The sequence below is a fragment of the Funiculus sociatus GB2-C1 genome (genome assembly GCF_039962115.1).
Taxonomy (GTDB): Bacteria; Cyanobacteriota; Cyanobacteriia; order Cyanobacteriales; family FACHB-T130; genus Funiculus; species Funiculus sociatus.
The window spans coordinates 1-57,671 of record NZ_JAMPKJ010000018.1 but is presented as its reverse complement, the minus strand read 5'-3'; the positions used below and the strand labels follow the sequence as shown (position 1 = coordinate 57,671).

Here is a 57,671-nt window from a genome sequence, read left to right as displayed (position 1 = left end):
TCTTGAAATAGACGAGCAATCAGGCGGCTTAAGGGACTACAACCAATAATTACAGCCCCAGTTGCGTTCTGGGGGTTAATTCGCAACCAGGCGGCAACCCAACGCGCCGTCAGCCCTTGGAAAAATACGGTCATTATAATAGTGAGGAAAACCAGCGCCTTGATGGAATCGCCGCCATTGATGCCATACTGTGTCAGAAAAATGGCAAACAAGGACGCAACAGATGCAGAAACAATTCCTCTGGGAGCAATCCAGCATAAAAATAACTTTTGTCGCCAATTCAGTCCACTATTCAACGTACACAAGCCGATGTTAATCGGGCGCACGATAAACATTAGCGCCAACACGGTGAACAAGCTGCCCCACCCTAGGGCAAACACGCTGGCAATGGACAAGTCAGCAGACAGGAGAATAAACAATACCGAGACGCTGAAGATGGTTAATTGTCCTTTAAAGCGCCGTAACAGGCGCTCCTCTGGGATAGAGGCAGCACCCAGGACAATTCCCGCCATAACTGTTGCCATCAATCCCGACTCGCTGCGGATTGTCTGCGCCAGACCAAACAAACCCCACAACCCAGCCAGAACTACCAGGTTTTTCAAGTCTTCGGAAAGAAACTTGGCGCGTTTGAGAATCAAACCCAGCAACCAACCACCAGCAACGCCGATACCGCCGCCGATGCCTACGCGCACAATAAGACCGATGAAAGCTTCCAGCGGATCAGTATCCGCGTTCACAATGGTGTCTAGCACGACGACCGCAAGGATTGCCCCAACTGGGTCAATTAAAACGCCTTCTCCCTCCAAAAGCGTTGCCACCTGTCGGTCTACTTGCACCTGTTTGAGCAGGGGACTGATTACTGTTGGCCCCGTTACCACCACCAGAGATGCGTAGAGAAAGGCAATAGGCCAGGGAAATTCACCCAACCAGTGAGCCGCCATGCCTCCGCCAAGCAGCGTTATAAGCGTCCCCAGTGTCACCAGATTTCGCAGGCTACCGGAAACTTTACCCATTTCTTTGAGTTCCAGGTTAAGCCCGCCTTCAAAGAGAATGATTGCTACACAGAGGGCAACCATGACTTCTAAACCAGTTCCTAGCTGGTTAGGGTGTAGCACGCTCAATCCGTCTGGCCCCAGTAAAATACCAAATAGCAACAAAAAGACGATGCTGGGAACCTGGAGATATTCGGCTATAACCTGGGCGCTGATTCCTGCAATAACGGTTAAAACCATTTGCAGGGTAATTTCAAATGATGCTTCCATGTTGTAGATTTTGATAAAACTCACGTTTTATCAATATCTTTTGTAAAGGATAGTAAATATTAACTCTTCTTTGCTGTCACGTCACGTTTAACCTGGCCATATATAAGACATTTTGGCAAAAATATCTGTAGTAAATGATACTATACATTGGGAAAAGTAATTATGTTCAGGAAAAATAATTTTTTGGGAGTATGGGTGCGATCGCGATTGGGAGAAAGAAGCGATCGCGTCAAGCTTCCCGAAGAGTTAAACTGTAACGCTTCCTGTAGCAGGGAGGGCAATCCCCCCATGCAATCGACTGAGTACGGCTATAGGCAGGGCGTGTACAGTCGGAAGAATTAGCGGAACATTCGCTTGTTAAAATCCGTTTCCTAACGCCCCTGGTGTTCCACATGAATGATAAAAAGAGACTGTTGCTCTCTAAATTGGGCTGGCAAAACTAAATCAGCTTCGTATTACTCCCCAAAAGTGGCATCTGTAAACACTTCCGGAGTCAGGAGAATCCGGGAGTCACGATTTAAGTGTGCTGTGACATCGGCAAAAACAGATCCACAAATTCTGATAAAAAGGTGGAGAGGAGTTCTTTCAACAGGTGATGGTGGTCAATCATAGGAGTATTGTGCCATCGGTTGAGGCTCAAAGTTGGCGTGCAGCTCCCGCCGCGCTACCATCGAATCGTCTACTTTAAGTGCCAGAGAATTGTGCTATATTGCCAATTCCTGAAGTGGCCTTTGGCCCACCATCACATTTCACCGACTTGTAAACTTGATCAGCACAAGACTTCGATGCCTAAGACAATGAACGCATCTGCGAATTTCGACTTCGACGACGACAAGTTCAACGCCCCCCCTTCTCAAGTGCTGCCTTGGTGCCAGATGATCAATCCTCGGTACAGCAAAAGTGGGATTCAACCTCACGGATTGGCAATTAAGCTGGATAATGCTAACGCCGTGGGCTTTACTCCAGATGCAAATTGGCAGCAAGTACAGCATGAATTTAGTACCGGAGTCGAAACGCTATTAATCACGACCACCCCACGCATAGTTATAGTACGACGGGGGCCATTATCTGTTAAAGATCGGGAAAGTGGAGCAAAACTAGGTACTCTAAAAGATAACTACGACGCTTTCTTGGCAGATAAGCTAAAGTTTAAGACCTTCACTCGTCACCTGATTTTTTTAGTGGGTGAAAACAAAAATTTCCTCCATCAATCGCCACTACAATTAACATTGAATGGTGTTGCTGGTGCTAGCTTCAGCAAATCTTACTGTGACATTAAGCAAGGTCAAGTAGTAGGCGGATTTATTGGGGAATTGGAAAAGGCTTATGCTGAGTACCGCAAACAACCTCTAACACCGAAAGGGGCGCTATTTCACGCTCACGGCGTTTTTTGTCCCTTGATTGAGATGGAAGAAAGGGGTAGTGGTTCAAATACGGCTTTGGTAGCTAGTACGGTAGATTATGAGCATCCCACAGCGAAAACTTTAACTGATTATCTGATTGCTTCTAGTTCTGAGGAGTCGGCGATTATTTGTAAGACTTTTGAAGAGTACGAAGAGTTCGGGAAGGAAAAGCCGAAAGCGGAAACTTCCAAGATGGAAATGGCGGGTGTTGCCAGTTCTTTTGTTTACCACGATGATGAATTTGAGTATGGTGAACCACCCTACTAAAAATCGAAAGGCAAAAGGCAAAAATAAAGCCATATTTAAGGTTGGGTTGTTGAGTGAAACCCAACCTTAATCATCCGCTTGTTGGGTTTCGCTATTGCTCGACCCAATCTACTTACTGTTTAAGCAGTAAGTAATATAGTTGCCCATTGCCGCCGGTAACACCAGCGCGATCGCCTGCTTTTTTTCCAGTACCAATAAAATAATCTACTCGACCTGGAGTTAGAATTGCACTTCCTTTATCCTGGTCAAGTACATAGCGACTCACTAGGCGCTGCTCAATCTGACCTTGACTATTAAAGTAGGGAACTCGCGTATGAATTAGCGCTAAGGCTCCCGGTGGCATGAGAGACTTATCTGTAGCTATTGAACGCTCCGCTGTTACTGGCACCCCAATGCTTCCCATCGCTGGCGCACCGTTGGTTTCCCGGAAGAAGACAAAGCGACTATTGCGCGGGATATAGTTACTCATTTCCAGGGGATTTTGCTGGAAATACTTGATCAGCACAGGTAAGGTTAAACCTGATAGAGGCAGTTTGCCATCTTTGGCTAGTTCTTTCCCCACACTGGTATAAGGATAATCAGTTCCCCCCGCATAACCCACAGTCATTATGGTGCCATCGGTCATCTGGAGTTGAGCAGAGCCTTGGATTTGCACCAAGAATGCTTCTAAGCGATCGCTTAGCCAAGCTATTTCCAGCCCTCTTAGTGGGCTTTTCGCCCCTAACAAACCATCTTCCCCTTCCAGTTCAGCCCGTGTAGGGTGCGGTTTGGGCCAAGACTGGAAGTTCGACGGCATCCCATAAATAGGATAGCGATACTCTGCCGTCTGCTGGCGACTAGCTGTGTAGGTTGGTTCGTAGTAAGCGGTGTATTGGACGTTACCTTTATCGTCCTTGCCTACAGACTGGTATAAGACGAACTCGCGCTTCACAGCAGCTTGCAATTCGGCGGGGTTTCGGGAATTGATAACCAGCTGACGAAAGCGTACCAATGAGCGGCGGACACGAGAAAGCGTAATTCCCGGAACCGGATACTTCTGGTAAGCAACAGCTGCATCGTTTGTCTGTAGATAGCGCAGACTGTTGTCAAGAGAGGCGATGAGCGCCTTTTTGTCTCCTGCTTTCCCGTTCCTTCCCCACAGTTGGTCATCCAACCCCAGCGCATCTGACCGACAACAGGTGAGATTCAGCAAGTTTGCGTTTATCGGGCGCAGGGGGAGGGAGGGAACATTAGCCAAGACAGGCAAACTGACGCTTCCCATAGCCATACCAAAACTCAGGGAAAGCAAAGCAAATGTCTTTCTCATTACTTACACCAAAAGGGAAATCGATAGTTATTCGTAGTCACTTCTATCGACACTTCCGGCGAAGACAGGTTCCACCCGGATTGCCCGAATGCTGACCGGACGCACGACCATGTATTCACCCTGGACATTTTTTATCGGCACGCTGATGAAGTCTGTTGAAGAGGCTTTGGGCATCAGTTCGCCGCTGTACCATTTTTGAAACTCTTGAATAGTTGCAAAACGCACTTCAGCTTTATGACCGCCTTCCATCATTAGGTATACGGCGTATTCGGTGGGAGTTCTCGGCATATGGTCGATCGATTTTCAATCCATCCTGATTATTATGTGCCGAGAACGGTCGAAAATTACACCTGATTTCTACGGAAGTTCTCAGAAAGAGCTTATTGAGGCTTATGTCTCGACTCTTCTTCTAAGCACAAGCCTAAAGAGCGAGGCTGGGAGGCGACCCCTAGTAGCGAGACAAAGAACTACTACTAGGAAAACAAATTAAACCGATGCAGCAGGGTTTCCAGCAGTGGGGGCAAAGTTTGACGTAGTTCTGAAGCTGTGGTGAATAACAGTTGTTGATGGTTGGGAAAGTCAAAAGGAAACTCCCCTGATAGGTCATTTCGCTCCATTTGAGCTAACAAAAGTTGTTCGGAACGCTTGCTTTGCAAGGCGTAACCAATTTCTACACAAACATTGGGGCTGGGAATTAACAAGGTCGTCTCTTCCCTGGAAATGCCAGCCACTGGTGTCCCATCGGCAACAAATAGCAGACATTTGCGGATTTTTCGCATCTGGGTGTTGCTGAGCCGATGTGGGACGCCCGTGGGACGACCAGATTCTTCCAGTGTCAAAGGTAGACGCGATCGCGTGTTTAATGTCTCCAGGGCATCAACCAGTCCCTCGCGCAGGGCAACGCTAGATGCCGTATATTCGGTTTGATGGCACAGGAAGATCGTTGGTTCCAAATTCGCCATCACCGCTTGTTTGGTGAAATAAATCTCGTGGCTCGTTAGGTCAATGTTAGAGATTGTATAGCCGCCACTACCTTCGATATAAAACTCGACCGTTTCTCCTTCTAGGTAGCGCTTAAACCACTCTGAGCCTTTTACATCCTGGCTGTCGTCTAAAAAATCTGCTCGTAGTCCCGACTTCAGCAAGCTATTCTTGCTCAGCCGCAGATCGTGGGGACGTTTCTCTAATTCTTTGATCGGCTCATACTCTTGGAGATACCAGCCTCTCAGGGCAATGATAGCCATGATATCCAGTCACTATGCACATCCAATGGTGCCTTTTTCCAGTCCCATGAAATCTTAGCAGTATGCGGCGATATCTTCTCCACACTCATCTGCCAGATAGCACAGCGCCCGGAAACGCAGACCCACTACTTCATCATAAAGCGGGTTTAGCTTACACATGGGTGGAATGTGGAACAGAACTTTACTGAATAATTTGACATCGCGCTCAAACGGACACTGGGCGGGAATCATTTTGCAGAGGCGATGAGCAAGCTTTGCGTCGCGCACTTGTAAGTTATCCATCCACTGGCGTAATGGTTTGAGGGGTTCAAAAGGCTTCTTGGCAGTTGCTTTCGCTTTGGGGGCTGCGTTGACGGTAACTTCTTGTTGCGGAATCGAAACCCAGCTTGCCAGACTAATATTTCTTACTGTATACTCAGATACATTCATGATACTGCTCCTGTGTTATAAATCCTTTTTTCCAAAAAAGTGAAGCTTACTGTCTGTCCTGTATCTACAACTGTCAATCTGCTGTTACCGGATAAGAGTTGTGGATAGCTTGAGAAATTTTGATGTCTAGGTTCACTCAATAAAGACTTGCGATTGGAGTTTTTTGTTCTCTACTCCTCAGGGTAGAGGAGCAACTACCTTTGGACAACACCTGATGTAGAAACGGCATGAGATCGATGCAGTTCATTACCAGGGGCAGCGATCGCTAAGCCAAAATGCCGATCCGGACTAAAAAAGCTTTTGTTAAACTGCCTGCTATCATCCTGCCTAAAATCCATCCTCGAATGCGTGGGGAGCATCACTGAATCTTTGCGATCGCTTCTGGACAGATTCAGTGATTTCACGCATATCTTGCCTCTGCCATCTCGCGTAAACTTGTCTGCGAAGAGGGTGTAATCTAATTTTTAATTTTTCTACTTGGCTAGAAGCCTCTGCGTAGGCGATCGCTGTTGCTTGGCGGATATACCGTCCTAAGTTAGGTTGTTCGCTCATCTACACGCAGCGCGTAGCGCACTAAAAGTAAAGTTTTTTTACCAAAACAATACAAAATTCAGGTAATGTTATCTGGCTTTTTTCTAAAGGTAGAATTTTATATCGGCAATTCGTTTAACAGTGCTAATTTCAGCAATTTTGCCGATGTAAATGAGAAAGGTATAGCTAATAATTTATATATAGTAACGATGAATTAATAAACACTGGAAATTAGTTCCTGCCATAGCAAAAGCGGCTGGATTACTTACCCAATTATATCGAGGATAATAGACCTATCAAAATTCAAAAATATTAGATATCACTCACGTTGCAGTAAGCAAAACATTAAATACCAGAGGTGAATTATGATTGCCATGAAAAATATCTATAATTTCAAGACGAAGATGAACATCCGCACTTTTATTTCACCTCCAAGTAAGACTAATGTATTGGGAATTGGCGTTAGCCGGACTAACTATAAAGAAAGCACAGATTTTATTATTCAAAGCGCCCAATTAAATCAATCTTGTACAGTAGCAGCCACTAATGTCCATAGCATTACCTCCGCTTATCTAGATCCCGATGGTTATGGGGAACAGCTGAAGCGTTTTACCCTTGTTACTCCTGATGGTCAACCTGTGCGCTGGGCGCTAAATCTTCTTCGTAATAGTGACGAAGAGGTACTCGCAGACAGAGTTCGAGGGCCAGAGCTGATGTTGCAAATTTGCGAACAAGCTGCTGCTAAAGGAATCAGTATTTTTCTATATGGCTCCAAAGAAACAGTTTTGGAGAGTCTGCAAATTAAGCTTAAACAAAAATTTCCTGAATTAATAATTGCTGGTGTTATTTCCCCTCCTTTCCGTCCTTTGACACCAGAAGAAGATGCCGCATACACCGAAGAAATCCGCAAATCTGGGGCAGGAATTGTTTTTGTTTCCTTGGGTTGTCCTCGCCAGGAAGCATGGACTTTTGAGCATCGCTATCAGCTAAAGTGTCCCATAATTGCTGTGGGTGCTGCTTTTGATTTTCATTCAGGCAACATTCCAGAAGCTCCAGCTTGGATGCAATGGGCTAGTTTAGAATGGCTGTTCCGTCTTTGTAAGGAACCAAAACGCCTCTGGAAACGCTATTTATTGCTCAATCCTCTCTATCTGATTCTCCTGGCTTTACAGCTTGTAAAATTACTACCTATTGACGAGGAATTAACTGTAGAAAGTGGCACTATTGAACGCCCGGAGCAAGCGATAGATCGCCGACTTTAAAAAAATTATTAGTCACCGTTTATATGAACAACCAACTCTCTATATTGGCTGCGCTGTCGATGTTCCCAAATATAAATTCCCTGCCACGTTCCTAGCAGTAATTTTCCTCTGGCAATGGGGATGTTTTCAGAAGTATGAGTCAGCGCCGTGCGGATATGAGCTGGCATATCGTCTGGCCCTTCAGTGCTGTGGAAGTAGTGGCTGTTTTCCGGGACGAGTTTGGAGAGGAAATTTTCTAAATCTTTGAGAACATCTGGATCGGCATTTTCTTGAATGACTAGACTAGCTGAGGTATGAAGTAAAAATAGGGTGCAAAGTCCAGTTTGTACGCCCGAATCGGCGACAATAGCTTGAATTTTGGGCGTTATTTTGTGCAAAGATTTGCCGGGGGTTTGAAATTTAAGCAGTTGTTGGTATTGCTTCATAGCGGGAAAAAGTATTAACGATTTTGGAAATAGCTGACGATGGTCTGCGCGATCGCTTCCGTTCCATCCGTTGCTACCATCTGAGACTGGCGGGGTGTAAGCAAAGGTTGACGCAGAAACTCCCAGTTACTCTGGAAAAACTCAGCAGGTTTCAGAATTTGATGATACGCATGATTTTGAATACCTTCAAGTAACAATGGCGCTTCTGCAAAGCCCTCTCGTGTTAACGTCACCAGGGGTACTCCTAGCCGCAAAGCTTCGGCAAAGGTGCTATATCCTGGCTTGGAAACCACTCGCCCAGACAGGGGCATAAAATCTACTGGGCGGTAAGACTGGTCTTTAATTTTGACTAAATTAGGGAAATCGGGCGAATTTCGGTCAAAGGTGACGAATTGCCAATCGCGAAACTGCTGCAAGTTGTCATAGGGAATTTCTTGCAAACCTAAGCCGCCGAAAGTCAGTAAGATGGTTTGCTCTTTTGGTGCTGTAATTCCAAATTTAGCTCGCAGTTCGTCGGGATTGTGGCGGGGATTACCTCCGGTTAAGCCAACATCTGTAATATTGCCAAAAGCACTCATGGGTTCGTGGAAGGGTAAACGAAATAAGCGATCGCATCCTCGATAACATTCGCTAATCCAATCAGCAATTTCCAGAAATTCCCCTCCCCACGCCCGATAAATAAAATCCCAGCCAAAATTACTCAGCATCCAACAAGGAATTCCCGCAGCTTTCCCAATTGATGCTGCTAGAGGGGGAATATCTGCCAAAATTAAACCTACTCGATTTTGGCGAATAAAACTTACTTCTCCAGCAATTATAGATTTTTCTTGGGCGCGAATCTCTCGCAATTTTTCCAAAGTTGTGGCTTTGTCCATCGCGAAACTATCAGCTTGCACAACCCCAATATCAAAAGCGCGAGGGCGATGGATGAAATCTCCTGTAATGTAAGATTCTAGCAACCAGCGCGGTGCTGTTGTTACTAGAATTAGCAAAATTTCGGGATACAGTTTTTGTACTTCCGCTGCGACGGATGCCGCCCGGACTGCATGACCGAAGCCGTGATTCGTGATCGCTACGTATAAAATTGGATGGGTCATTGGGAATGGCTAATATGGCAATCCATGCAGTAATTGTAAAAATTAATGCACCACGTTGGCGGAGCCAGCGCTTTGCGCTTAGGAAAAGAAAGAAGAAAGACGGAAGATTTCATAAATGGTTTAGGGCTGCTAATGATTAAGTACAGACTGGAAATTGATCATTAGCTATTAGCCATCAAATTCTTGAATTGTTTCAACTAAGCGATCAATTTCTCCAGGGATGGTGAAATAGTGAACGCAGGCGCGAACGCAGTCTGGATTGTTGATTGTCCTCACAAGTATGCCTTGTGTTTCCAAAAATTCTACTAACTTTTGATGGTTTGGTTTGTCTGTAAGTTTGAAGGAGACAAGACCTGATTCTGGTGGTGCATTTCGCAGACATTTGATGGTGGGAATTTCAGCTAAACGTTGCCAGATATATTTACTCAAATCTCGGATTTGTTGATAACATTCCTCTGGAGTTCCCCATTGCTGATGCAGCGCGATCGCTGCCCTTAAGCCAGCGTAAAGTGGATAGGCGGATGTTGCTACTTCATATCTTCGCCCGTCCGGTTGCCAACTGTAGGGTAGAGATTTACTGATAACAATGCTGCGCCAACCAATAAAGGTAGGATTTAAGCTTTCTAAGGCTTCCGGTCGCACGTAAAGACCGCCAACGCCTTCTGGCCCACACCACCATTTGTGACCAGTGAAGGCATAAAAGTCAACAGCTAATTCTGTTAAATTTAGTGGCAAAGAACCTACAGATTGAGCCGCATCTACCAAAATTCTTACAGGCTGATGATTATTGGAATGCTGGCGTACCGCCTCAGCAATTTCAGCCAGCGGTAAGACTTGTCCGGTGTTCCACAGAAGATGACTCAGCACTACCATTTTGGTTTTCGGGTGCAGATGATCGGTAATCGCTGCTACTGGATCGCCTTCGTTCAACGTCGCCATTAGGGGACAGCAGTCAACTTCGATGCCAAAACGCCGCTGAAGTTCCTGTACAGTTGCGATAATGCCTGGGTGTTCGCAGTCAGAAATCAGTAAGCGATCGCCTGTTTGCCAGTCGATACCCCACAAGGCGATATTGCAGCCTACGGTGACATCTTCAGTTAGAGTAATAGTTTCCGGCGGAACGTTGAGGGATTTGGCGATCGCGCTTCTGGTTTCATTCGCCTCCTTTATAACCCAAGCGTTGACCTCTGTCGAAAATGGCCCCGAACGCTGCACGTATTCATACGACTGGTAAATTGCATCCAAAGCCGCTTGGGGCATCGGGCCTTGACCGCCATAATTGAAATACGCTTTATTCGCCAAAGCTGGAAATTGCTGGCGATGACTCTCCAGCGAGTCCTTGGTTTTCTGTAAATTGGACATGAGTTTGCGTCACTATATAACTTTATAGAGTTATCCACCTTTTAAGGTAGGGTTGTTTCATTCTGTACTTTTCTGGCTAGATAAGCTCAGATTAAAAAAAAAGAACCGCATTAGCGTTAGCCATGCGCGTTAGCGCTTTAGACGCTAAGGACAAGGGAGAAAAGACCAGTAGTAAGGACGGCAAAGTATTGGGTTGTCATCAATCTACTATTTTTGGGATAAAAAAGTTGTGTTAGGAAACGCAGCTACCTTAATCTCTGTTAGCTTGAAGTTATGCTGCTAACTGTTGAGATGCTGCGGCACTACCAACGCTGTAGTCGCCGAGCTTTTTTAGATGTATACGGAGATCCTATCAAACAGGATTTTCAGAATGATTTTCGTGCCAAACTGCAACAGGATCGGTATGCTCTACAGCAAACTATTCTGGCAGGACGAACTTATCATAAACCAAATTTTCCTTACGGAGATTGGGACGCAGGTGCAAATGCCACTAAGGTATTGATGCAACAAGGCGTTGAACTAATTTACCGAGGAGTGCTGCTGGCAGATTTTGGGGAAGCACAGGAGTATTTTGTCGAGACAACGGCGGAAACCAATGACCAATTACCGCCGGGAATTTCTCTAATAAGTCGTCCCGATTTGTTGGTTAAACAACCAGGACAGTCTATCTTTGGAGATTGGATTTACGTCCCCACTGACATTCATCTGGGTAAGCGTCCTAAGCAAGAATATCAAATTGTCGCTGCTTATCACGCTTTGCTACTGGCAACTATGCAGGGAGTTTTGCCGAGTCAAGCTTGGTTAATGTTGCGTCGCCCAAACCCTCACTTTACGGTAAATTTGAGTAAATGCCTGCCTCAGATGCAGTCGGTTTGCCTTGAATGTATCGAAATGCTGCTTCAAGAGCAAGAGCCAGAGGTGTTTATTTCTCGTCATCGGTGCAATCTTTGTCCTTGGTTGAACGAGTGCTATGGCGTGGCGAAATCTCAACAGCACATCTCTTTACTTGCGGGTGTTACGCCTAGCCGCTACCAGTATTTGCGATCGCTTGGACTAACGAGTGTAGAGTTGCTGGCTAATGCTGATTTTACTGAGTTAGAGCCTGTTTTGGGGGAGGAGGCGGCACAATTGTTGATTTGCCAAGCCCAATGCGCGATCGCAAATCAAGCAATGCCTTTGACAAGTTCCGCCCAACAGTTTACTATCCCCAAAGATTTACTCGCTTCCCCCATAGAATTGTATTTTGATATTGAGGCAGAGCCGGGGCTGGATCTTGATTATCTGCTAGGAGTCTTGGTTGTTGATCGCCAAGCCAAAACTGAAATGTTTCATCCCTTTGTAGCAGAACAACCAGCTTCGGAAGGCTTAATCTGGCAACAATTTTTAGATTTGGTGACAGCTTATCCTCAAGCCCCCATTTTCCATTTCTGCGATTACGAAGTCCTGACCGTCAAGCGGCTGGCTAAGTGCTACAACACGCCGCGAGAGGTGAGAGAAACTATTTTGTCCCGCTTTGTTGACACCCATCTGTGGGTAACAACTACGGTAACAATGCCTGTGGAAAGTTACGCCCTCAAACCAATTGCCCATTGGCTAGGCTTTGAGTGGCGCGATCCGGGAGCTAATGGACAGTTGTCAATATATTGGTATGACCAATGGTTGAAAACAGGCGATCGCACTTTCCTTGATACCATTATTCGCTACAACGAAGATGATTGCCGCGCCACCCATCACCTTAAAGATTGGCTGGTAAACTTTTTGCAGGATTTGTAGAGTAGGTATTGCCCATCCTACTCCTTTACAAAATCCTTATAAAGTTAAAGATTTGGTATAGCTGTCTCTTCAATAACCTCTTCTTAAGAAAATCTTATCTTTATGTTGATAAGGTACTGTGTGATTTGCTTAACACATTTTCACCATACTGTCATGCAGAAAATTACCAGATTTTTGAAGCCATTAAGAAAAATTTCTCTAGGTTTAGTCGGTGGATTCACCACTGCCATAATCGCAGCGCATCCCTCTGGGGCAGTTACGATTACAGGAGTAGATTTTTTAGGACAATCGACCTTTCCCACTCAAACCTTTTTTCAGGAAACACAACTGGGAGGGTTATCGGGAATTACCTATGATCCGACTAAAAATGTTTATTACAGTATTTCCGATGACCGCAGTCAGTTTAATCCGGCTAGGTTCTACACGCTCCAGATCGATATCAGTGACGGGGTTTTGAAACAGGGGGAAGTAACTCCTTTAGAAGTTACTTCCCTGTTAAATCAAAATAATCAGCCTTTTCCTGCTTTAAGTCTCGATCCAGAAGGTATAGCCCTTACTAGCAATGGAACTGTGTTTATTTCTTCTGAAGGAGATGCCAATCAATTAATCAATCCTTTCGTTAACGAGTTTTCCTTATCTGGACAGCAATTAAAGGCTTTACCTGTTCCTGAAAAGTTCTTTCCCACCGCCGATAAAAGTAGTGGTATTCGCAACAATTTAGCTTTTGAAAGCCTGACGCTGACACCAAATCAAAAATACTTGTTTACAGCTACAGAGAATGCTCTGTTTCAGGATGGTGCCGCCGCTGACATTAATATTAGCAGCCCTTCCCGGATTTTAAAGTACGACCTGAGCGCAGGAAAGCCAGTAGCAGAATTTTTATATGTAACCGAGTCCGTGGCAGCAGCACCGATTCCGGCTACAGATTTTAAAACTAATGGATTAGTTGATTTACTAGCTGTTGATGATAATACATTCCTCAGTTTAGAACGGTCTTTCTCGGTAGGAGTGGGAAATACTATTAAGCTGTTTGAGGTATCTTTAGAAAAAGCTACTGACATCAGCAACATTAACAGCCTCAGCCAGATTGACATTAAGACTATCAAAACTGCAAAGAAAGAGCTGTTGCTTGATTTCTCGGAATTAAAATTGACTTTAGATAATATTGAAGGTCTGACCTTTGGCCCAGATTTGGCAGATGGGCGAAAGTCGTTGATTGTGGTCAGCGACAACAACTTTAGCGATACTCAGTTCACTCAGATCCTAGCTTTTGGTGTCAAGACCACATCACCTCGTGCAGTTCCGGAACCGAGCGCGATCGCATCTTTTGCTTTTCTCGCACTTGTAGGACTCCAACTCAAGCGCCGCGTCCACAGCTCGTAAACCCTCCCTGCTAGCGAAAAGAGAGCCTTTGTTCCTTCTTAAAGCCTCGTCCCCGCCGGCGGGGACGGGGTTTGGGAAGGGTTCTGGACTGCTGCTTAAAAATTCTTTTTTAAGCCTATTGACAAACTTGTTTAGAGTTGCAATAATAGATTCTGGCTTGAAAAACGGAGCCAAATAAGGGACTGTAGTTCAATTGGTTAGAGCACCGCCCTGTCACGGCGGAAGTTGCGGGTTCGAGCCCCGTCAGTCCCGTAAAAAGTAGGGGTGGGCAAAGAAACCCACCCCTACGCCTATTATTAGGTAGAACAGATATAGAAAGATAACAAGAGAAGTAAGCTGTGACCGTTAGAGTTCGGATTGCACCAAGTCCTACTGGAAATTTACACATTGGTACGGCGAGAACGGCTGTATTTAACTGGCTGTTTGCTCGACATCATGGTGGCAAATTCATTCTGCGAATCGAAGACACAGATGAAATGCGATCGCGCCCCGAATATACTCAGAACATCCTTGATGGTTTGAGCTGGCTGGGGCTCAATTGGGATGAAGGGCCACTATTTCAATCAAAGCGCCTCGATCTCTATCGGCAAGCCATTCAAACCTTGCTAGATAAAGGCTTTGCCTATCGCTGTTATACCAGCGAAGGCGAACTGGAGGAAATGAGGGAAGCTCAGAAAGCAAGAAAAGAAGCTCCCCGCTACGACAACCGCCACCGCAACCTGACACCAGAGCAGCAAACTGCCTATGAAGCAGAAGGTCGCCGCCCGGTGATTCGCTTCAAAATAGATGATGACAGAGAAATTGCCTGGAATGACCTGGTGCGGGGAAGAGTGAGCTGGAAAGCCAGCGATCTTGGCGGCGACATGGTGATTGCGCGTGCGTCAGATAATCCTATTGGTCAGCCGCTTTACAATTTGGCAGTAGTGGTGGATGACATTGATATGCAAATCACCCATGTCATCCGAGGCGAAGATCATATCGCCAATACAGCCAAACAGATTTTGCTATATGAAGCGCTGGGAACGACTGTACCGGAATTTGCCCACACGCCTTTGATTTTGAATCAAACCGGTCAAAAATTGTCTAAACGAGATGGAGTGACTTCCATTTTCGACTTCAAAAAGATGGGCTACACGGCTCCCGCTTTAGTCAATTACATGACGTTGCTGGGATGGACAGCGCCAGACTCGACTAAGGAAATCTTTACCCTGGAAGAAGCGGCTAAAGAGTTTAGCTTTGAGCGCGTCAACAAGGCTGGGGCGAAGTTTGACTGGGATAAGCTGAATTGGCTCAACAGTCAGTATCTGCACAAAATGCCAGTGGATGAGCTGTTAGAGCAGTTGATTCCCTATTGGCAAGAAGCGGGGTATGAATTCGATCCGGTAAGCGATCGCCCTTGGCTAGAAAAGCTGACTTCCCTGTTGGGAGCAAGTTTGGTTCGGTTGCAAGATGCAGTCGAGATGAGTCGAATTTTCTTTAGCCAAACCGTAGCTTACAGCGAAGAAGCACTAACCCAATTACAGCAAGAAGGCAGTGATACCGCTTTTTCTGGGATTCTGAATGCCTTAGAAAATCATCAATCTCTAAGCGTAGAGGTAGCTCAAGACATCATCAAACAGGTGACAAAAGAGAAAAACCTGAAGAAAGGGTTAGTGATGCGAAGTCTCAGAGCCGCCCTTACCGGAGAACTTCACGGCCCCGACCTGATGGAATCTTGGGCGATATTGAATCAACGGGGACTGGATAAGTTGCGCTTAAACCAAGCGCTGGAAAAGTAAAAAGTAAAAAGGCAAAAGGCAACAGAAAGAAATTGTTTTTTGCCTTTTTTCTTTAATCTTTTGCCTTTTTCTGCGGAACTCAGTCTGGGAGAGGCGCGTCACTGCTAATTTCAATCCTTAATAGGTATTGAAACCCCGTCCCGCTAAAATACTACACCAATTTATGAATAAGTCTAATAACCAAGGTGCCTTTGGTAGAGTAGTGAGGATGTACAAACCCGTACCCAATCTAAGGGAACGATTACTAGGAAAGCCTGTCAGGGCAACCTTTACCAGCTTAGCCCTGATAACACTTGGGCTAATTAGCCTTTCCAAAGTGCAAGCCCAGTCAGTACAATCTCCCCCCATATTCGAGAATGTCACCCTTGGCCCCAGGTTTTCTCCTGACCCCCTGACCATTCGCGGCATTAGCGGCGGTGAAGTGTCAGCAGCAAAAATCGCTGGTCGCCAAGAAACCGCCACTGGGCCTTGTGTTGGTTTTACAGACGAAAAGCCTGACCATACAGTGGTTCTGACTTCGTTTTTTAACTATCTAGCAATCGAAGTCCAAAGCCCCGAAGACACAACCATAGTCATCAAAGGCCCTGGTGGCAGTTGGTGCAACGATGAGTATCAAGGGAAAAATCCTGGGCTTGCTGGACAATGGCAACCTGGTACTTATGGAATTTGGGTGGGTTCCTACGACAAAAGTAAGTTTCACCCCTACATCATCAAAATTAGTGAAGTAAACTTGCTCAATCCAGGCCCCTTCCGGCGTTAATTACCTGCGGCTACCAGTCGCCACCGCCACCGCCGCCGCCACTACTGCCGCCGCCAAAATCGCTGCTGCTACAGTCAGTGCTATAACTACTGACATCTGAACTCCAGCTACTGCTGCTAGTGTCGGAACTAATACTGCTGGTAGTGTCACTGTTGGTGCCTGAACTCCAGCTACTGCTGCTAGTGTCGGAACTAATACTGCTGGTAGTGTCACTGTTGCTACCAGAACTCCAGCCGCTGTAGCTTTCGGTACTTGATGTGCAAGCAGTGGACGTGCTGGCGCTCATCGTCTGAGTGGTGACAGGAGGGGGAGATACACAAGGAATTGTCTCCTCAGTTTCCCAGGAATAAGAACAGCAGTGACATCGTTGAGTAACTTGGCGGATGCGTTGACTGTGGATGGTGGCAGATTGCAGAATGCGATCGCTACGTTCGACAGTTAGTTCTTGACAAGTGGGACAATTGCTGAATCGGTTAAAAACCGTAATATAGCCGCGAATATGGATTCCCGATCCGGTTAGATCCGGATAACAATTGGAACATTGCCAACCTTCAAATTTAACGCTACCAAGGTTTTGGGCAACTTGCTCGGCTTGACTCAGGTAAGGTAGCACTACAGTTGAGTCTAGTTTTTGCATCAGTTGAGAGCAAACCGAACAAGCTACGTTTTGAGAGCAACCCCAAAGATTGGAACTACGCGATCGCCCTGTCGGTTCCATTAACACCGGACGGTTGAACCAGCGAACCAGACTACGGAGGATTGCCAGCACGACAAGGAAAATTATCCCGCCTATCACCACAAAACCGACAATTTCAACCAAAAAATTACGATCGGCAGAAACAATTTGCGGTTGATAAGCCTTTAAAGCTACAACTAACGCTTGCGTTCCAGCCATTGTGCCGCCATTAAAGTCGCCCGTTTTAAAGCGGGGTGTAATTTCTTGCTGGATGATATTGCTTACCCGCGCATCAGGCAGAATTGACTCAACGCCATACCCGGTTTCAATTTCGACTCGGCGATCGCTTTGAGAAATTAACAGCAGCACCCCGTTATTCTGGTCTTTTTTGCCAATACCCCAGTTATTAAACAAAGCAGTGGCAAATGCTTTAGGAGTCTTTTGGGGCTGAGTCTGCGCCACTGTGACAACAGCTAATTCAGTACCATTTTGGGCTTCTAGCTGGGAAATGAGAGAATTAATTTTTGTTTCAGTCTCAGGACTCAGCATATTGGCGGCATCTGTAACCCAGCCGCCATAAGTCCGGCGGGGATTGGGAACATCCTGCACAGTTAGACTTTGGCTAACTGCTGGCACACTAGCAACCGTCAAAATCAGTAAACTAGACCAACCCATCTGTTTAAGCATATTTTTGCTGGCTTGGCAAGAAGGCACCTAGGGGATATAAACCACATTTTTCGCGAGCAATATTCCAGAATGTTGATGAACGCTTGTAGGCTATATATGAGATAAATTTGAGTTTAAAGAGCTGTGACGTTCAAAATTGGTTTATTAGGACTGGGGACAGTCGGCATGGGTACGGCGGAGATTTTGCTAGATCCGCGATCGCGTCATCCGCTGCTTTCTGAGATAGAGATTTATCGAGTGGGAGTGCGATCGCTTGACAAACCCCGACCTGTACAACTGCCAGAAGCCCTCCTGACAACGGATTTAGAGAGTATAGTCAGCGATCCAAATATTGATATTGTGGTGGAGGTAATTGGGGGATTGGAACCAGCGCGATCGCTAATATTAAAAGCGATCACCAGTGGTAAGCACGTAGTCACTGCTAATAAAGCAGTAATTTCCCGATACGGAGATGAAATTTATACCGCTGCTAATCAGGCGGGTGTTTATGTGATGCTAGAGGCAGCTGTAGGCGGCGGCATCCCGGTGATTCAACCCCTGAAGCAGGCGCTAGGTGTCAACCGAATTCACTCGGTCACAGGCATTGTTAACGGCACAACTAACTACATTCTCAGCCGGATGCAAACTGAGGGGGGAGAATTTGGCCATATTTTGGCAGATGCCCAGCAACTAGGTTACGCCGAAGCCGATCCAACTGCTGATGTAGACGGTTTAGATGCCGCCGATAAGATAGCGATTCTGGCTTCCTTGGCGTTTGGGGGACGGATTAAACTGCCAGAGGTCTACTGTGAGGGAATTTCTAAGGTAAGTGCAGCAGATATTGCTTACGCAGAAAAATTAGGGTTTGTAATTAAATTACTAGCGATCGCAAAACGGGGACTGGAGGAAGAATCAAAGCAATCCCCTCTGTCAGTAAGAGTTCATCCCACCCTTGTCCCTAAGACGCATCCCCTCGCCAGTATCAGTGGTGTCTACAACGCTATCCTCGTAGAAGGCGAACCGATTGGGCAAGTAATGTTTTACGGACGGGGTGCGGGTTCTGGCCCCACTGCCAGCGCCGTTGTGTCGGATATTTTAAATATTGCCGCCGTTTTGAAAAGCACTCCCAACGCGCAGATGCTTCATCCACTATTAAGTTGTTCCCATCAAGATTATTGCGCGATCGCGCCGATAGATGAGCTAGTAACGCGGTTTTACGCCCGGTTTCTGACCTTGGATCGTCCAGGGGTAATTGGCAAATTGGGAACAAGTTTCGGCAACCACAATGTTAGCCTCGAATCCGTTGTCCAGACTGGCATTCATAACGAACTTGCCGAAATTGTCGTCGTTACTCACGATGTCCGAGAAGGAAATTTTAGACAAGCCCTGAATGAAATTCGTACCCTGGATACCATAGACAGTATTCCCAGCATTTTACGAGTTTTATGAATAGGCAACAGGCAACAAGTGACAGGCAAAAATTCCGGTTTTTTTTTCCTGTTTCCCTTCCAAATTCTAGGATGGGCAAGATGCCTACCTTCGTAGGAATGGCTTTTTGCCTTGTTCTAGCAATGTCGGAAAATTCAGCTGTCGCTGATGAGATTTTCCCTGCACCCCCCCCGTCAATCCAGGGAACACCAGGGATAACTGAATCACTTTGCCCAAAGCCAGCCCTAGATCGCGTGACTCGTCATACAGTTGTCGCTGGTGAAACTCTGCAAAGCATTGCCAGTAAATACAATCTCATCTCTGCTACCCTCATGGGAATGAACCCGTCTTTACGACGAGGCAAAGCACCAGTAGGGGCAGAAATTTTGATTCCTCCCTACAATGGCATTCGCGTCCAAGTTCCTACCGGGAAAACTTGGGAAGATGTAGCCAAAACCTACCGAATCCGGGCGGATGTACTATATGAGGTGAACGGTTGCCAGAAAAATCCTAGAGTTGTATTTGTACCTGGGGTAAATTGGTCGCCTCCAAGTCTCGCTGGACGTAATAACCGGAAACTAGCCCAGTATCCCTTACCCACAACGGCAGCGATCGCGCTTGGTTATGGCTGGCAGATAAATCCTGTTAGCAATGAAGTCGCTTTTCATAGCGGTATAGATTTGTTAGCCGAAACTGGGACACCTGTACTGGCAGTAGATCCGGGGACTGTAGCCTTTGCTGGCGATCGCGGAAATTACGGAAATTTAGTAGTCATTAATCATTCCGGAGGTCGTCAAACCCGTTATGCCCACCTTGCCACAATTGATGTAAGTCTTGGCGAAAAAGTTAACCAGGGAGATGTCCTGGGAACAGTTGGTTCCACAGGACTCCCTGATTTAGACAAACCCCATCTGCATTTTGAGTTGCGCTACAACTCTAATTTAGGCTGGGTGGCACAAGATCCACAACCTTACCTTCGTCCAGTAGCTGTTAATAGATTCTAGGTAATGGGTATTCAGAGCTACTTTACCTATTACCCATTACCCATTACCAATCCCACACACCTAAGAAGCATCTCACGCCTTTTTATAGATGCGGATATAGTCAATATCCAAGTAAGTCGGGAACACATTCGTTGTTTGAGGACATCCTGAAAAGCTGCCGCAGTCACCGACAAGATCCCCCACTGACAGCACCATTGGAAAAGCCGGAAACTTTTGTGTGGTAGTAAACTTTTGCACACCATCGACAAGCCATGTCAATTTTCCGGGTTCCCAAATCACCGTGTACTCGTGAAACTTGTTGGTGTAGTCTGATTCATAAAGCTTAGAAACTTCAGTCTTGTGTTTACCTGATGCTGAATAATGCTGCGTAAAGATGTTTTCGTTTGGCAAGCTTCCCCTGACTTCAGCAAAGTCGATTTCTGGGGGCCATTTAAAGTCCTTCCGCCACAGAGAAATGTAGCCTTGAGTGCCTGCACCTTGAGGCATACGCGCCCTGACTACCCAACGTCCGTAGGTTTGTGCTGTTAGTTGGGTAAAACCCCCAGCAGTGTAAGGATACAGAATTCCATTTTTGGTTACGTTTTCTTTGGCAATTTTGAGGCGCAAATATCCGTCTTGTACGATGAGTGCTGAGTCTCCATTCCACCACGAAACCGCCCCTCCTGTACTTGGTTTACCCCAGTATCGGACGTATTTTGATTTATCGAGGGTACCGGAGTTGAACTCATCGTTAAATGTCATAGTCCAGCCGGGAATGTTGCGAACGCTTCTGGTTTTTGAACCCTTTGCCGAAACTGTTCCACTAAATATGGAAACGGCTAAAAACAGAGAAAAAAGCAGAATAAGGAAAACTCTTTGTTTTTTCATGCCTAGAAATAGTTAACGGTTTCTCGACGGCAAACAACAGTCTAATTAACCTTTCTAACTTGGTTAATATTTACCGGAAATTGCCCAATAAATCTGCCAGAAGAAATAAATTTCTATTTCGCAGAATCCCAATACAGGGAATTGTTTTAATGCAAATATCCGCGCAGGAAGTGCAAAGGTATGCAAAGAGTTATAGTTACTCTTTTGTCCTTTGCAATTACTTCTGCATCCTCTGCGTTAAGACGCTCTTTTCTACTTGAAAAATTCGTAAGCCCCAATGTCATACTTCAGCCCTAGAGGTCGGCTCGATCCTGCATAATCATTGGTGACTTGAGTAAGCGTAGTACCCGCTTCAATTGCTGGTGAACCAAGCTTCAGCTTGTAGTCAGTTGCTACCGTAGTTCCCAGATTAACAAGCAGCGGATTCGCGGTGATATCGCCAGTACCCCCAGCAATACCAGCACTACCACCGTACCAAGCATTATTCCGAAATGCTAATCCAGTTTTGGCTGGAATTTCTGTCATCGCAACGCCGCCAGTTTGATAGAAAATGTTGTTGGCAATTAGGTTATTTGTATGCCCAGAATCATTATGGATTAGGAGAATAGCTCGTGTTGCTTTGTAAAATGTGTTGTTAGCAATGACAAAGTTTTTCAAGCCTCCGCCTCTCCCATAATTTGAAAAATAGGCAAAGCCTGTATTCCCCCCAATGACAATGTTGTTGCGGATTTTGATGTTGTTGATCGGGTTGGAAAATCCATAGTATTCATTAGCTGCTTGAATACCACTGGCAGGTTTACCGTCTCGGAAGAAATTTGTGTTGTTGGTGGTGTAAATACGATTGCGTTCTACTGTAATGTTGCTGGCGTTGTCCAGGTACAGATTCACACTGTAGTTGTCATGTACATTATTACCAGAGGCAACACCGCCGTTGGTGAGAACAAAGTCGATTCCCTCGCCATAGTTCTGATACACGTGGTTGTTGCTGATGGTTATGTTGCTTGCCATAGTGCTGCCTATCCCTTGGGGCCATCCACCAGTAAGGTTGCGGCTTTTATTTACCAGGCAATTTGAGTAAACGGTGTTGCCAATGATCCGGATGTTTGATGCTGTGGTCATATCTCTGTCGAAACCGACAAAAATACCGTTTTTGTAGGAGTTGTAAATGACGTTGTTGAGAATTTGGATGTTCTTTCCACCCCATGACACAATGCCTATAGATTTGGCGTTTTTGAGTTCAAAGCCTTTAAAAATGTTGTATGTGCCAGCTACATTCACCAGGTTGCTGTTGCTTGGAGTTCGAGTGCTATCTAAGATTGCTTTCTCACCTGGATAGGATTGGTAACTAATTGGCGCACTGGAGGTGCCGATGCTGCCGATGTATTGTTCGTTAGAAAAAGTGTAGGTGCCTCCCCGAACATATACTGTGTCGCCTGGCTTTGCCTTGGTAGCTGCGTGGGTGATGGTGGCAAAGGGGCTGTTCTGACTTCCAAGATTATTATTACTACCATTGGTTGCAACGTAGTAGGTGGTAATAGCTAGTCCTGGTTTTGCAAGTCCGAGACTAACAATGGAGACAGTAAGAGTTAACAGCAGACGCGATCCAGAAGACTTAATTTGAGACATTTTTTTCCTTTTCGGAAAACAACAAGAAAGCTAGACATGAATCTGCTGTGCGTGTTTATGAAGCTTCATAAGAACTTCATAAAACCGATTTGCTAAATCCTAGCTGTCATTAATAGCGCTTGAGATCCGCAATTTCACGGTCATGCTTTTTAAAGAAATGATGAACTTCAGTACAAACTCGCTTTGATTCCCAGTGTCTTTTTGTAGTTGCAACTTACATTAGAAAAATAATTTCTTAGAAGTTGACAAAGATGCCTCAAACTGTAGGCGATAAAAAACGCAGGTAAGCGATCGCAGCTTCACCCCTATCAAGGTGTAATCCCAGAGAATTTAAGCGTTTTAGCACTCGTTATTTTTACCAAATTGCCAACTATTGACAATTGGTTCAAATCATGGTGAAGTCACTTTTCGGGTGCATAAAACTCACAAAAAGAGGATTCTCAGCGATCGCAAGATTTTAAAACCTTCTGTGGCCCCTCGCTGATGCCTAATGGGAGTTGTATAGTTCGATGCACTCCTTGGCGGACTTATTCCAGCTTTTGTAGTAGCGATCGCTTCTAGCAGCACAAGTTTTTAGGAGTAGATAAAAAGCTACCTGACTCCACTCCCCAGCCGGATTTTTTAATGCAAAGAGCGCTTTCGTAAACCTTCTGAATATGCAGAGAAATCTTTTTGCACATTGAGAGCGATTACTTCTGCATCGTTTGCATTAAAAAATTATTCTTGTCTACTTAAAAAATTCGTAAGCCCCAATGTCATGCTTTTGCCCTAGGGGTCGGCTCGATCCCGCATAATCATTAGGGACTTCACTAAGCTTAGTACCAGCCTCAATTAATGGCGAACCGACTTTTAACTGGTAGTCACTTGCCACCAGAGAACCCAGATTTAGTAACATCGGGTTTGCGTTCACGTCGCCGCTACCCGCAGCAACACCCGCACTGCCACCGAACCAAGCATTATTCTGAAATGTCGATTTAGTTTTGTCTGACATTTCCGTCATCTCGCCATCGCCAGTTTGGTAGAAAATGTTGTTGGCAATTAGATTACTCTTATGCCCTTTATCATCTTCGATGAGAAGCATGGCTCGCCCCGCTTTGTAAAACGTGTTGTTGGCAATGACAAAGTTTTTCATGCCCCCGCCGTTGCCATAGCTTGAATAGTAAGCGAAGCCTGTAATGCCCCCGATGACAATATTGTTGCGGATTGTGATGTCCTTGACTGGATTGGAAGATCCATAAGGTTCATTAGCTGCCTGAATCCCGCTAGCTGGTTTACCGTAACGGTAAAATTCCGTATTGTTGGTGGTGTAAATGAGGTTTCGCTCTACTGTGATATCAGTGGCGTTATCCAGGTACAGATTCACGCTGTAGTTGTCATGCACCTTATTACCAGAGGCAACACCGCCGTCGGTGAGAACAATGCCGATTCCCTCACCATAGTTCTCATACACATGGTTATTGCTGATGGTTATGTTACTCGCCATACTGCTGCCGATAGCTTGCGGCCATCCACCATCTGTGTTACGGCTCTTATTAACTAGGCAATTTGAGTATACGGTGTTGTTTTTGATCTGGATGTTTGAGGCGGTGGTCATATTTTTGTCGTAACCGACAAAGATAGCGTTCCGGTGAGAGTCCTGAATGACGTTGTTGAGGATTTGGATATTCTTGCCACCCCAGGAGACAATTCCGACAAATTTAGCGTTGTCTAGTTCAAAGCCCTTGAAGATGTTATGGCTGCCAGCTACGTTCACTATGTTGGTGTTGCTTGGTGTTCGAGAGCCATCTAGGATTACTTTCTCCCCTGGATAAGATTGGTAGCTTATCGGATTGCTGGAGGTGCCGACGCTGCCGATGTATTGTTCTTGAGAAAACCTGTAGGTGCCTCCTCGGACATATACCGTATCGCCTGGGTCTGCCTTGGTAGCTGCGTGGGTGATGGTGGCAAATGGACTGTTTTGGCTCCCAGAATTGCTATCACTACCATTGGTTGCAACGTAGTAGGTGGTTATAGCTAGTCCTGGTTTTGCAAGTCCGAGGCTAATAACGGGGGCGGCAAGAATCAACAGCAGTCGCGATCCAGAAGACTGTATTTTAGACATTTTTTTCCTCTTCGGAAAAGAACAAGAAAGCTAGACATGACTCTGCTGGGCGGTTTTATGAAGCTTCATAAGAACTTCATAAAATCGGTCTGCTAAATCCTAGCTGTAGTTAATACCTATTGAGATCCGCGATTCTACTGTCATACTTTCGGAAGAAACGATGAATTTCAATAAAAACTGGCTTTATTTTTAGGCTGTTTCTGTAGTCACCGCTTGCGTTTGAAAAAATGTTACACAGAATCTAAGCAAGAGTGCGTAAACTGTAGTTCATATAAATAATATATATAAGCGATCGCTGTCCAGCTCGAACCAGCTGTAACCCCAAAAAGTATGGTGCTTGTAGCGCTTTTTATTGCCCCTAAATCAAGAATTATGAGGGATAACCTTAGCTTATGGCTGGATTTTCGGGCTGGTGCGTTACTGTGACAAAGAGTGCATCCTATGCGCTCGCAAGGTTTTCAAGGCTTTGTCACCCACTTTGACAGGGTTGGGGATCGCGATCGCTACATTCCCAACAAAAAACCCCCTAGAGTAGGGGGTTTTTATCATGCGTGCTTTTGGTGACTACGTATTTACTAACTCAGGCTGTTTCTGCGAGCCCGATGGCTCCTCGGTGATGCCGTACATGGAGTTGTATAGTTTGACATACTCCTTGGCGGACGTATCCCAACTGAAGTCCATCTGCATTCCCCGCTTCTGCAACTCCTGCCACTGAGGTTTGAAGCGGAAGCCTTCCCAAGCTCGTACCATGCAGGTATAGAGGTCTAGGGGTTCGTAGCGATCGAAGCAGTAACCAGTGCCAGCGTGTTGCATTGGGTCGTGGAATGAAACCGTATCGACTAAGCCACCAGTGCGCCGCACAATCGGTACGCAACCGTAACGCATAGATAACATTTGGCTAATGCCGCAAGGCTCGAAGCGGCTGGGCATCAGGAAGGCATCTGAGCCAGCGTAGATGCGTCGCGCGAGGGCATCGTTATAGAGTAAGTAGTTTGCCATGCGACCTGGGAAACGAGATGCCATCTGCCACATTTGGGTTTCATAGTAGCGATCGCCCGTACCCAGCAGCACAAACTGAGCGTCAGTATACGACATGAACCGATCGAGCATCTGAATCACCAGATCGATGCCCTTCTGCTCCACCAGTCGCGTTACCATGCCAATTAAAAAGGCATTTTTGTTAACTTCTAAGCCGACTTCTTCTTGCAGTGCAATCTTGTTAGCTTGGCGTTTGTCAAGGGTATCGATGGTGAAAGTCTGTGCGATGTATTTATCAGTGGCGGGGTCATAAACCTCGGTGTCGATGCCGTTGACAATGCCGGATAACTTACCACTGATGAAAGACAGTAAGCCTTCCAAAGTTTCGCCATACGCCGCAGTTTGGATCTGCTGGGCATAGGTGGGAGAAACGGTGTTCACCTTGTTAGCAAACTGCACCGCTGCTGCCATCGTGTTGTGACCCTGCATATACCAGGGACACCAGGTAATTTTTTCTAAATACCAGCGCCACGGCCCTTGATAAGCCAAGTTGTGAATGGTGAAGACACTGGTGATATCGGGATCTTGGTGCATCCACACTGGAATCATGCCAGTGTGCCAATCGTGGCAATGGATAATTTGCGGTTTCCAATAGTTCCAGCAAAACTCTGCTGCACCGTTGGCAAACAGGGTGAACCGCCAGTCTTCATCTTCCCCAGAATAAATGCGGCGGGGCAGGAAGGCAGGATGGCCAAATAGATAAAGCGGCACATCGGTTCCAGGCAGAACGCTTTCGTAAACGTCGAAAGACTGGAACATGGCAGAACCCGACCAGATAGGATCTTTGGGGATCTCCATTTTGTCGGGCAACATACCGTAGTAGGGCATGAATATTCGCACATCATGCCCCATTTTTCGCAGAATTTTTGGTAAGGCACCAACTACATCGCCCATCCCACCAACTTTGGCGATGGGGGCTGCTTCAGCTGCAACAAACAGAATTCGCATGATTGCTCGCGTTTCCTGAAATATTTTGTTACATCATACCGAGTCTGGGGATCGGCTACCCAATTTTGGATCTTTGATTTGGGATTTTGGATTAATGACCGCGCCCAACTTCAGTAAAAATCTCTTCTAAAATTGCAGAAGCTCCCTGTTCCCGTAACAGATGGGCAAGTTGAATCCCTAGTTGTTCGGCATCGCTAGCAGCACCGCTAAGGGTATCTTTAATCATTCGCTTGCCGTCCAGGCTGGCAACCATCCCCGTTAAGGTGAGCGTATCGCCGTCAATCTGAGTATTAACCCCGATTGGTACTTGACAACCGCCCTCTAATGTCCGGAGAAAGGCTCTTTCAGCGTAGCAGCGTTGAGCAGTGGGTTTATGCTCTAGTGCTTTGAGTAGATCCAGAATTTCGGTGTCACCCTCGCGGCATTCAATGCCTAAAGCGCCTTGTCCAACGGCGTGAAGAGAAATTTCAGCAGGTATGACTTGATGGATGCGATCGCTCATATCCAGCCGTTGCAACCCAGCCACAGCTAAAATAATTGCGTCGTACTCGCCAGTATCCAGTTTTGCCAACCTAGTATTCAGGTTGCCCCGGATATCTTTAAACGATAGGTGAGGATAGTGGTGGCGCAGCTGTGCCAGCCGCCGTAGGGAAGATGTTCCCACTACAGCACCTTCAGGCAGGGTGTCGAGTTGCTTATCTTTGTGCTTTTCATGCACCACGAGGGCATCAGCCGGATTTTCCCGTTCGCTGACGCATCCTAAAACCAACCCTTCTGGCAAGTTGGTAGGCAAATCTTTCAGGGAATGTACCGCAAAGTCTGTCTCGTGGTTGAGCATTCCCACTTCGAGTTCTTTGGTAAATAGTCCCTTATCACCAATCTTGGCTAAGGCAACATCTAGAATTTTGTCACCTTGAGTCGCCATTGTGTGGACTTCAAAGGTGCAATCTGGAAAGTGTTTCTGGAGTTGTGCTTGCACCCAGTAAGTCTGGACGAGTGCGAGTTGGCTTTTACGAGAACCGATGCGGATGGTACGGGTAGGACTGGAAACTGTAGGGGACATATAGCGATCGCCTGAACACAGCAAATAAAGTCACCTCATCTAGACTACCTCAGGCGTGACTGTAATAAGCCTGGAATTTGATGCCAACGCTCTCAATATAAGTTAAGTAATATGAATTCTCCCTGATGCTGGAAGCGAGGCAGTCATCGCTGATTTAGGTCTGGCAGTGACAGCATAATTGACAGAGCGATCGCCTGAATACAGCAAATAAAGTCACCTCATCTAGACTACCGCTGGCATGACTTCTATAGGCTTGTGCGATGACCCGATACAGTAAAAACAGTAGGCTCTACTTAACGATTGTTAGTAATGCTCTCAATTTTTCGGCTAAAGTACCCCGTTGAGCAAACCAATCCGCCTCTTGCTCCAAGGGAAACTCTACCAACAATGTACGATTTACCCAGTGAAAATTCGGAGAACCGGGTTTGCCTAAAGAGTTTCACGATTTGCCATCCCAACTGTTAAGCTTTACCTCTTGTCCCCCCAACTATCGACCAGAACGGATATTCAGCGCCAGTAACTTAAATCTTTCCTACGATTTCCATCACCAAAACTGGTATAAACGGCCTGATTGGGTTAGAGCCGTATAGGTTTTTGAAGCAAATACAATTATTTAAAATGAGCGCTCGCCACAACTGCCTCTAATACGTTATATGTGAGTGGCTTGACTTTCCTAAATAGCCTGGAGTTTGACAATGAGCTTAAAAGAGAATGAAATGTTGGAGCAAATCGCCCAACTTATCGCTAGTTTGCCCAGCGATTACCTGCTACAGCCCGATCTGATGACAGATGACCAACTTAGTGAATGGCATGAATCAAGAAATACCCAGCTCCTAATTGCTGAATGCTGGAAAGCAAAATTTATCACCAAACAGGGCGATCCCATTGCTGAGGCTAGAGATAGAAAAGAAATTTCACAACATAATCACGATTTGATAAATTTGACAGCCAATCGTTACAAAGCTCAGTGGGAGTTTATCGAATCGGTTGAAAAGTATGTTAGAAAAGGAAATTCTGAGCCGCAACATCTTTTAAGCTTTGCTGAATCACAGCCTAAAACAGTGATTCAGCTATGGCATAGAAATATTAAATTGTTTTCTCGTCAAGAGTATCCTTTTAAATCTGCCTATGAGCTATTTAAAGAAACTTTAGTAGAAGAAATAGACGGTAGATTCTTATGGTGTCGGAAAGACTACTACGTTGTTACCACTAAAAAATGGAGAGAAGCAACTAAGCAATTAAGCAAAATTTTGGAAGAAGAAACTTATGATGAAATTAATTCTCACTTCAATTCGGTAAAATCCCAAAAGTTAATAAGCAAGCTTGGTAGACACAATCTTGATTTTTCATGGCTAGATATGACTCTCTTTGTAGGCGAATTAGCAGCAGTTAATGCTCCATTATTAAAGAATAAATTAATTAACTTTAAGCAATCCTTAAGCAATTGCTTAAAGTTAGCCACCACTGCTAGCCGCGAACTTCGTGGATTTCAATGGAAAAAAGGGAAAGTGGTTTACGCTTCTAAAAAGGGTGGAGTCTACCCCGAAATTTAACAAAAGTTCACATCAGGATCAAGTTTCATCTACCGCCAGGAAAGAAAACCTATTTTGGAAAAGTCAGCCCTAAACCTTACTGAGGTGGACTTTTTCATGATTTATATCTTGCTGCTTCCACAACAAGAACTTGATGTAGTTACCCAGCTATACTGCTGTATGAATCAGATTGAAGAGCTTGAAGCTCAAGTAAATTACCTGGAAGCAGAAAACTCTAGTTTGAGGATGACTATCCGCGAACTGCAATGTCGTGTTGATCCATACTCTCCAGATGGGGATGCAATTTGCAATTCGCCTTGGTAATTGCAAATCCAGTAGTCCTCAACCCTCGTAGGAGCTAGGGTTATTTCTTTGATACAAAGCAGAATATATCCAGTTGCAGAGGTTGAGTTGGAATGCAGCGATCGCATTCTTCACTATTTCATTTAAGTAGTGCGATCGCACTCTCAATTTACTTATTTGTATCAGCAAGATAACTTTCTAATTGTGCTGTACGCTGTCTTGTCGTCTCTGCAAGACATCCACTGTAAATCATCGGTTCCATTGTTCCCCCCTCAACTTCACTTCTCTCAAAAGCACAACTGCTATCTCGAAACTTGATCCATGTCTGTTGTGCAGTAATCAGTTTCTGGCGGCGGGAGCTTGTCAACTTTGGCAGGAGTCGCTGGTAAACTTGGTTGAGCCTTCTGTCAGCGGCTTGATAAGACAACCCAGCACAAGCGTTCATTTCTGCTTGAGTTTGAGGATTGTTACAGTTAGGGCGTTGAGCTATGTGTACGCCTGTTACATCAGTTGTTGCATCTGCCATTGCTGGGGCGGTGGTGCCTAAACTGATTAGAGTTGCTACACCTACAAGCGCGGGTAATACGGGTAATAACTGACGCATAGCCAAATTTTTAACTCAGTGTAAGTGTAGTCATAACATAACCCAAATGCGATCGCTCTCTTATGGATGGTCGCGATACGCTTACGTCTTTATGCTTCCTCTGAATTTGGTTCGGTTTGTACTTAAACATCATTTGTATAGAAAAAACTTTTTATACTGGTAATTTCCCGATATTGTAGAAATTATTTGTAATAAATCATAAAAAAGTGTACATATCCATGCACGAAAAGCTTGCTGTCCTTAAAGTTTCACTGGTTCTCAGTGCTTTCACTACCTTTTCTTTGGGTCTATCTTCTGCCAATGCAGCTATATTAGTCGGCAATACCACAGGTAACAACGTACTGCTGTTTGACGAACAGAGTGGAGCATATCTTGGAGATTTCATCACTCCTGGTACGGGTGGATTAATTGCACCAGATGACTTGAACTTCGGCCCTGACGACAACTTTTACGTCTCTAGTGGAAACACCCCAGAAACTTCTGCCATCCTTCGCTACAACGGAAAGACGGGGAAATTTATTGATGTTTTCGCCTCTGGCGGCGGCTTATTTCGTCCTTATGGTAATGCGTTTGGCCCCGATGGTTATCTCTACGTCAGTAGTTTCCTCAGTGACCAAATCCTCCGTTATGACGGAAAAACGGGAGATTTTATTGATGTTTTCGCCTCTGGAAATGGTCAAGCAGGCGGATTAAACGGGCCGAACGGCTTACTTTTCGGTTCTGATGGCAGCCTCTATGTCACTACTCAGGGTAGTATTGCTGTTAACGGCAATCCCACTTTTTCGGGACTCCCCAGTCAAGTGCTGCGGTTTGATCTGAAAACAAAAACTTCTACGGTGTTTATCGAACAGCCAACACCATCACCAGACAGTCTTGGCTTTGTTAGTTTGCTGGGATTAGCTTTTGGTTCTAATAGCGATCTCTTTGTCAGTGATTTCGCTAACGACATCAGACGTTACGACTTGAACACAGGGATGCAGATTGATGTTTTATCAACCAATTACACCGAGACAGTTCCGAGTAGCAATTTCATCGGTAACTTGACCTTTGGCGTTGATGATATTCTCTACACTGTAGGCTTTGACATAAATACTAACTTTGGCACCATCCTTCGTTATGACGGAGTTACAGGAGAACCCTTACCCTCACCGGGTAATAATGGTTCTATTTTTGTACCCACCAGTAATAAGTTATTGCGTCCTATCGGTATAGCTTACACTTCGCAACCGCTTAATATTTCAGTCCCAGAACCTGCTACGACGGCTGGTTTATTGACGTTAGGCGCTTTATTCCCTGCTTGGCGGCGACAACGCCAACGTTCAGTTGTTAAGTAAGTACGGACGTAACCAAAAATAGTTTTTGAGCGCGATCGCACTTTTTCCCCGGTTCATTTTGCTATTAGCGATCGCCTCTGTAAATACTATTTCTGGTGTCAGTGACCAAAATCACTCCTAAGGAAGAAGACTGTCACGTTTTTTTCTAGGTTTCGATCACCCAAGCTTAAAAATAAATTAACCATATTAGTAATACAGATTTACATACCGTAAATCATCTGGTGAGGGGAAGGGGAGATTGAAATGTTGGAAAAATTTATGGTAGCCGCCACACTGACATTTTCGCTCAACCTGTTTTTAGGACACAGCTGGTCAAATGCTCCCCTGACCTATTCAAAAATCAACTTGCAAGAAACCGCAGATCAAATTGTCAGTCTTTTGCCTCTGGCTAATAATCAGGCTCCCGAAAGTGCCGAGCGATATAATTCTGCACGATAAAGCAGAGAATTCCTTAATGGTTTATGCTGGGGAAAATAGAGCGTTACGGCTGTACGACTCGATATGAAACCCCAAATCGCCGCAACAGCAGCATTATTGGCAACAATTTCCCTAGCAGTTCCCGCAATAGCTGAAGATGTGCAACATCTCAGGCAGCTGTTGGCAACTAAACAATGTCCGCAGTGTAATTTGAGTGGAGCAGGTTTTGCTTTAGCTGACCTGTCGGGAGCAAATCTGAGTGGCGCTGACTTGAGCCGTGCCAACCTAAGTCGTGCTAACTTGACTGGTGCTAACCTGGCTGGTGCCAACCTCAGCGGCGCTTCATTGTTTGGTGTTAACTTGGCTGGTGCTAACTTGACTGGTGCTAACCTAACTGGCGCTGACCTGAGAGAAAGTTATTTAGTTAATGCAAGTATGGTTAGTGCCAATGTCAACGGTGCTAACTTTCAGGCTGCTATAGGTATCCCCAACTACGCAGCCACAGCTGAGGAATTCTATACTTGGGGCGTGGTAGAAGGCCAGAAAGGGGATCAAGGAGGAGCGATCGCTCATTTCAATCAGGCTCTAGCTCTTAAACCTCAGTTTGCTGCCGCCTATTTTGCTCGTGGAGTAGCTCGTTACCAAGCAGGCGATCGCCAAGGGGCGGTGCTGGATTCCCAAAGGGCCGCAGAAATTTTTACAGTCCAGGGGAATATGCAAGGCTACCAAACCGCCCAACTTTTCATTAAAGAGATTACTACACCTCCGAAACAACCAGGTAGCGGCGGTGGAAATCTGATGAACTTCCTGGGAGGGATTGGTTCGCTACTACTGCAAATGCTTTTGTAAGTCTTGTGGGGTAGGCTAGGGGCATCCGCCCACCCAATATTCTCAAAGCAGTTTATGACCTTATCCAGCGACTTGTGGCAGACTAATCAAGATTTAGCGCAAGCCTGCCTTAAGCATTCCTTTGTTCAGGGCATTGCTGACGGTACGCTGCCTCAAGAGCGATTTGCCTACTACGTGGGGCAAGATGCTTTTTTCTTAGAAGCTTTTGCCCGTGCCTATAGCATCGCCGCAGCTAAGGCTCCCGACTCTGAGGCATTTAACATCTTCCACACCCTCGCAGGCGGTGTTTTGGATGAGCTTCGCCTGCATCAAGGATATGCGCGAGAGTGGGGAGTAGACTTAGCGGCAGTAGAACCGGGAGCCGCGACGCGCCGTTATACTGATTTTCTGCTAGCTACAGCTTGGGGTTCTAATATTGGCGCGATCGCTGTGGCAATGGCACCCTGTATGCGTCTTTATCTTTTCTTAGGTCAGCAACTCGCTCAAAAGGGGATTCCAGACCATCGATACTCTGACTGGATTCGCACTTACAGCAGCCAAGAATTTGACCATCTGGCTGAAAAGCTGGAAAAGCTAGTTAACCGCTACGCCAGCGCCACAGCATCTGTAACATCAACTTATCGCTATGCTATGTTGTGCGAACGAGACTTTTTTCAAGCGGCATGGGAGAGTGAAGACTAAAACCTTATGTTTTTGACAGCTTTAGTTGCTATCAATGAGATTTTTAGTATGCAAAACGGGAGCAGCACATTGCCGTCATACTACAAGTTTAGGGCTACAACTTTATTAATGTAGCCGCGATTTTTAATCGCCATATATTTTGCCTAAATTGGATTAGGTTTTCAAAACTTGTGTTTAACATTACGAATTTTTTTATTAATAAACCTGTTGGTAGCTCTTTGAGCGCGAACTATCCAATTTGGGCGAACAAGTCGCTGAGGACGTTGCTCAGGGGATTTTAAAAATCGGTAATGCAGAAACACATCTTGATAGGGAATATCCACATCTTCACCTGCACACAGTCGAGCAAATTTCGACGACGATATACTCATATAGTGCAGATAAGTAAGCGGTTGCCCTTTGTCGTAAAATACTTGATTTACTACTTCAAACTTCGACGACCAATGACTACCAGTTGTCTCCTCTGGATTATGATAGGCGAAATTATAGTAAGGAATGTCACTGCGTAAGACCATGTAGTTTAGTAGTGGTTGGTCAATACAGCGCAAGGACATTACATCAGCTTCGCCCGCCTTGAGTTTGCCCAACAAATTTTCGATTCTTTCCCGATCAAAAACATTTTTTTTAGAAGCAAACCAACCAGAACAGAAAATGTGAGATTTCAATTTTTCAGGATTAAAAATTTTTATTAGTGTCTCTTCTTGCGGCTCAAAAACATAATGCAGATTCGACTTATATTGAAAATCATTTGTCACCCAATCGTACTCATCTAGCTTTTGATAAACCTCATCAAGAGATTTCATTGCTAGGGTGTCTGCATCAAAATAGATAAATTTATCAAAAGGCCCATCAAAGCAGCAAAGTCTCCGGTGTCTTGCTAAACGATAATTTACTGGCAAGCCTCTTTCCTGCCAAACTTTTTGAGCGTTTTGATGGGCATTCCAAGCTTGATCGGCAAAGTTTTCCCAGTAAGCGATCGCGTCAGCATCCTCAAACAAGGTAACGTTATCTCTCGTTGCTACCTCGGCACGAATTTTATCTAATTTAGAGTCGTAGGGAATGATACAAACTGGGATATTTGGGCTGACATTGACTTCAATACTGTTCAGCAGTGCTACTAACTGGTCGTAGACCACATCATTAGCTAGTGTATAAATACCATTAACCATAAAAATTCTCCTAGCCCTAAGTACGGGTAGTAGTAGCAGAAAATAGGCGACTTACCAATTTTTGCAGCCATGAAGGCTTATCTTCTTTAAGGTAGCGATAATGTTCCCATAAGTCCCAGTATGCGCCCCCCGGTTTAAGCGGTGTACCTGCCCAATGGAGATATATTAGACGTTTACCCTGATCGTAAAGGACGTGGTCTTTCTCCTGAAAGTGTTTAGAACCAGCCCAACTACCAGGTTCTCCTTCTGGAGTTTTAACAATATTGTAACGTTTGGGAATAAGCTTAAGCACCATGTAGTTGAGAATTGGCTGGTCTGTTACTCCTTGAGTAAAGTCGAAATACTCGCGGTGGGTTGCACACTCGCGTAGTATTTCATCCATCTGCTGTTCTGTAATTGCTCCCTTTTTAGAAGCCCAAAGACCACTATTAAAAACGTCTTGAAGTTCCGCTTCAGTGAAGATGTTGTGTTCTTTCACATAGGGGGAAAATATGTTCCGCAAGCCTTCGTTAGCATGATGATAATCGCAACAGATAAAACCTACTTCAGATAGCTTATTTAAGACATCTGAAATCTTATTGAATACGATAATATCAGTATCAATATAAAGAAATTCATCTAACGGGCCGAACCATACCGCTAATTTACGCATTTTATTCGGTAAGGCTAAAAAATCCCGATCAAATATCTCTCCAATTTTTTTGGTAAATTGATCTATAAACTCTAAGTTAGGAAAAAGCTGAACATTGTGTAATTTGTTGAGAGTATCGGCGACTTTCTGATATTCTTCATTAAATGGAATGAGAAAAACGGGTACTTCGGGATCGTAAGAACGAATACTATTAAGGAGCGCGATCGCATTATCGTACACGCGGTCATTAGCAACTATATAAATTCCCCGACTCATACCTATTCCTCAACGAGTTAATTTCAACTTTCTCAAAACTCTTTTTAAAACACTTGGGGGCGGTGTATAATCGTGCGGTTTTCCAGGGCTTGTAAAAACTGGACGCTTCTCTGGTTCGTGGAGGTAGCGGTAGTGTAAAAACAAGTCACGATAGGGAAATTCAATATTTTCTCCAGCACATACACTCTCAATAGTTTTAGGCTGAACCCCAATATAGTGAATGTAAGTGAGACGATTCCCCTTGTCGTACAATATGCGATCTTGTTCTTGAAAATGCTTGGAAGTTGCACTACACCCCGTTCTTTCACTTTCTGGTAAATGTTGAGCCAAATTACAAGAGGAAAGTTGCGATCTCATTACCATATAGTTTATCAGTGGCTGTTCCCCAGCACCCGAATACAGGATTTCGCCTTCCCCTTCTCTCAATTTAGATATCAGCCAATCTCGTTGCTCTTGCTGAAAGAGTCCCTGCTTAGCTCCATAGAATCCAGAACAAAATATTTCCGAATCAACTCGCTTTTTCTCAAACACTTGAAACAGCTTTGGTGACTTTATATTGTAAACTTTGGTAGCATCTAAAAATTGAAAATCATAAACCACCCAATCAACTCGTTCCAATTGCTTAAAGATAGGGTTCAGTGAGTTCATCAACAGGGTATCAGCATCCATGTAAACAAACTTCTCAAATGGTCCATCAAAACCACAAAATCGCCGATGAGCGCCATAAAGCCGTTTGTTCGGATTTAAACGATCAGGGGCAGCATTCAGCATAAACTGATCCCAGCGCTCGATTGACTCTCGATCGTCGTAAATAAAGACGTTGGGTCGGTTCGCTATTTCAGATGCAATCCTCTCTGTTTGATCATCAAAGGGATATACACAGACAGGAGTCTCTAGTCCGGATATCACTTCAATACTGTTGAGCAAAGCCACCAACTGGTCGTATACCTTGTCATTACCAAGGGTGCAAATGCCATTCATAAAATGATGTATAATTTCCTGGAATTTTCAAAACCTCAGTTAGCAACCTTGCGAAGAGTTGCCTATTGTAACTTCTGTCTTTAAATTTAAGAAAGAGTCCTGAGCAGTTACCTAGCTTTGAAGGGAGATGCAGTCGCTGGAAACAGTTTATTCCAACTGATGAAGTTCCCCAATTATACTAAATACAGGTACCCTAATGTATAATAACATAAGGATACTTAAAATAAGATAAAATGTCCAGGCTTCGCTAAATCTTTATTCAATTTTAATCAATTTATCAGTCTCAGGGCAAGGGGACGAGTGCTATGCTAAAAGTAGAGAGAAAGTATACCGGCAGCTATTTAATGTAAACGGTATACTTGTCTCTACTCAACGGATATAAGTCAATTTTTAGAAAAAAACTGAGGACGATCGTGGAAGGAATATACACCCTAGCTAATGATAAGGTTTACGATCAGCTAGTCGCTTTGCTCAATAGTATAGAGGCTAATTGTGGTGACGTAGCAGTCTGCGTAATTCCATATAATGAAAATATTGATTTAGTCAAACAAGAAATTCATCAAAGAAAAAATGTTTTTTTGTTTGAAAATCAAGATTCCTTAAAAAAATGGGATAGCTTCGTTTCTCAGTTTTATGAAATTTATTATCAATATCCGCACCAAGGATTAACAACCAAAGATACTCAGAAGGTTCCCCATAGCCGAAAGTATTGTGCATTTGATGGTGATTTTAAAAAATTCGTTTTTATAGATTGCGATACCTTATTATTTCAGCCTCTCGATCATGTCTTTTCTAAGCTAGATCAATATGATTTTGTTGTCCATGACTTCCAAAGAATCAGCTCTTTGAGAAGAAAAGATGTAAATAAATATTATAAGATTTTTCAGACAATTTATGACTCCGAGGATGCTTTATCTCTTCGGTTTCACTGTAGTGGTTTCTGGGCGTCTAAACAAGGGTTAATCAGCAAAGAGGATTTGGATTATTTCTTACAAGAACTTTCAAATGGCGATGTCAAGATTTTTGGTCATTGGTTGAGCGAACAAATGGTACTCAATTATATGACGTTGAAAAAGAACTTCAGACTCTATAATTTTACATTAGATGAAGAATCAGCATACAACACAGGTGTTTGCATAACCTCAAAACATTTTGAAGAAAAAGACAAAATTTTGTACGATGGCAGCAAGGAATTAACTTACTTACATTACATGGGCATTAAAAATGAACGATTAGAAAAGCTGTGCCAGTGGAAAAAAAGAAATATTCCTTACAACGAGCTGCTGTTGTACTTAGCAGACAAGCTGTTTAAGTGGCAGCTAAGAAGCGTGCCTTACCGGGACATATTTCTATATTACAGATTTCTGAATAAACGCCAAAAAGTCTGAAGATAGCTGAGATTTCCCTTAGACAAACTCAAAACTTTTTAACAAAGTTTGAAAGCCATTCAAGCAAGTTTAGTTTATGGAGAATAATCTGCCTCGCCTCAGCGATCGCATCTCTAGCTGCATACCAATAATCAGGCGTAGAAGTTATTTCTTTGATTACTTCTAATCCTTTTTCATCAAGGCTGGGAAGTCTAATAAAGCTACCAGGCGGTAATAATTTATCCGCTGCTGATCCACCATAATAAATTGGCAAACACCAAGCTAACAAACAATCCCAAAGTTTTTCACTTACATACCAATCATTTTCAGCATAATTTTCGATCGCCAGGTTGTAGTAGTAGGGAGCCATAACATACCATTTGTTATTAACAACTCCCTGCCCATTAGCCCAATCTGGCAAGTCTCGGCCGTACAGATCAAACTTGACTTCACTAGATTTCAGAAGTTTCATAAACTCTAAACGCTTACGATGATTAGCTGAACGGCTGATGCCAGAAGTTATCCAACTGCAAATCTTCACCTTTTCTGGAGGTTTCATCTCGTTCAATTCCCGAAACGAATTTTGGTGATACCAAATAGCAGGCATATATTCTGAGTTCGGCGCAGCATCATCGGGACTCGAAATATATCCACAATAAGGCTCTGACTTTTGATAACAGATGAGATTTCTTTGCGGGTTTAAAGGTGGTTCCCGCCACAGAGAGATAATTCGCTCTTTAGGAACACCACGAAGTTTAGCTTGCAATTCTTGCATCTGTTGGTCATAACGACTTTGTTGCTGTCGTTGTTTGAAAAACCATTTTGTTTTCTGAGGAAGCTGGGGAAAGCCAGCAAAGTTGTAAAGTAGCATAAAATCTGGGTTTGGTGCTTGTGCAAGCATTTGAATATCACCCCAAGCCCCAAAGGAACCTGGGGTTTGTTGCCATAACCAATCGCTTTGATTCAAACCTGGATATCCACTCAACATCCCGATAATTTTTCTTTCCATATCTCAACTCGATTAACTATTTAGCTATGAATTTCGCAAAACTTACAGGTGGCACTTTCCTACTATATTTCCCTTTAGGAAGTTAAGCAAATAAAAGGGGACGCATAGAATCATCAACATAATTCATTATTTTGGCAATTCTATTCTCACAGGAAAACTGATGGGCAAATTCAATATTTTTTGTATACCCTTCTGTACGTCTTGGATAGGTTTCCAGAACTTGCTTAAGACATTCGGCAAATTTGAGTGGGTTATCTGGTTCACACCAGCCAGCAATAATATTAGAAGATTTGAATTCTATTAAAGGTGGAATTTCAGTTGCAGCAATCGGGGTGCCAGATGCTATGTAGTCAAAGAATTTCAGGGGAGATGTAAAAGTTGCAGCCTCAGTAAAACGATGAGGGTGAGCTAAGATATCAGCTGCTTGAAGTAAACTAGCAAGCTGATTTTGGGGTAGATAGCCGAGAAAGGTAACATTATTAACCTGTTTCTTTCTAGCCATCTGCTGATAGGCTTGTACCTGTGGTTCAGTGCCGCCAGCAAGCGCAAACTGAATTTGGGGCAATTTTTCAGCAACATCAATGAGCAAATCAACTCCCTTAAACGGGTATAAACCTCCAGAATAAACAACTATATGGTGACGATCTTCAACAAGAAGTTTTTGACGCCATGCCTCAGCTTCTTCAGGTTTTCTGATTAAAAATAGATTATTAAGACCACTATGAAGCTTAATAATTTTCTCAGATGGCATTCCATGTTGAATCATATTTTCCCGAACTGTTTCTGAAAGCGTAACAGCTACCTGAAAGAAGGGACTGTGCACAATTTCCGGTTCAAATTGCTTAGAATCATAGTGGTGATGTTCATAGATCACCGGAACTTTATGCTGAATTGCTACTTTTGTAAAGTTCCAATCTCTCGTATGCACAATTTTAGTATGAGGCAGGATATGAATTGGAAAGTAGTATTTACATATAATAGTACTTGAACTTGTTAACTTCCCACCAAAACGATCAACGGGCCAAGGTAAGGGCAGGGGAGCAACTTTCAGTTTGTCCTGAATATTATAAAATTCAACCAGTGTTTTTTCAGGAGTTCTAGGACGAAAGGGAAAAATTAAATCTACCGGATTGAGAACCTTAATATCTTTAGAAGGATAAACTAAAACTGCTGAATAACCTAGATTAGCGGCTGCATTTGCTGAATGAGCCGCCCAAACCAAACTAGCCACGTTCGGTTGAGGTAATACATTTCTAGTAAAGAATATATAGTGTTTGGTCATGGGCGCTTTAAAAACTATTCCTTCAAATTAAAGGGAAGCCATTGTTATTTAAGCGGCAGATTAGCGCTATTTTCAAAAAACTCGATGGTATTGAGAATGCTGATGGCTGAGCTATAAGATTCTTCAAGTAATTCATTCTGCTCTTCGGGAGTATCTACTAGTTCGTCAGCCAGTAAGCGCAGGGAACCAATTATAGAGTTAAGGCGGGTACGAGCTTCGTAAGAAAGACGATTACGGATTTCTTCATGGTAGGTGGATATACCTTGAGGCTGTTGAGAGAATTGCATTTCGTACAGACGCGCATAGAAGCCGCCTTTACTTAAAAGCTCTCCATGCGTCCCCACTTCCACGACACGTCCTTTATCTAGCACAGCAATTTGATTGGCTTTTTGCACAGTCGATAGGCGGTGAGCAATCACAATCGTAGTCCGCGAACGGCTCAACTCCTCGATTGCTGCTTGTACAAGGCGTTCAGAAACAGTATCTAACGCACTTGTTGCTTCATCAAGAATTAAGATATCTGGGTCTTGCACTAGAGCGCGAGCGATCGCAAGGCGTTGGCGTTGACCTCCAGAGAGCAGAACACCGCGATCGCCTATGAGAGTATCAAATCCTTTTGGCAATCCCATAATAAATTCATAAGCATTTGCTCGTTTCGCTGCGGCGGTAACTTCTTCGTCCGTGGCATCTGGTCGGGCATAAGCAATATTATTGCGAACCGTGGTATTGAACAGAAACGTATCCTGGCTAACAATCCCCATTTCCCTTCGGAGAGTCTTGACGTCGAACTCACGCAAGTCAGTTCCGTCTATAGTTATGCTCCCTATCGTCGGGTCATAAAATCGCGGTAAAAGGTCAGCCAAAGTTGACTTCCCAGCACCCGATGACCCTACCAAAGCCAAAGTTGTTCCCTTTGGCTGGTACAAATCAACATCCTTTAGTACCATATCCGCCTGACTAGGGTAGCCAAAAGATATCTGATTGAAATGAATCCCTTCTTGCAAAGGTTTGTAAGTTACAGAACCGTTGCCCATGAACGGCTTATTATCTCGGCGCAAGAAGTCATTAGCTATCTCTACACTAGCAGCGCTATTGGCTAAAGCTCCCCGTGCGCTATTTAACTGTGTAATAAAGGGCAGTAACCGGAAAAGCAACAATAAGTAAGTCAGTAGCACTGCCGAAAGGGATTCAATCTCATTAGCAAAGAAAGTCCGCCCAAGAAAGACGATCGCAATCAAACCAACAATACCAGTAACCTCGCTAACTGGGCCAATAGCCGCCGAGTTTGCCTGAGATTGGAAATCAGCTTTTTCGCGAGCACGAATTAAGTCATGAATTCTTTGATACTCTCTGGGTTCGTTCCCTGTTGCCTTAACCAGTCGAATCCCACTAAGTGCTTCTAGTAAAGAGATAGAATAACTTTTAGACATCTCTGAGAGCTGCTTGCCAAAATACTTAGCACGGGAAATCGAGTATTGATTGACTACCGCAACTACAGCCAGCAAAACTGTTGAAGCCAACGTCAGTTGCCAGGAGATAGCTAGCAGCAAAGCCACAAACACCAACACCGTAATTACGGTTATCACCAATTTGAGCGCGGTGCTAATTGCCCCAGCAGCCCGACTGACTTCTCCACCCAAACGATTAATCAGATCGCCGACTTTTGCCTGGGAGTAAAAATCTAAGTCCACCTCTAGCAACATCTGCACTCCTGCTTCGCGGAGATCGGAGGTGAGGGCCCGCGACAGAGAACTCGATACTAACGAACTAGCATAGGTCGCAAGGTTCTTCAAAACAATGATTAGCACAATAGCCCCTGCCATTACTATCAGCCGATAGTCGCTAGGAACTCCATCAAAGGGCGACATAATAAACTTAAGAATCGGCGGGCCACTCTTTAAATCTATTTGTTCACCTAAAAAATTTAAAATTATAGGTGCAATTAGGGCTGTACTCACCCCGTTAAATAATCCCCCAGAAAAGCCCAAAATAATTGTTAGGACAATCCAAGCAGGATATCGGCGAGCAAATTTTAAGAGTAGCTTACTTGAAGACATACAGCCCTTCCTGCTACAAAGTTACTGGTAATCAAAAGAGACACTTGATTTATTCTCTAACCGTCTGACCAAAACCCAAATTTGTAAATTATTGTTAAGTATATTCAGATGTTCTTTTTACACTCAACAAGCTTTAGTGACTATAAATTGGCAATTACCTGTGAGAGTATACTTGCCATTGCACCAATACTGTAAGATTCTACACATCTTTACTCTTGCCCGTTTTCCTTGCTCCTGAGCTTCTTCTAAATAGTGGAACATCCATTGGATCTTTTCGACGATTTGGTTCGGGCAACTCGGCTCGACAAGATAACCAGTTCCACCTAAAATTTCTGCAATATCTCCAACTCGTGTAGCTAAAACAGGTTTAAGCCTCACTTGATTAATAATTTAAACTTTTCCAGCTAGTTGCAAGTTTTTAATCACATCAGATAGTATAGCTGCCATTGTATCAGTGCTATAGTAATTTATACATCTTTCCCTCGCTTTCATGCCCTGCTGATTTGCTTCATCTAAATGCTCGAATATCCATTGGATTTTTTCAGCAATTTCTTCCGGAGATTCTGGAGTAACTAGATAACCTGTGCCGCCTAAAATCTCTGGAATATCGCCAACGTAAGTAGACAGAATTGGCTTTGCCATTGCCATCCCATCTGTTAGTTTGAGCGGGAACTGAGCCTGCGCGGCAGGGGTATCTCGTTGGGGAACAACCACAATATGGGCGGCGGCTACCACAGCAGGCATTTCTAAAACTGGGTATTTTGGTAGTTTGATAATCCAACGCCCCCACTGTTGCATCAATTGATTATCGTAGGCATCGTATGGACTTCCCCCAACAATTACAAGTCTAAGGTCTGGCTGATTCAACACATCTAGTGCCGCTAAGACATCTTCAAGACCTTTGTACGGTCGTGGCGCTCCAGGAAACATTAAAATACGGTAGCCTGCGAGGCCATAACGGATTCTACTTGCCTCGGAATCGAATTGGCTGGGATCGAAAAGAGTAGTATCTTTACCATTCGGTAAATACACACCTCCAAAGCGTTCTTTCAAGAATTGAGTGTGTAATGTAATGGTATCTGCATAAAATACCAAGCTTTCTAACCACTTTAAATAAAGAGGGTGATCTGGATATCTTAATGCCCCATCACGCTTCAAAGTATCTCTATAAAATTGCTTTAAACCGGGACGATATTTCCATTGTTCGCCGCCATGCCAACTGAGTTCCCAGTCATCTATATCTAAAATAACAGGACGACGAGCTGTTAGCTTTTTGATGATAGATAATCCAAAGCTTGTAGGTTTCAGCTTTACGGCGTATATAATATCTCCATCAATTTGTTTGATAAGTTTTTGAGCAGCTTTTATAAAGCCTGAGTGATAGGCGCATGGAATGGCAACAATTGGAATCTTTGATTGAGAAACTTCTGGTGATTCATCACCGAAAACAAAGCCAAAAATTTTTACTTCATGGTTCAGTTTCTTTAAGGCTTCATACAGCAAAAATGTGCGGACTGCCCCCCCCCACCTTCCTGCCCCACTAGCGGATAGGTCGCTAACAACTAATGAAATCTTTAATTTTTTGTCTTGCTGTAAATCCACAAATTTTAAGTTATTTTAGATAGTTGAACATAGTAATAGTACAGTTTAGTTAAAACTAACTAAGTTAATGCTTTCTAGAAACCGACTTCATTCTTTATTAGTATAATCAGTGAATTTAGAACATCAACATAAAAGTAGGATTGGGTGTACGGCAGAAAGAGCCAAGCGTAAAGAAATCAACCCAGCAGGGGTTAGTTGTCTTTTCCTCATCCCCTGCTGCTAAGAAAAGGATTGAAGAAGGTCTAGCCCACAAACTTTAGATGACCTGTCTGAATTTCGTCAAATATACGATTAATTTGGCGACGTTCTCCGTCGGTAACATTGTAATCAGAGAGGATAGCAGTTGTCAGCTGAAGATGCTCGTTGAGGCTGAGTTGACCAGATGAAAGGATGCGATCTACCATGTGCTGAATTTGCTCTTTTGGCTGACGATCTCGTGTCCATGCCATAGGTGGTTGGTCACTCCTGGTTTAAGGCAATTTAGCGCTTTATTGTCTATTTAAGACTATCTGCCTCATATTGGTTGGCATTTAGCTAAAGTTACTGCAAGAATAATGTAAAGAAATAATAAATTTTATGCCAGGATGGGATAATTGCTCATCAAGAGGAGTGTTGAATGCAGGTTCAACGAATTCCGGCACTTTCGGACAACTACATTTTTTTGCTGCACGATCCGATTCAGAAAATAGCAGCAGTGGTAGACCCAGCCCAAGCGCAGCCTGTGCTGCGGCACCTCGAAGAAATTGACACTGAGTTGGTAGCGATTTTTAATACTCACCATCATAGCGATCATGTGGGCGGAAACCAGCAGCTTTTGCAGCATTTTTCTGGTGTCTGCGTGTATGGAGGTGCTGAGGACAAAGGTAGAATTCCGGGGCAAGAGGTGTTTTTACAGGAAGGCTCACGGGTAGAATTTGCTGGTAGAGTCGGCGAAGTTTTCTTTGTTCCGGGGCATACCCGCGCCCACATCGCCTACTACTTTCCCCCAACAACAACCGAAGAGCCGGGAGAATTATTCTCTGGCGACACCCTTTTTGCTGGAGGCTGTGGCAGACTGTTTGAAGGCACGCCAACGCAGATGGTGTCTAGCTTGGGCAAATTGCGGGCTTTACCTGATAACACGCGAGTTTGGTGCGCCCATGAATACACCCTGAAAAATCTTGAATTTGCCTTAACTGTAGATGGCGATAACCCAGAGTTGCAAGCCCGGTGGACTCAAGTAAAAGCTGCCCGTAGCCGTTCTGAGGCGACAGTGCCATCCCAACTTGGCATAGAAAAGCGCACTAATCCATTTTTGCGCTGGGACGCTCCTGTGCTGCAATCAGCAGTGAAAAGTCTAGACCCTGTGCAGACTTTTGCCAGGCTGCGCGGGATGAAGGATCGGTTTTAGATTAAAAGATTGCGATCGCTCACTATCTTTTTGTAAGATGGAGTGTTCTAGCTTATCATTACTCCTTCTGTTGTCTGTAGCAGAAAAAAGACTATGGCGAAACGTGTGCAATTAGTTTTGAATCAAGATGTCAGCAAACTGGGAAAATCTGGCGATTTAGTAGAAGTCGCTCCCGGTTATGCTCGCAATTACCTAATTCCCCAAAAAATGGGAGTTCCTGCCACTCCCGGCTTGCTCAAGCAAGTCGAACGGCGTAGAGAAAAAGAGCGGCAGCGCCTTTTGGAAGAGAAGCAGGTAGCTACAGAGCTGAAGACTGCTATAGAGGCTGTGGGCAGCTTCACCATTGCTAAGCAGGTAGGTGAAGAAAATGCCATCTTTGGTACTGTCACGGCTCCAGAAGTGGCAACAGCCATCCAACAAGCCACTGGTAAGGAAGTCGATCGGCGGAATATCAGCCTCCCCGATATCGGAGAGACTGGCACCTACAAGGCAGAAATAAAATTACACCCGGAAATCACAGCGGTTGTACAAATTCAGGTTGTGGCTAGCTAAGCGTAGTGCAGAGACGTTGAAGACGTTGCATACAACGTCTCTACAGTTTCCGCGTGGGTAGAAGCAGTTTTTTCAGTCAAAAAAAGGGGGTTGGGTGTCGGATCGCAGCGACTACTCAACCCCCATTATCATAGTCGTGGCGGCTCCTTGTTAAAACGACCTCTGTTATGGCTCACGAACTGAATTTTCATTCTTCAAGCGATCGCCTTCCACCCCAAAACCTCGACGCTGAAGAAAGCATCTTGGGGGGCATTTTGCTAGACCCAGAAGCCATCGGTCGAGTAACTGACTTACTTGTGCCAGAGGCGTTTTCTCTCATCGCTCACAAAGAGATTTACCGATCCGCCCTTACCCTCCACAGCCAAGGTAAACCGACCGACTTAATGAGCGTTACCAGTTGGCTGTATGACAGAGGCTTGCTGGAGAAGGTTGGCGGACAAACAAAGTTAGCTCAACTGGTGGATCGCACGGTTTCAGCCGTCAACATCGACCAGTACGCGGCGCTGGTGATAGATAAGTACCTGCGCCGTAAGTTAATCCAAGCAGGCGGCGAGATTGCTCAGTTGGGTTACGAGACGGCTACGGAGTTGGAAATTATCCTCGACCAGGCGGAACAGAAAGTTTTCAGCCTGACTCAAGATCGTCCTCAGCAGGGTCTGGTTCCTATTTCCGACACGCTGATAAATACATTTCAGGATATTGAAACTCGCCATCAGGATCTAGCGCTACCCGGTCTTACCTGTGGCTTTTATGACCTCGACGCGATGACTGGCGGCTTTCAGCGTTCCGATCTGATTATCGTGGCGGGTAGACCGTCAATGGGAAAAACAGCTATCTGCCTCAATATTGCTCGCAATATTGCTGAGTTTCATAAGTTGCCAGTAGCTGTTTTTAGCTTGGAAATGTCGAAAGAACAGCTGGTGCAGCGGATGCTTGCTAGTGAGGCTAAGATTGAAAGTAACCATTTGCGGGCTGGGCGAGTTGCACAAATTGAGTGGGAACCTTTGAGTCGCGCCCTTGGCACTCTTTCGGAGATACCAATTTTTATTGATGATACGCCGAATATGACTGTGATGCAGATGCGATCGCAAGCTCGTCGTCTTCAAGCAGAACAGCGTGGCGAGTTGGGATTAATTCTGCTGGATTACTTGCAATTGATGGAAGGCGGCGGCGACAATCGGGTGCAAGAGCTGTCAAAAATTACCCGAAGTCTCAAAGGTTTAGCTCGCGAACTCAGCGTCCCAATTATCGCTTTATCCCAGCTGAGTCGAGGTGTGGAAGCTCGTAATAATAAACGCCCAATGATGTCTGATTTAAGAGAATCGGGGTCGATCGAACAGGACGCGGATTTAATTATGATGTTATATCGCGAAGAGTATTACCAACCCGATACACCAGATCGAGGTATTGCTGAGGTAATTATTTCTAAACATCGAAATGGCCCGACGGGAACCATCAAGTTATTATTTGATCCGCAATTTACCCGCTTCCGAAATCTCGCCTCTTCTAATCGGGGATGATTCAATAAATTGGTATATACAAAGCAAAAACCCGGTTTACTTTGAAACCGGGTTCCGTCAGATTTATTTAGCTAATTTTTAGCAGTTCTACATCGAAAATCAGCGTAGCATTGGGAGGAATCACGCCACCTGCACCGCGAGATCCATAACCCAATTCTGGGGGAATAATTAACTGGCGACGACTACCGACTTTCATGGTACTGAGTCCTTCATCCCAGCCTTTGATTACCTGGCCGACACCGAGTTTGAAGGAGAAGGGTTGATTGCGATCGCGCGAACTATCAAACTTCGTGCCATCCTCTAAAGTGCCAGTATAATGCACTACGACTGTCTGACCAGTTTTTGGAGTCGCACCGTCGCCTTCTTTTAACTCCGTATACTTGAGGCCAGAGGGCGTTGTCGTAACCTTCTCGTCACTTTCTGGGTTGGTATTCATCGTAATAAGCCTTGTACTGTCAACATCTGGGTTATTGCTTGGGGTTTGTGTAACTGTAGGTGAGGAGTAATTTAGCTCGGAAGCGATCGCCTCTTGTGGAGAGTTGCTAACTTGAGCCAATATTATCACCAACACGCAGGCAAACATGACCCCGACGCTGATTAAAATCTCTCTCAAAATGTTTCCTCCATACCTTTAAGACTTCAAAATTTTAGATTTTGCAAAGGTCGAACTTCCTTTGCTGCCAATGGCATTGTATAGGCACGAAGCACTATTGATTTTAGATTCAATCCAAAATCCAAAATCCAAAATCGACAAAATTTTAGATCTTGCAAAGCTTGAACTTCCTTTGCTGCCAATGCCATAGTATAGGCACGAAGCACTACTGATTTTAGATTCAATCAAAATCCAAAATCTAAAATCCAAAATCGATTGTCCCGTTGGATTCTCAAATCCTATCAGCTTTTATCACCGCCAGAGCTTATTTTCCATGTCACGCACCTGACGTTCCAACCTGTCGATGCGTCCCCGCAATTCATCCATTTCTGACTGGCGGGGAACTCCCAGATCCTGCAACATATTACGCATCTGCCGTTGCATCTGTACTTCCAAGTTACCCTGATCTGACTTGATTTGCTGCATCAAATCATCCACAAGCCCCTTGGCTTGTTCAGGGTTGATCTTGCCTTCCTTAACCCATTCATCGCTAACTTCCCGAATTTTCTCTGCTGCCATAGATGTCGTACCCACACCGAGCATCAGTAGCTGCTTGAGCCAGTTGTTATTATCCATAGTGCCTTCTTGTCATCTGTCGCTCTCAAAAAGCGGCTGAACCTAGACGATGAAACAATGTTGTTTCGTCTATTTTCCGCCTACAGTTCTATTCTGTGACATTCTCTCGACAACTGCTGCCTACCTGACGCGCTTTGATGATGGCAAAATTACATAAGGCAGATTCAAAGCTATTTATACTCGCAAAGAAGCGATCGCAAGACCCAAATGGTTATCGAATGGCTGAAGATAGAAGTCCCCCCCGAAATCCGGGAAAAATACATCCAGAAGGATGCCGAAATCTGGACGGCGTTTCTCGCCACCTGTCCGGGGTTTCTCGGTAAAGAAGTTTGGCTCAATCCTAACGATCCAACAGGGCTTACTCTGGTGATTCGCTGGGAGACACGCGAAAATTGGAAATCCATTAGCTCAGAACGCTTGCAACAGGTTGAGGAGCAGTTTGATCAAGCGATGGGAGATAGCTATCCCATTATTGATTCAGCGGAGTATCAAGTCCGAAAGTTTCCCCAAGTTTAAACTGGGATTTAGAGGAATACTTTTCGGTTGATGGTGTCCAGCCTTTGGAGATCACCCCAATGGCTCTTTTTAAGGGAGCCTAGGGGGATCTAGCCCTAGCCCAAAAGTATTTGGTCTTTTTCTAGATTAAAAATAACTTTGTTGCGATAAATGCCGACTTGTCCCAAGTGCCATCAACTAATTAAAGCCGAAGCAACTACCTGTCCCTATTGTCGCTGTGAGCTGAAAGCCTACGGTCATCCTGGCATACCCTTACACCGAGCGACTGGGGAAGAGTATCTGTGCGACACCTGCACTTACCACGAAGACGATACTTGTACCTTTGCCAAGCGCCCTTATGCAAAAGAGTGTACGCTTTATAGCGATCGCTCTCAACAACTTGACAAAACGACCACAAAGCGCTATGCACTCGGCTGGCGGCACTCGCTTCAGCTTTGGTCCCAACGCAACCAGGGTTTGCTTATGTTCTCAGGTCTGATCGTCGTGAGTTTATTGGTAGCCTTCTATGCCACCAGCAGACGCTAGACAACTTCAGCAGTCACGGTGGTTTCTATCTCCTGTGTTCCTTCCATTAGTTGCAAGGACTCAACTGTTGTCGCTTCTTTAAAAACAGCTAAATCAAACCAAAAAGTTGTACCTACGCCAACTTCACTGACCAAGTGTACAGTGGTGTGATGCTTTTCAATAATATTTCTGACAATAGAAAGTCCCAGTCCAGTGCCTTCGAGGGTATGAACCCGATTTTCCACCCGGAAAAACCGATCGAAGATTGCCTGTTGGTCTTCTTGATCGATACCAATTCCCGTATCAGAGACTTCAATTCGTACTAATTGGGGGCGATTTTGAGAATGTGAGGAAGCGATCGCGCTTTTCGTGACTCTTGGCTCCAGCAGGTAGACGCGAATTGCCACCCGTCCGCCTGGCTGAGTAAACTTCAGCCCATTGCCGACCAAATTGGCAAATATTTGCAGCAACAAATCGTAATTGCCCAACACGGCCGGCAAATCTTTTTGAATCTCTTGCAGCAGTTCAATTTCTTTATCGCGGGCATTTAACTGGTAAGTACGCAGCGTTTGCTCCACAGCTTGGGCAATGTCTACCGCATCAAAGTGATAGCGCTTGTGGGATTCCAGCCGCGATAAATCCAGCACATCATTTACCAGACGAGTCAGGCGGTCTGTTTCCCGATTGGCAGTATCCAAGAACTCCCGCCGCTCCTCGTGGCTTAAATCTTCACCGTATTCGTGGAGGGTTTCAATAAAAGATTTGATGTTGAAAAGAGGCGTTCTCAACTCGTGAGAGACATTACTTATAAACTGGCTTTTTGCCTCGTTCAGTTCTACCTCGCGAGTAATATCTTGCACCGTCATCGCAATTCCCTTGATGCTCTCCCGATACTGGTCGAGAACCGTTGTCAGGAGAATCCGAACCGTGCGGTCTGCGGGCTGGCACAGCGTCACTCGGAACTCGGCGCTATCGCATTCACCAGCAGCGATTTGATACAGCGGTCGCGTCAGCTCCACTTGTACGGGTGCTGGGAGGTAATGCAGAACGTTACTTCCGACTACATTAACGCCATCCCAACCAAAAATGCGTCGCGCTGTCGAGTTGACTAATATCGCGTGAAAATTGGTGTCTAGCAGCACCGCTCCATCTGCGATAGTAGAAACCAGCGTCTCTAACTTGGCTTTTTCAGCCGTTAGCTCCTCAATATTTTGCTCTTCATAACGCTCCAGTCGCTCTGCCATCTCATTGAAACTGTAAATCAGTTCTTTGAGTTCGCCTCCCTGCGGCAAGTCGATTCGCTGCTTGAAGTTACCAGCGGCAATATTTTTTACCCCAACAAGAAGTTCTCTAATTGGCTGAGTAATTGTCAGGGCGTTAATAACAGCGCCTAAAATCACCATCACCCAGATGGAAATGAAAACCGCAATCGTCACATCCCTGGTCAGATGGGAAGAGGCAACCACTGTAGGATTGGCGTTAATGCCAATTGCCAAAACGCCCAAGTGTTTGCCGTCGTGCATCAGGGGAACGAAAACATCTGTGACTTCCCCATCAGGAGTTATGTGCTGCCGCACCATTGGCAATTCGGAATTATCGGCGTAATCCTCTGGGAGTTGAATCCGTCGCTGAATGGTGAGGGAATTTTGTACCTCAGATTCAGAGAAAGGAATGCCGAAGTAGATTTTGCCATCTGCGTCAGCGTAGATCATATAACGGACGCTGGAGGTGCTGCTATAGAAGCGGTGGGAAAAGCGAGCCACCTCAGTCAGATTGTTTTCCGCAATCTGAGGCGTGACATTAGCCGCCAGCAACAGACCCAAGTCGCGCCCGAAGCGAGTGTCATTCAGTCGGGCATCCTGCTGAATCGTATTCACTGCCCAGAAGGTCAGACCGCTCATCACCAAGGAGACGACTAAGGTAGCAGCCGCCATCAGACGGGTCTGGAGGGTAAACTCCGACCACCAATGAGCTAGGATTTCTCGAATGGTTTTCAGTAGAGCCAGCAAGGTAGGGCTAGGGGCTAGATGAATTTAAAATCGAAAATTAAAAATTTTTCTAGAATTTTTAATTTTGCCTTTTTATTTTTTTGTTTTACTCTACCTATCCGAGCCTTATTGACTTGAGACTAGGAGAAACAGAGGCGGAATTTCCCGTCTGTGTGGTAGTTACAAACAATTCTACACGCTTCCCCTAGCTTCTAGGTTTTATTCCCTGGTCGAGCTGGCTGTAGTGACGCGATAGCCTATATCCCGGCGATAGTACATTCCCTCAAACTGAATGCAATTGATAGCGGCGTAGGCTAAAGCGATCGCATTATCAAAATTCTCCCCAACTGCCGTCACGCCCAACACCCTACCGCCATCTGTCACCACCTGTTGCTGTCGCCTACTCGTACCAGCATGGAATACAGTGGCTCCCATTGCCTCAGCTTGCTCAATGCCAGTAATTTCCTGACCTTTTTTATAGGTTTCGGGATAACCACCCGCCGCCACCACGACGCAGGCGGCGACTCCCGATTTCCAGGCAATCGGCGGCTGCTGAGCCAATTTCCGTTGGCTACAGGCAAGCAGCAAGTCTTCTAAGGGTGTTTCTAACAAAGGCAGGATTGCCTGAGTTTCGGGATCGCCAAAACGACAGTTGAATTCCAGAACTTTCGGATCGCCTTCGGGGGTAATCATCAACCCAGCATAGAGAACCCCCCGGTAATCAATGCCCCTTTTTTTCAACGCTGCGATCGTTGGCTCCAGAATTTCCTGCTGCACTCGTTTGGATAGCTCTGGTGTCATAATTGGAGCTGGACAATAAGCTCCCATACCGCCTGTATTTGCCCCAGTATCGCCCTCGCCAATCCGTTTATGATCCTGCGCTGGGAGCAGAGGACGAATCGTCAAGCCATCCGTGAGAGCTAAAACGGAGACTTCCTGCCCCGTCAAACACTCTTCAATCACAACGGCCTTCACCTTACTCTGGAATAAATCCTGAATTGCCGCCACTGCCTCCTCAACAGTTGCGGCAACTGTGACACCCTTGCCAGCTGCCAACCCATCTGCCTTGACAACAATCGGCGCACCCTGTTCTGTCACATAAGCTTTTGCCGCCTCTAACTCAGTAAAAACAGCCGATCTCGCCGTCGGGATGCCCGCTTCCTCCATCAAAGCCTTTGCCCAAGACTTACTCGCTTCAATTTGCGCTCCCTCTTTCGTAGGGCCAAACACTTTGACGTGTTGGCTTTGGAGGTAATTTGTAATTCCTAAAGCCAGCGGCACTTCTGGCCCCACAACCACCAGAGAGATGTTGTGAACCTGGGCAAATCGTCCTATTCCCTCAAAATCATCAACACTCAAGGCGAGATTCTGGCAACGCTCCAGAGCTGCTGTAGCGCCGTTACCGGGAATACACACCACCTGCCGAATACTTTGGGATTGCAGCAGTTTCCATGCGAGGGCGTGTTCTCTAGCCCCATTGCCCACCACCAAAACCTTCACTATAGCCTCTCGCTCCTGAAGATTGAACTTTTTTCACCATTGCTGGTATTGCAGGCTTTACGCTCGCCCTGCAAAGGGCAGCGCCTCAATCCAGCCGCTTGTTCTCAGTGACGATTTAACTCCTGAAACGGATAAATCTAAAGTTGAAATCGTATAAGTCAAGCAAATGCACTCCATTATGCCATGCAATTATCGAAAAACTGGATTCAATACCACTGACTCACGGAGAAGAGAAAATAAATTTCACACCGAGAAGCTAAAGTAAGCTGAAGCTTCTTGGTTAACTAAGTAGGTTTGGGATGTTTAGCTTTGAGTGAAACGTATTGGCGCTTAGGAGGATCGTTTGTGTTGGAAGCAACGTTAAGCGAACCGTATTGGAACCATCAACTATCAGCAATGAGTTGCAACTATTGCCATTGTTCTAATTCTGCCAGCCAGTTTCGCATCAGAGAACTCAGCTGAACGCGACGGGTTTCAAAGTTAGCAGCAATTGAGATAAAAGCGATGCCGACTAGCAAGCCTATAACCCATTTGAAAAAAGGATAGTCGAAGATAAAAATTACTAACTGGTAAAAAACAGTCAGTAAAAAAGTTGCTGTACCAATGTAAAGAAAAGCCCGCACTCTCAAAGCTAATCCCGCAAAGATGGCGATTATACTCAAAATTCCCGGCTGTATCCCTGTTTCTTGATGCAGCAAAAATGCCGCTACACAAATTACGCCAGTACCCAGTAACCGGAGGTTGTGGCGAGTTTGGCTTTGAGTTGGCAACTTCAGGTTGGGATCGATTTGGGCAATATAAAGCAGGGATAATCCGATTGGTGTGATGTACCAGAGGGCATCGGTGAGTCGTAGGTCGAAAAACCACCGGAAAATAGCCCAATCAAGTAATGCCGCAGTCAGATAGGTAAACCGGATTTGCTTTGTTAGCTTTGCGAGTAAGACATAAAACGCGGCTACGATTAGTAAGCCAATTGGGGGAATGTCTAATCTGCTTTCCCAGAGCATAATTAGGGGTAGGATGTATGCGGCTTGCTGCCAGGGTCGTTTGGGCCATCCCCACCTTTCCCAAGGTAAAGCGTAGAGAAGATAAGCCCAAATGCAGGAAATTGGGGCTTTCCAGGGAAGTAATGGCCCTGCCCATAGCTGTCCGATGGCTGTATAAATCCAAAAAATTCGGATGCCAGCGATTTGTAATAAACCCAAATAAACCCAGGTTTCTGCTGTGCTGATCCGCCCAGCAACAGTTGGTAAGGGGGGATCTACGGGCGATCGCTTACCCTGATAGATGGCATACCTAATCAAAAATAAGCCAATGCCTAATCCTAGAAGGCGGTTAATTTCAATGGGAGTAGCAGTGGCAGATAATAATAAGGCGCTACTCCAAGCCCAGTGTAGATGTGATACAACTTTCAGTTCTTGGGCGGTAAGGCGTAAGTAATTTATCAACCACGGAGAGAAGACACGATAAGCATACATGATGCTGGTGCCGAGGGCGGACATGGCAATTAAGCCATCGCCCAAGCCTCCTCCCGATGCTTGTAGGAGTTGGTAGAAGAGGAGTTCGTATGCAGAAATTGATACTCCAACTAATCCTAAGTAGACTAGGGGTTTGAATTCTTGCTTCCGTCGCCCTACGCTAATCACAATTAAGGCGATCGCTAGTGTAGATAACCCTGTCCAACTGGTAAAGGTATCCCAGCGTAACACAGCACCCAGTACGCCGTACAATAGCGGCAAAATGTGGCAGCTACTGGGGATTTCCAGTCGCGATCGCCGTCGCCAAATTTCGCCTAAAAGCTGAGTCATTAAACCTAAAGCAACGTTGGCGATCGCTAAATTAATCACCGAACGCCCGACAAAGCCCAACGCCTCGGCAGTTAACAATTCTAGACACCACCCCACCCCGTAAAATGCCCAGTTGTTGGGTTGTAAGTAACTGCGATAAGCGATCGCGCCCATTGTCAAAACAACGGCAACTAGAACACTCACAGATGGGGAAACCAGCGCCCAGTAAACATACAGTGAGTGAACTGTCAGCGAAACCATTTCTAGGCTACACAGCGCGATCGCCCAACTATCCGCAGATTTTGCGTAAAGGGCGGCTAAAGTCCCGTGACGGCGATTCAACCAGCTGCTAGAGAGCCATAAACTAAGGGATGCGATCGCTCCTACAATTAGCCAACCGGGTGCTGAGAGTCGCGCTATTCCTGGTACGCCTTCCCATAGCAGCATTGTGGCGAAACTTAAGCCAAACCCGATTGTAATTATTGCTGCTGCTTGGTGCCGCAAATAGCGCGTATTTACTAACATCAAGCCAGTTGCCACGCCTAAACTGATTAATCTGGCTCCTGGTAAAGTGAAGGTTAGGACTTGTGCCATTCCCAAAGCTGTCACACTCAGCCAACTAGCTAATTGTCGTTGTGGTTGAGTAGCCTGTTTGGCAACTCCAGTTAAGGCTAAGGGTGTAACTAGCCAGATAATGTTCCATTGCTGGCGGCTAATGATGTCGCTATCCCAGGATAAAGAAGTAATTGGTAACAGTAATTGATAACTTATTGCGGCAAGTCCTAACCCAAGGTGCCATGCACTCCGCTGCCAAAATGTTGAGTGTGAAGCTAAAATGCTAAACGTCCATTCTGCTACCATCACAGCTAACAAAACGCTTGCCCAGATTTCTTGACTTAAAGAGGGGAAAAAGCGGTCAATGAAAGAGCAAAATGTCAGCAAGCCGATAATATGTGTTAGATAAACTAAACTAACTTTGATGGGACGGCGCTGGGTTACAGCCAAGAGAGTTATGGTGGACAAAAGTAGATTTAGCGATCGCAATGTTGGATTTGCCAAACTCAACAGAGTTAGTAAAGCCCCAAAACTGAGTGCTAACTGTTCACCAAAAAGGGCTAAATCGGGTTTGTTAATGCGATATAAGCGAGCACTCACTGCTACCATCAAAATCAAGTAGGGAAACCAAGCCAGACTCAACAACGCCCACGGAGAGTCTTGAGAACCAGTGAGTTGAGTAGCAGTTGCGATCGCCCACGCTTGTACCGAAGTGGGTATTAATAGCCAAAGCAAGCAAATTGTCTGTAACCCAATTGCAAAAATTGCTGCCAAATCCTGACGCTTTTCAAACCGTTGCAAGCGGCTGATAAAGAACCATAGACCTAAGCCGCTAACAGCAGTCGCTTGCCAAGGAAACTCAGTTCCTATCGAAACTACCCAGCCTAGCAATATTAAAACTCCGCCAATATTTTCTAAGGGAAATTGGTAATCTGTAATTGGTAATTGGGTATCTTCTTGTTTCCTGTTTTCTCTTGCTGGTTGCGGCATTTGTTGCGATAACCATACTACCAACCAACCACAAATTCCAACGGCTAAACCTAATTGTGTAATTGAGATATTGACAACAAAAATTGCCCGAAACAGCAGCAAAAATAAGGCATAGATTACTAATCCTGCTGGTAAAATGATAGCGAATCTAGGTTTATTATTTTCTTCTATAGCCCGCGCAGACGGGCTTTGTTCGTCTAGACCCAGGCTTCCAGATTGCGGGTATTTTCGGTAACGAATTTGATAAACGGTAGCAATGGTTGTTAACACCATTCCTGCATAAACGGCAATGAGGGGAAATTCTGCAAATTTCCAACCCCAGTGCAGGTAACTCAGTCCCAGAATATTTAAAAAGGGTAAATTTTGTAATCTTCCTAAACCAGAAGTCGGGGGGATATTTTTTAATAACCGGAAGGTGATAAATGTGAGAATAAGGGTTGCGATCGCTACTACAATCCAATCCACGGGATTGCGCCACAACCCGAAGCTATCCATCGCCCAAAAGTTGACAGGAACCAGCAACAACGTGACAATTTGTAACGTCTGCGCTGTTAATTGCAAATTAGGCTGCTGACGCGCCCAAAAACTAACTCCCCAGAAAATTGAGGTATAACCCAACAAAACCGCATACTGTCCCGCAGCGGGAAATCTCTGCCATTGGCTGGCGGCTAGTACCCCGGAGGATACTACCACCATAAACACACCTAAAAACAGCAGCCAGCGGACGCTTAATTCTGCCACTAGCGACTGCAACATTCCCTCTAAAATGTTGGGGGGTTTCTTCTGAGTTGTTTGTAGAACTAAATCCGACGATTCTTGATGAAATGGATGGTTAGAAAATACTGTTTCTTGAGGTGTGGCTGTGGTTATTTCCAGTTCTGGTATGGGACAGGAAAGGTATTTTGTAGACAAGCGCTTGACTTGAACCTGAGAAATCAAGCCTAAGCGCAACCAGATATCCAGCCCTTCTAATAATTCGGGCTGGGAAGCTTTGACGGTTAATTCAATGGTAATGGGGCGGTCAAGTGGAGAAGACATCAGTAGACCCCAGAGAATACGTTTGTGTTTTCTCAATCCTGCTTTTGATTGAGATGGTTTGCCTAGTGCTGATGTGCCACTTTATAATCTGATAACCTAGGGTTGTTTTATCCCATGTCAATAAATGTGGCTCTTCAGTACTTAGTATGCTAATTCAATAATTAAAATGCCAAGTAAGTAAACATCTAATTCGGTAATTTTCAAAATTCCTAAACCCATAAGCAGAGCGTTTAATCAACTTGAGCTTATTGTTAATACCCTCAACAACACCACTCGTAGTTCGGTTGTCAAAGTAAGCAATAATTTCATC

51 protein-coding genes, 1 tRNA gene and 1 pseudogene (1 of these 53 running past the window's edge) are annotated in these 57,671 nt (G+C 45.0%); 23 read left to right on the top strand and 30 right to left on the bottom strand.

From position 1 onward, the window contains the following. On the bottom strand, nucleotides 1-1,262 hold the 5' portion of the coding sequence (locus NDI42_RS11090; protein ID WP_190459124.1) for a cation:proton antiporter. Its footprint begins 676 nt before the window's first position; the window shows 1,262 of its 1,938 coding nt (coding positions 1-1,262); the start codon lies at nucleotides 1,260-1,262; its stop codon lies beyond the left edge, outside the window. A 162-nt stretch (nucleotides 1,263-1,424) separates the two neighbouring features. On the opposite strand from NDI42_RS11090, the gene NDI42_RS11085 reads away from it, so the two are divergent. Then, a complete protein-coding gene (locus tag NDI42_RS11085; RefSeq protein WP_190459122.1) occupies nucleotides 1,425-1,604 on the top strand; it encodes a hypothetical protein in 180 nt (59 codons plus the stop codon). 455 nt (nucleotides 1,605-2,059) lie between these two features. Then, nucleotides 2,060-2,932: a DUF5895 domain-containing protein gene (locus NDI42_RS11080; protein WP_190424936.1), complete on the top strand. Its 873-nt coding sequence runs from the start codon at nucleotides 2,060-2,062 to the stop codon at nucleotides 2,930-2,932. Between the two features lie 112 nt (nucleotides 2,933-3,044). Here the strand turns inward: NDI42_RS11080 and mltA are convergent, their stop codons facing one another. The 5 genes from mltA to NDI42_RS11055 all read right to left on the bottom strand — a co-directional run bounded on the left by mltA (nucleotide 3,045) and on the right by NDI42_RS11055 (nucleotide 6,463). Then, nucleotides 3,045-4,238, bottom strand: coding sequence for a murein transglycosylase A (mltA, locus tag NDI42_RS11075; RefSeq protein WP_190459120.1), 1,194 nt, complete (start codon nucleotides 4,236-4,238; stop codon nucleotides 3,045-3,047). 27 nt (nucleotides 4,239-4,265) lie between these two features. After that, a complete protein-coding gene (locus tag NDI42_RS11070) occupies nucleotides 4,266-4,526 on the bottom strand; it encodes a hypothetical protein (protein ID WP_190424941.1) in 261 nt (86 codons plus the stop codon). A gap of 185 nt (nucleotides 4,527-4,711) precedes the next feature. Continuing rightward, nucleotides 4,712-5,482, bottom strand: coding sequence for a hypothetical protein (locus NDI42_RS11065; RefSeq protein WP_190459118.1), 771 nt, complete (start codon nucleotides 5,480-5,482; stop codon nucleotides 4,712-4,714). A 54-nt stretch (nucleotides 5,483-5,536) separates the two neighbouring features. Further along, entirely contained in the window at nucleotides 5,537-5,911 is a 375-nt protein-coding gene (locus tag NDI42_RS11060) for a Mo-dependent nitrogenase C-terminal domain-containing protein (protein WP_190459116.1), read from the bottom strand. A 327-nt stretch (nucleotides 5,912-6,238) separates the two neighbouring features. Further along, nucleotides 6,239-6,463 (bottom strand): hypothetical protein, encoded by a 225-nt coding sequence (locus NDI42_RS11055; RefSeq protein ID WP_190459115.1) that lies wholly within the window; start codon nucleotides 6,461-6,463, stop codon nucleotides 6,239-6,241. Between the two features lie 344 nt (nucleotides 6,464-6,807). On the opposite strand from NDI42_RS11055, the gene NDI42_RS11050 reads away from it, so the two are divergent. Further along, nucleotides 6,808-7,704 (top strand): WecB/TagA/CpsF family glycosyltransferase, encoded by an 897-nt coding sequence (locus tag NDI42_RS11050; protein ID WP_348231401.1) that lies wholly within the window; start codon nucleotides 6,808-6,810, stop codon nucleotides 7,702-7,704. An 8-nt stretch (nucleotides 7,705-7,712) separates the two neighbouring features. Here NDI42_RS11050 and NDI42_RS11045 read toward each other — a convergent pair whose 3' ends face one another. From NDI42_RS11045 to NDI42_RS11035, 3 genes are all read right to left on the bottom strand, one after another. Next, nucleotides 7,713-8,129 carry a secondary thiamine-phosphate synthase enzyme YjbQ gene (locus NDI42_RS11045; RefSeq protein WP_190459113.1) on the bottom strand — a complete coding sequence of 139 codons (417 nt, stop codon included), beginning with the start codon at nucleotides 8,127-8,129 and terminating at the stop codon, nucleotides 7,713-7,715. A gap of 14 nt (nucleotides 8,130-8,143) precedes the next feature. Continuing rightward, complete coding sequence (locus NDI42_RS11040) at nucleotides 8,144-9,226, bottom strand: glycosyl transferase (protein WP_190459111.1); 1,083 nt, start codon at nucleotides 9,224-9,226, stop codon at nucleotides 8,144-8,146. A gap of 168 nt (nucleotides 9,227-9,394) precedes the next feature. Then, complete coding sequence (locus NDI42_RS11035; RefSeq protein WP_190459109.1) at nucleotides 9,395-10,588, bottom strand: aminotransferase class V-fold PLP-dependent enzyme; 1,194 nt, start codon at nucleotides 10,586-10,588, stop codon at nucleotides 9,395-9,397. A gap of 273 nt (nucleotides 10,589-10,861) precedes the next feature. Here NDI42_RS11035 and NDI42_RS11030 point away from each other — a divergent pair, with 273 nt between their 5' ends. The 5 genes from NDI42_RS11030 to NDI42_RS11010 all read left to right on the top strand — a co-directional run bounded on the left by NDI42_RS11030 (nucleotide 10,862) and on the right by NDI42_RS11010 (nucleotide 16,282). Beyond that, nucleotides 10,862-12,361 carry a TM0106 family RecB-like putative nuclease gene (locus tag NDI42_RS11030; RefSeq protein ID WP_190459107.1) on the top strand — a complete coding sequence of 500 codons (1,500 nt, stop codon included), beginning with the start codon at nucleotides 10,862-10,864 and terminating at the stop codon, nucleotides 12,359-12,361. A 153-nt stretch (nucleotides 12,362-12,514) separates the two neighbouring features. Next, the gene (locus NDI42_RS11025) at nucleotides 12,515-13,744 is read left to right on the top strand and encodes an esterase-like activity of phytase family protein (RefSeq protein WP_190459105.1); all 1,230 of its coding nucleotides are present in this window, start codon (nucleotides 12,515-12,517) and stop codon (nucleotides 13,742-13,744) included. A gap of 178 nt (nucleotides 13,745-13,922) precedes the next feature. Beyond that, nucleotides 13,923-13,996: transfer RNA gene (locus tag NDI42_RS11020), tRNA-Asp, on the top strand. A gap of 86 nt (nucleotides 13,997-14,082) precedes the next feature. After that, nucleotides 14,083-15,522, top strand: a complete 1,440-nt coding sequence (gene gltX / locus NDI42_RS11015) for a glutamate--tRNA ligase (protein WP_190459103.1) — start codon at nucleotides 14,083-14,085, stop codon at nucleotides 15,520-15,522. Nucleotides 15,523-15,685: 163 nt separating this feature from the next. Continuing rightward, the gene (locus NDI42_RS11010; protein WP_242017819.1) at nucleotides 15,686-16,282 is read left to right on the top strand and encodes a hypothetical protein; all 597 of its coding nucleotides are present in this window, start codon (nucleotides 15,686-15,688) and stop codon (nucleotides 16,280-16,282) included. Between the two features lie 10 nt (nucleotides 16,283-16,292). Here the strand turns inward: NDI42_RS11010 and NDI42_RS11005 are convergent, their stop codons facing one another. Then, a complete protein-coding gene (locus NDI42_RS11005) occupies nucleotides 16,293-17,645 on the bottom strand; it encodes a TPM domain-containing protein (RefSeq protein WP_190459099.1) in 1,353 nt (450 codons plus the stop codon). Between the two features lie 123 nt (nucleotides 17,646-17,768). Here NDI42_RS11005 and NDI42_RS11000 point away from each other — a divergent pair, with 123 nt between their 5' ends. Continuing rightward, nucleotides 17,769-19,073, top strand: coding sequence for a homoserine dehydrogenase (locus NDI42_RS11000; RefSeq protein ID WP_190459097.1), 1,305 nt, complete (start codon nucleotides 17,769-17,771; stop codon nucleotides 19,071-19,073). An 80-nt stretch (nucleotides 19,074-19,153) separates the two neighbouring features. After that, nucleotides 19,154-20,056 (top strand): LysM peptidoglycan-binding domain-containing M23 family metallopeptidase, encoded by a 903-nt coding sequence (locus tag NDI42_RS10995; RefSeq protein ID WP_242017818.1) that lies wholly within the window; start codon nucleotides 19,154-19,156, stop codon nucleotides 20,054-20,056. 72 nt (nucleotides 20,057-20,128) lie between these two features. Here NDI42_RS10995 and NDI42_RS10990 read toward each other — a convergent pair whose 3' ends face one another. The 5 genes from NDI42_RS10990 to hemC all read right to left on the bottom strand — a co-directional run bounded on the left by NDI42_RS10990 (nucleotide 20,129) and on the right by hemC (nucleotide 27,699). Next, nucleotides 20,129-20,797 (bottom strand): glycoside hydrolase family 16 protein, encoded by a 669-nt coding sequence (locus tag NDI42_RS10990; protein WP_190459096.1) that lies wholly within the window; start codon nucleotides 20,795-20,797, stop codon nucleotides 20,129-20,131. A 378-nt stretch (nucleotides 20,798-21,175) separates the two neighbouring features. Then, a complete protein-coding gene (locus tag NDI42_RS10985) occupies nucleotides 21,176-22,549 on the bottom strand; it encodes a right-handed parallel beta-helix repeat-containing protein (RefSeq protein ID WP_190459091.1) in 1,374 nt (457 codons plus the stop codon). 727 nt (nucleotides 22,550-23,276) lie between these two features. After that, a complete protein-coding gene (locus NDI42_RS10980) occupies nucleotides 23,277-24,650 on the bottom strand; it encodes a right-handed parallel beta-helix repeat-containing protein (protein ID WP_190459089.1) in 1,374 nt (457 codons plus the stop codon). 564 nt (nucleotides 24,651-25,214) lie between these two features. Next, nucleotides 25,215-26,636: a glycogen synthase GlgA gene (glgA, locus tag NDI42_RS10975; RefSeq protein WP_190459086.1), complete on the bottom strand. Its 1,422-nt coding sequence runs from the start codon at nucleotides 26,634-26,636 to the stop codon at nucleotides 25,215-25,217. A 91-nt stretch (nucleotides 26,637-26,727) separates the two neighbouring features. After that, nucleotides 26,728-27,699 (bottom strand): hydroxymethylbilane synthase, encoded by a 972-nt coding sequence (gene hemC / locus NDI42_RS10970; RefSeq protein WP_190459085.1) that lies wholly within the window; start codon nucleotides 27,697-27,699, stop codon nucleotides 26,728-26,730. 309 nt (nucleotides 27,700-28,008) lie between these two features. On the opposite strand from hemC, the pseudogene NDI42_RS10965 reads away from it, so the two are divergent. The 3 genes and pseudogenes from NDI42_RS10965 to NDI42_RS10955 all read left to right on the top strand — a co-directional run. After that, nucleotides 28,009-28,286, top strand: a pseudogene (locus NDI42_RS10965) (Uma2 family endonuclease); the annotation flags it as partial. Between the two features lie 108 nt (nucleotides 28,287-28,394). Further along, the gene (locus NDI42_RS10960) at nucleotides 28,395-29,252 is read left to right on the top strand and encodes a hypothetical protein (RefSeq protein ID WP_190459084.1); all 858 of its coding nucleotides are present in this window, start codon (nucleotides 28,395-28,397) and stop codon (nucleotides 29,250-29,252) included. A gap of 96 nt (nucleotides 29,253-29,348) precedes the next feature. Beyond that, nucleotides 29,349-29,555 (top strand): hypothetical protein, encoded by a 207-nt coding sequence (locus NDI42_RS10955; RefSeq protein ID WP_190459082.1) that lies wholly within the window; start codon nucleotides 29,349-29,351, stop codon nucleotides 29,553-29,555. A 148-nt stretch (nucleotides 29,556-29,703) separates the two neighbouring features. Here the strand turns inward: NDI42_RS10955 and NDI42_RS10950 are convergent, their stop codons facing one another. Continuing rightward, nucleotides 29,704-30,060, bottom strand: a complete 357-nt coding sequence (locus tag NDI42_RS10950; protein WP_431191430.1) for a lysozyme inhibitor LprI family protein — start codon at nucleotides 30,058-30,060, stop codon at nucleotides 29,704-29,706. Nucleotides 30,061-30,356: 296 nt separating this feature from the next. On the opposite strand from NDI42_RS10950, the gene NDI42_RS10945 reads away from it, so the two are divergent. From NDI42_RS10945 to NDI42_RS10930, 4 genes are all read left to right on the top strand, one after another. Then, nucleotides 30,357-31,472, top strand: a complete 1,116-nt coding sequence (locus tag NDI42_RS10945) for a Vgb family protein (RefSeq protein ID WP_190459078.1) — start codon at nucleotides 30,357-30,359, stop codon at nucleotides 31,470-31,472. A 243-nt stretch (nucleotides 31,473-31,715) separates the two neighbouring features. After that, nucleotides 31,716-31,910, top strand: a complete 195-nt coding sequence (locus NDI42_RS10940; RefSeq protein WP_190459075.1) for a hypothetical protein — start codon at nucleotides 31,716-31,718, stop codon at nucleotides 31,908-31,910. A 63-nt stretch (nucleotides 31,911-31,973) separates the two neighbouring features. After that, nucleotides 31,974-32,738 (top strand): pentapeptide repeat-containing protein, encoded by a 765-nt coding sequence (locus tag NDI42_RS10935; RefSeq protein ID WP_190459073.1) that lies wholly within the window; start codon nucleotides 31,974-31,976, stop codon nucleotides 32,736-32,738. Nucleotides 32,739-32,792: 54 nt separating this feature from the next. Then, complete coding sequence (locus tag NDI42_RS10930; RefSeq protein WP_190459071.1) at nucleotides 32,793-33,419, top strand: TenA family protein; 627 nt, start codon at nucleotides 32,793-32,795, stop codon at nucleotides 33,417-33,419. A gap of 161 nt (nucleotides 33,420-33,580) precedes the next feature. Here NDI42_RS10930 and NDI42_RS10925 read toward each other — a convergent pair whose 3' ends face one another. Genes NDI42_RS10925 through NDI42_RS10915 form a run of 3 tightly spaced genes read right to left on the bottom strand, consistent with a single transcriptional unit; the run spans nucleotide 33,581 to nucleotide 36,476 of the window. Then, entirely contained in the window at nucleotides 33,581-34,588 is a 1,008-nt protein-coding gene (locus tag NDI42_RS10925; RefSeq protein WP_190459069.1) for an Npun_R2821/Npun_R2822 family protein, read from the bottom strand. A gap of 16 nt (nucleotides 34,589-34,604) precedes the next feature. Beyond that, nucleotides 34,605-35,495: an Npun_R2821/Npun_R2822 family protein gene (locus NDI42_RS10920; protein ID WP_190459068.1), complete on the bottom strand. Its 891-nt coding sequence runs from the start codon at nucleotides 35,493-35,495 to the stop codon at nucleotides 34,605-34,607. A 9-nt stretch (nucleotides 35,496-35,504) separates the two neighbouring features. Further along, on the bottom strand, nucleotides 35,505-36,476 hold the full coding sequence (locus tag NDI42_RS10915; RefSeq protein WP_190459066.1) for an Npun_R2821/Npun_R2822 family protein: 972 nt from the start codon (nucleotides 36,474-36,476) through the stop codon (nucleotides 35,505-35,507). A 413-nt stretch (nucleotides 36,477-36,889) separates the two neighbouring features. Between NDI42_RS10915 and NDI42_RS10910 the strand changes: the two genes are divergently transcribed. Continuing rightward, nucleotides 36,890-37,864, top strand: a complete 975-nt coding sequence (locus NDI42_RS10910; protein ID WP_190459064.1) for an Npun_R2821/Npun_R2822 family protein — start codon at nucleotides 36,890-36,892, stop codon at nucleotides 37,862-37,864. Between the two features lie 28 nt (nucleotides 37,865-37,892). Here the strand turns inward: NDI42_RS10910 and NDI42_RS10905 are convergent, their stop codons facing one another. The 5 genes from NDI42_RS10905 to NDI42_RS10885 all read right to left on the bottom strand — a co-directional run bounded on the left by NDI42_RS10905 (nucleotide 37,893) and on the right by NDI42_RS10885 (nucleotide 44,242). Beyond that, nucleotides 37,893-38,852: a glycosyltransferase family 10 domain-containing protein gene (locus tag NDI42_RS10905; protein ID WP_190459062.1), complete on the bottom strand. Its 960-nt coding sequence runs from the start codon at nucleotides 38,850-38,852 to the stop codon at nucleotides 37,893-37,895. Between the two features lie 82 nt (nucleotides 38,853-38,934). Then, nucleotides 38,935-40,134, bottom strand: a complete 1,200-nt coding sequence (locus NDI42_RS10900) for a glycosyltransferase (RefSeq protein ID WP_190459061.1) — start codon at nucleotides 40,132-40,134, stop codon at nucleotides 38,935-38,937. Nucleotides 40,135-40,178: 44 nt separating this feature from the next. Then, nucleotides 40,179-42,191, bottom strand: a complete 2,013-nt coding sequence (locus tag NDI42_RS10895; RefSeq protein WP_190459059.1) for an ABC transporter ATP-binding protein — start codon at nucleotides 42,189-42,191, stop codon at nucleotides 40,179-40,181. 390 nt (nucleotides 42,192-42,581) lie between these two features. Then, on the bottom strand, nucleotides 42,582-43,793 hold the full coding sequence (locus tag NDI42_RS10890) for a glycosyltransferase (RefSeq protein ID WP_190444452.1): 1,212 nt from the start codon (nucleotides 43,791-43,793) through the stop codon (nucleotides 42,582-42,584). Between the two features lie 242 nt (nucleotides 43,794-44,035). Further along, the gene (locus NDI42_RS10885) at nucleotides 44,036-44,242 is read right to left on the bottom strand and encodes a hypothetical protein (RefSeq protein WP_190444451.1); all 207 of its coding nucleotides are present in this window, start codon (nucleotides 44,240-44,242) and stop codon (nucleotides 44,036-44,038) included. Between the two features lie 167 nt (nucleotides 44,243-44,409). Between NDI42_RS10885 and gloB the strand changes: the two genes are divergently transcribed. From gloB to dnaB, 3 genes are all read left to right on the top strand, one after another. Further along, nucleotides 44,410-45,183 (top strand): hydroxyacylglutathione hydrolase, encoded by a 774-nt coding sequence (gene gloB / locus NDI42_RS10880; RefSeq protein ID WP_190459057.1) that lies wholly within the window; start codon nucleotides 44,410-44,412, stop codon nucleotides 45,181-45,183. Between the two features lie 93 nt (nucleotides 45,184-45,276). After that, nucleotides 45,277-45,735, top strand: a complete 459-nt coding sequence (gene rplI / locus NDI42_RS10875; protein WP_190459055.1) for a 50S ribosomal protein L9 — start codon at nucleotides 45,277-45,279, stop codon at nucleotides 45,733-45,735. A 167-nt stretch (nucleotides 45,736-45,902) separates the two neighbouring features. Beyond that, the gene (dnaB, locus tag NDI42_RS10870; RefSeq protein ID WP_190459053.1) at nucleotides 45,903-47,255 is read left to right on the top strand and encodes a replicative DNA helicase; all 1,353 of its coding nucleotides are present in this window, start codon (nucleotides 45,903-45,905) and stop codon (nucleotides 47,253-47,255) included. 67 nt (nucleotides 47,256-47,322) lie between these two features. Here the strand turns inward: dnaB and NDI42_RS10865 are convergent, their stop codons facing one another. Both NDI42_RS10865 and NDI42_RS10860 read right to left on the bottom strand, forming a co-directional pair. Continuing rightward, nucleotides 47,323-47,868, bottom strand: coding sequence for an FKBP-type peptidyl-prolyl cis-trans isomerase (locus NDI42_RS10865; protein ID WP_190459050.1), 546 nt, complete (start codon nucleotides 47,866-47,868; stop codon nucleotides 47,323-47,325). A 291-nt stretch (nucleotides 47,869-48,159) separates the two neighbouring features. Further along, on the bottom strand, nucleotides 48,160-48,483 hold the full coding sequence (locus NDI42_RS10860) for a phasin family protein (RefSeq protein ID WP_190419814.1): 324 nt from the start codon (nucleotides 48,481-48,483) through the stop codon (nucleotides 48,160-48,162). Nucleotides 48,484-48,690: 207 nt separating this feature from the next. Between NDI42_RS10860 and NDI42_RS10855 the strand changes: the two genes are divergently transcribed. Together NDI42_RS10855 and NDI42_RS10850 are read left to right on the top strand one after the other, a co-directional pair. Continuing rightward, nucleotides 48,691-48,999, top strand: coding sequence for a TIGR03792 family protein (locus tag NDI42_RS10855; protein ID WP_190459048.1), 309 nt, complete (start codon nucleotides 48,691-48,693; stop codon nucleotides 48,997-48,999). Nucleotides 49,000-49,149: 150 nt separating this feature from the next. Beyond that, a complete protein-coding gene (locus NDI42_RS10850) occupies nucleotides 49,150-49,524 on the top strand; it encodes a zinc ribbon domain-containing protein (RefSeq protein ID WP_190459046.1) in 375 nt (124 codons plus the stop codon). Here the strand turns inward: NDI42_RS10850 and nblS are convergent. The 4 genes from nblS to NDI42_RS10830 form a co-directional block, all read right to left on the bottom strand. Beyond that, nucleotides 49,521-51,512 carry a two-component system sensor histidine kinase NblS gene (nblS, locus tag NDI42_RS10845; protein WP_190459045.1) on the bottom strand — a complete coding sequence of 664 codons (1,992 nt, stop codon included), beginning with the start codon at nucleotides 51,510-51,512 and terminating at the stop codon, nucleotides 49,521-49,523. The two genes, NDI42_RS10850 and nblS, sit on opposite strands and share 4 nt — an antisense overlap. Before the next feature lie 198 nt (nucleotides 51,513-51,710). Next, on the bottom strand, nucleotides 51,711-52,991 hold the full coding sequence (gene purD / locus NDI42_RS10840) for a phosphoribosylamine--glycine ligase (RefSeq protein WP_190459042.1): 1,281 nt from the start codon (nucleotides 52,989-52,991) through the stop codon (nucleotides 51,711-51,713). Between the two features lie 407 nt (nucleotides 52,992-53,398). Then, nucleotides 53,399-57,361, bottom strand: a complete 3,963-nt coding sequence (locus NDI42_RS10835) for a DUF2157 domain-containing protein (protein WP_190459040.1) — start codon at nucleotides 57,359-57,361, stop codon at nucleotides 53,399-53,401. A 154-nt stretch (nucleotides 57,362-57,515) separates the two neighbouring features. Further along, nucleotides 57,516-57,671, bottom strand: a 156-nt coding sequence (locus tag NDI42_RS10830) for a transposase (protein ID WP_190450670.1), incomplete at its 5' end; no start/stop codon positions are given.

What these genes read in the sequence shown, in the direction of transcription:
- NDI42_RS11085 (WP_190459122.1), top strand. Translation starts at nt 1,425, where the DNA reads ATGTTCAGGAAAAATAATTTTTTGGGAGTATGGGTGCGATCGCGATTG.
- NDI42_RS11080 (WP_190424936.1), top strand. Translation starts at nt 2,060, where the DNA reads ATGAACGCATCTGCGAATTTCGACTTCGACGACGACAAGTTCAACGCC.
- mltA (WP_190459120.1), bottom strand. Translation starts at nt 4,238, where the DNA reads ATGAGAAAGACATTTGCTTTGCTTTCCCTGAGTTTTGGTATGGCTATG.
- NDI42_RS11070 (WP_190424941.1), bottom strand. Translation starts at nt 4,526, where the DNA reads ATGCCGAGAACTCCCACCGAATACGCCGTATACCTAATGATGGAAGGC.
- NDI42_RS11065 (WP_190459118.1), bottom strand. Translation starts at nt 5,482, where the DNA reads ATGGCTATCATTGCCCTGAGAGGCTGGTATCTCCAAGAGTATGAGCCG.
- NDI42_RS11060 (WP_190459116.1), bottom strand. Translation starts at nt 5,911, where the DNA reads ATGAATGTATCTGAGTATACAGTAAGAAATATTAGTCTGGCAAGCTGG.
- NDI42_RS11055 (WP_190459115.1), bottom strand. Translation starts at nt 6,463, where the DNA reads ATGAGCGAACAACCTAACTTAGGACGGTATATCCGCCAAGCAACAGCG.
- NDI42_RS11050 (WP_348231401.1), top strand. Translation starts at nt 6,808, where the DNA reads ATGATTGCCATGAAAAATATCTATAATTTCAAGACGAAGATGAACATC.
- NDI42_RS11045 (WP_190459113.1), bottom strand. Translation starts at nt 8,129, where the DNA reads ATGAAGCAATACCAACAACTGCTTAAATTTCAAACCCCCGGCAAATCT.
- NDI42_RS11040 (WP_190459111.1), bottom strand. Translation starts at nt 9,226, where the DNA reads ATGACCCATCCAATTTTATACGTAGCGATCACGAATCACGGCTTCGGT.
- NDI42_RS11035 (WP_190459109.1), bottom strand. Translation starts at nt 10,588, where the DNA reads ATGTCCAATTTACAGAAAACCAAGGACTCGCTGGAGAGTCATCGCCAG.
- NDI42_RS11030 (WP_190459107.1), top strand. Translation starts at nt 10,862, where the DNA reads ATGCTGCTAACTGTTGAGATGCTGCGGCACTACCAACGCTGTAGTCGC.
- NDI42_RS11025 (WP_190459105.1), top strand. Translation starts at nt 12,515, where the DNA reads ATGCAGAAAATTACCAGATTTTTGAAGCCATTAAGAAAAATTTCTCTA.
- NDI42_RS11010 (WP_242017819.1), top strand. Translation starts at nt 15,686, where the DNA reads ATGAATAAGTCTAATAACCAAGGTGCCTTTGGTAGAGTAGTGAGGATG.
- NDI42_RS11005 (WP_190459099.1), bottom strand. Translation starts at nt 17,645, where the DNA reads ATGCTTAAACAGATGGGTTGGTCTAGTTTACTGATTTTGACGGTTGCT.
- NDI42_RS10995 (WP_242017818.1), top strand. Translation starts at nt 19,154, where the DNA reads ATGCCTACCTTCGTAGGAATGGCTTTTTGCCTTGTTCTAGCAATGTCG.
- NDI42_RS10990 (WP_190459096.1), bottom strand. Translation starts at nt 20,797, where the DNA reads ATGACATTTAACGATGAGTTCAACTCCGGTACCCTCGATAAATCAAAA.
- NDI42_RS10985 (WP_190459091.1), bottom strand. Translation starts at nt 22,549, where the DNA reads ATGTCTCAAATTAAGTCTTCTGGATCGCGTCTGCTGTTAACTCTTACT.
- NDI42_RS10980 (WP_190459089.1), bottom strand. Translation starts at nt 24,650, where the DNA reads ATGTCTAAAATACAGTCTTCTGGATCGCGACTGCTGTTGATTCTTGCC.
- glgA (WP_190459086.1), bottom strand. Translation starts at nt 26,636, where the DNA reads ATGCGAATTCTGTTTGTTGCAGCTGAAGCAGCCCCCATCGCCAAAGTT.
- hemC (WP_190459085.1), bottom strand. Translation starts at nt 27,699, where the DNA reads ATGTCCCCTACAGTTTCCAGTCCTACCCGTACCATCCGCATCGGTTCT.
- NDI42_RS10960 (WP_190459084.1), top strand. Translation starts at nt 28,395, where the DNA reads ATGAGCTTAAAAGAGAATGAAATGTTGGAGCAAATCGCCCAACTTATC.
- NDI42_RS10955 (WP_190459082.1), top strand. Translation starts at nt 29,349, where the DNA reads ATGATTTATATCTTGCTGCTTCCACAACAAGAACTTGATGTAGTTACC.
- NDI42_RS10950 (WP_431191430.1), bottom strand. Translation starts at nt 30,060, where the DNA reads ATGGCAGATGCAACAACTGATGTAACAGGCGTACACATAGCTCAACGC.
- NDI42_RS10945 (WP_190459078.1), top strand. Translation starts at nt 30,357, where the DNA reads ATGCACGAAAAGCTTGCTGTCCTTAAAGTTTCACTGGTTCTCAGTGCT.
- NDI42_RS10940 (WP_190459075.1), top strand. Translation starts at nt 31,716, where the DNA reads ATGTTGGAAAAATTTATGGTAGCCGCCACACTGACATTTTCGCTCAAC.
- NDI42_RS10935 (WP_190459073.1), top strand. Translation starts at nt 31,974, where the DNA reads ATGAAACCCCAAATCGCCGCAACAGCAGCATTATTGGCAACAATTTCC.
- NDI42_RS10930 (WP_190459071.1), top strand. Translation starts at nt 32,793, where the DNA reads ATGACCTTATCCAGCGACTTGTGGCAGACTAATCAAGATTTAGCGCAA.
- NDI42_RS10925 (WP_190459069.1), bottom strand. Translation starts at nt 34,588, where the DNA reads ATGGTTAATGGTATTTATACACTAGCTAATGATGTGGTCTACGACCAG.
- NDI42_RS10920 (WP_190459068.1), bottom strand. Translation starts at nt 35,495, where the DNA reads ATGAGTCGGGGAATTTATATAGTTGCTAATGACCGCGTGTACGATAAT.
- NDI42_RS10915 (WP_190459066.1), bottom strand. Translation starts at nt 36,476, where the DNA reads ATGAATGGCATTTGCACCCTTGGTAATGACAAGGTATACGACCAGTTG.
- NDI42_RS10905 (WP_190459062.1), bottom strand. Translation starts at nt 38,852, where the DNA reads ATGGAAAGAAAAATTATCGGGATGTTGAGTGGATATCCAGGTTTGAAT.
- NDI42_RS10900 (WP_190459061.1), bottom strand. Translation starts at nt 40,134, where the DNA reads ATGACCAAACACTATATATTCTTTACTAGAAATGTATTACCTCAACCG.
- NDI42_RS10895 (WP_190459059.1), bottom strand. Translation starts at nt 42,191, where the DNA reads ATGTCTTCAAGTAAGCTACTCTTAAAATTTGCTCGCCGATATCCTGCT.
- NDI42_RS10885 (WP_190444451.1), bottom strand. Translation starts at nt 44,242, where the DNA reads ATGGCATGGACACGAGATCGTCAGCCAAAAGAGCAAATTCAGCACATG.
- gloB (WP_190459057.1), top strand. Translation starts at nt 44,410, where the DNA reads ATGCAGGTTCAACGAATTCCGGCACTTTCGGACAACTACATTTTTTTG.
- rplI (WP_190459055.1), top strand. Translation starts at nt 45,277, where the DNA reads ATGGCGAAACGTGTGCAATTAGTTTTGAATCAAGATGTCAGCAAACTG.
- dnaB (WP_190459053.1), top strand. Translation starts at nt 45,903, where the DNA reads ATGGCTCACGAACTGAATTTTCATTCTTCAAGCGATCGCCTTCCACCC.
- NDI42_RS10860 (WP_190419814.1), bottom strand. Translation starts at nt 48,483, where the DNA reads ATGGATAATAACAACTGGCTCAAGCAGCTACTGATGCTCGGTGTGGGT.
- NDI42_RS10855 (WP_190459048.1), top strand. Translation starts at nt 48,691, where the DNA reads ATGGTTATCGAATGGCTGAAGATAGAAGTCCCCCCCGAAATCCGGGAA.
- NDI42_RS10850 (WP_190459046.1), top strand. Translation starts at nt 49,150, where the DNA reads ATGCCGACTTGTCCCAAGTGCCATCAACTAATTAAAGCCGAAGCAACT.
- NDI42_RS10835 (WP_190459040.1), bottom strand. Translation starts at nt 57,361, where the DNA reads ATGTCTTCTCCACTTGACCGCCCCATTACCATTGAATTAACCGTCAAA.